The 54,176-nt window shown below is 63.8% G+C and carries 59 protein-coding genes, 1 pseudogene and 1 riboswitch (1 of these 61 running past the window's edge); of the genes and pseudogenes, 30 read left to right on the top strand and 30 right to left on the bottom strand.

The window, feature by feature from the left end; translation table 11 throughout:
- Positions 1-1,509, top strand: partial view of a bifunctional diguanylate cyclase/phosphodiesterase gene (locus tag NKI72_RS05965; protein ID WP_352849983.1) — the 3' portion only. The gene continues 924 nt to the left of window position 1, outside the view; the window shows 1,509 of its 2,433 coding nt (coding positions 925-2,433); the start codon falls outside the window, past its left edge; it ends in the stop codon at positions 1,507-1,509.
- Between the two features lie 2 nt (positions 1,510-1,511).
- On the opposite strand, the gene tlpA is transcribed toward NKI72_RS05965, so the two are convergent.
- Positions 1,512-2,195 carry a thiol:disulfide interchange protein TlpA gene (gene tlpA / locus NKI72_RS05960; RefSeq protein ID WP_023677933.1) on the bottom strand — a complete coding sequence of 228 codons (684 nt, stop codon included), beginning with the start codon at positions 2,193-2,195 and terminating at the stop codon, positions 1,512-1,514.
- 35 nt (positions 2,196-2,230) lie between these two features.
- Between tlpA and argH the strand changes: the two genes are divergently transcribed.
- From argH to lysA, 3 genes are all read left to right on the top strand, one after another.
- Positions 2,231-3,631 (top strand): argininosuccinate lyase, encoded by a 1,401-nt coding sequence (gene argH / locus NKI72_RS05955; protein WP_352849982.1) that lies wholly within the window; start codon positions 2,231-2,233, stop codon positions 3,629-3,631.
- A 71-nt stretch (positions 3,632-3,702) separates the two neighbouring features.
- A complete protein-coding gene (locus NKI72_RS05950; RefSeq protein ID WP_352831665.1) occupies positions 3,703-3,909 on the top strand; it encodes a hypothetical protein in 207 nt (68 codons plus the stop codon).
- 15 nt (positions 3,910-3,924) lie between these two features.
- On the top strand, positions 3,925-5,193 hold the full coding sequence (lysA, locus tag NKI72_RS05945) for a diaminopimelate decarboxylase (protein ID WP_352831663.1): 1,269 nt from the start codon (positions 3,925-3,927) through the stop codon (positions 5,191-5,193).
- A gap of 10 nt (positions 5,194-5,203) precedes the next feature.
- Here lysA and NKI72_RS05940 read toward each other — a convergent pair whose 3' ends face one another.
- Positions 5,204-5,506: an ArsR/SmtB family transcription factor gene (locus NKI72_RS05940; RefSeq protein WP_352471409.1), complete on the bottom strand. Its 303-nt coding sequence runs from the start codon at positions 5,504-5,506 to the stop codon at positions 5,204-5,206.
- Positions 5,507-5,556: 50 nt separating this feature from the next.
- On the opposite strand from NKI72_RS05940, the gene NKI72_RS05935 reads away from it, so the two are divergent.
- Complete coding sequence (locus tag NKI72_RS05935) at positions 5,557-6,498, top strand: threonine/serine dehydratase (RefSeq protein ID WP_352540190.1); 942 nt, start codon at positions 5,557-5,559, stop codon at positions 6,496-6,498.
- A gap of 212 nt (positions 6,499-6,710) precedes the next feature.
- On the top strand, positions 6,711-9,326 hold the full coding sequence (locus tag NKI72_RS05930; protein ID WP_352683070.1) for a TIGR02302 family protein: 2,616 nt from the start codon (positions 6,711-6,713) through the stop codon (positions 9,324-9,326).
- A 72-nt stretch (positions 9,327-9,398) separates the two neighbouring features.
- On the opposite strand, the gene NKI72_RS05925 is transcribed toward NKI72_RS05930, so the two are convergent.
- Positions 9,399-10,256 carry a LysR substrate-binding domain-containing protein gene (locus tag NKI72_RS05925; protein ID WP_352831662.1) on the bottom strand — a complete coding sequence of 286 codons (858 nt, stop codon included), beginning with the start codon at positions 10,254-10,256 and terminating at the stop codon, positions 9,399-9,401.
- Positions 10,257-10,479: 223 nt separating this feature from the next.
- Between NKI72_RS05925 and NKI72_RS05920 the strand changes: the two genes are divergently transcribed.
- Positions 10,480-11,430, top strand: a complete 951-nt coding sequence (locus tag NKI72_RS05920) for a DMT family transporter (RefSeq protein ID WP_352849981.1) — start codon at positions 10,480-10,482, stop codon at positions 11,428-11,430.
- Between the two features lie 18 nt (positions 11,431-11,448).
- On the opposite strand, the gene NKI72_RS05915 is transcribed toward NKI72_RS05920, so the two are convergent.
- The 3 genes from NKI72_RS05915 to NKI72_RS05905 all read right to left on the bottom strand — a co-directional run bounded on the left by NKI72_RS05915 (position 11,449) and on the right by NKI72_RS05905 (position 13,027).
- A complete protein-coding gene (locus tag NKI72_RS05915) occupies positions 11,449-11,820 on the bottom strand; it encodes a response regulator (RefSeq protein ID WP_352540192.1) in 372 nt (123 codons plus the stop codon).
- A 191-nt stretch (positions 11,821-12,011) separates the two neighbouring features.
- Positions 12,012-12,554 (bottom strand): hypoxanthine phosphoribosyltransferase, encoded by a 543-nt coding sequence (gene hpt / locus NKI72_RS05910; RefSeq protein WP_352616025.1) that lies wholly within the window; start codon positions 12,552-12,554, stop codon positions 12,012-12,014.
- 182 nt (positions 12,555-12,736) lie between these two features.
- On the bottom strand, positions 12,737-13,027 hold the full coding sequence (locus NKI72_RS05905) for a hypothetical protein (RefSeq protein ID WP_352683073.1): 291 nt from the start codon (positions 13,025-13,027) through the stop codon (positions 12,737-12,739).
- Between the two features lie 236 nt (positions 13,028-13,263).
- Between NKI72_RS05905 and ftsE the strand changes: the two genes are divergently transcribed.
- From ftsE to NKI72_RS05890, 3 genes are all read left to right on the top strand, one after another.
- Positions 13,264-13,923: a cell division ATP-binding protein FtsE gene (gene ftsE, locus NKI72_RS05900; RefSeq protein WP_023677923.1), complete on the top strand. Its 660-nt coding sequence runs from the start codon at positions 13,264-13,266 to the stop codon at positions 13,921-13,923.
- Positions 13,916-14,899 (top strand): cell division protein FtsX, encoded by a 984-nt coding sequence (locus tag NKI72_RS05895; protein WP_352820110.1) that lies wholly within the window; start codon positions 13,916-13,918, stop codon positions 14,897-14,899. Before ftsE ends, NKI72_RS05895 begins: the two co-directional genes overlap by 8 nt.
- Positions 14,900-15,161: 262 nt before the next feature.
- A complete protein-coding gene (locus NKI72_RS05890) occupies positions 15,162-15,749 on the top strand; it encodes a YdcF family protein (RefSeq protein ID WP_502898558.1) in 588 nt (195 codons plus the stop codon).
- Positions 15,750-15,778: 29 nt separating this feature from the next.
- On the opposite strand, the gene NKI72_RS05885 is transcribed toward NKI72_RS05890, so the two are convergent.
- Positions 15,779-16,399 carry a pyridoxamine 5'-phosphate oxidase family protein gene (locus NKI72_RS05885; protein WP_352471424.1) on the bottom strand — a complete coding sequence of 207 codons (621 nt, stop codon included), beginning with the start codon at positions 16,397-16,399 and terminating at the stop codon, positions 15,779-15,781.
- Positions 16,400-16,531: 132 nt separating this feature from the next.
- Here NKI72_RS05885 and NKI72_RS05880 point away from each other — a divergent pair, with 132 nt between their 5' ends.
- Positions 16,532-17,440 (top strand): LysR family transcriptional regulator, encoded by a 909-nt coding sequence (locus NKI72_RS05880; protein WP_352831656.1) that lies wholly within the window; start codon positions 16,532-16,534, stop codon positions 17,438-17,440.
- Between the two features lie 106 nt (positions 17,441-17,546).
- Positions 17,547-18,347, top strand: a complete 801-nt coding sequence (locus NKI72_RS05875) for a lysophospholipid acyltransferase family protein (protein WP_352831654.1) — start codon at positions 17,547-17,549, stop codon at positions 18,345-18,347.
- 27 nt (positions 18,348-18,374) lie between these two features.
- On the opposite strand, the gene NKI72_RS05870 is transcribed toward NKI72_RS05875, so the two are convergent.
- The gene (locus NKI72_RS05870; RefSeq protein WP_352831652.1) at positions 18,375-18,995 is read right to left on the bottom strand and encodes a LysE family translocator; all 621 of its coding nucleotides are present in this window, start codon (positions 18,993-18,995) and stop codon (positions 18,375-18,377) included.
- 78 nt (positions 18,996-19,073) lie between these two features.
- Positions 19,074-20,021, bottom strand: coding sequence for an aldo/keto reductase (locus NKI72_RS05865; protein ID WP_352831650.1), 948 nt, complete (start codon positions 20,019-20,021; stop codon positions 19,074-19,076).
- A 346-nt stretch (positions 20,022-20,367) separates the two neighbouring features.
- Here NKI72_RS05865 and NKI72_RS05860 point away from each other — a divergent pair, with 346 nt between their 5' ends.
- Positions 20,368-21,348, top strand: coding sequence for a quinone oxidoreductase family protein (locus NKI72_RS05860; RefSeq protein ID WP_352831648.1), 981 nt, complete (start codon positions 20,368-20,370; stop codon positions 21,346-21,348).
- A gap of 44 nt (positions 21,349-21,392) precedes the next feature.
- On the opposite strand, the gene NKI72_RS05855 is transcribed toward NKI72_RS05860, so the two are convergent.
- Positions 21,393-21,926 carry a gamma-glutamylcyclotransferase gene (locus NKI72_RS05855; RefSeq protein WP_352616048.1) on the bottom strand — a complete coding sequence of 178 codons (534 nt, stop codon included), beginning with the start codon at positions 21,924-21,926 and terminating at the stop codon, positions 21,393-21,395.
- A 114-nt stretch (positions 21,927-22,040) separates the two neighbouring features.
- Between NKI72_RS05855 and NKI72_RS05850 the strand changes: the two genes are divergently transcribed.
- A complete protein-coding gene (locus tag NKI72_RS05850; protein ID WP_352452468.1) occupies positions 22,041-23,042 on the top strand; it encodes a DUF2125 domain-containing protein in 1,002 nt (333 codons plus the stop codon).
- A 133-nt stretch (positions 23,043-23,175) separates the two neighbouring features.
- Here the strand turns inward: NKI72_RS05850 and NKI72_RS05845 are convergent, their stop codons facing one another.
- Both NKI72_RS05845 and hisC read right to left on the bottom strand, forming a co-directional pair.
- Positions 23,176-24,111: a prephenate/arogenate dehydrogenase family protein gene (locus NKI72_RS05845; RefSeq protein WP_352849979.1), complete on the bottom strand. Its 936-nt coding sequence runs from the start codon at positions 24,109-24,111 to the stop codon at positions 23,176-23,178.
- 6 nt (positions 24,112-24,117) lie between these two features.
- Positions 24,118-25,227 (bottom strand): histidinol-phosphate transaminase, encoded by a 1,110-nt coding sequence (hisC, locus tag NKI72_RS05840; protein ID WP_352831646.1) that lies wholly within the window; start codon positions 25,225-25,227, stop codon positions 24,118-24,120.
- A gap of 138 nt (positions 25,228-25,365) precedes the next feature.
- Positions 25,366-25,443, top strand: a riboswitch (SAM riboswitch).
- 75 nt (positions 25,444-25,518) lie between these two features.
- Here hisC and metX point away from each other — a divergent pair.
- Both metX and metW read left to right on the top strand, forming a co-directional pair.
- Positions 25,519-26,688, top strand: a complete 1,170-nt coding sequence (gene metX, locus NKI72_RS05835; protein ID WP_292661143.1) for a homoserine O-acetyltransferase MetX — start codon at positions 25,519-25,521, stop codon at positions 26,686-26,688.
- Positions 26,689-26,803: 115 nt separating this feature from the next.
- Positions 26,804-27,418 (top strand): methionine biosynthesis protein MetW, encoded by a 615-nt coding sequence (gene metW, locus NKI72_RS05830; protein ID WP_352471435.1) that lies wholly within the window; start codon positions 26,804-26,806, stop codon positions 27,416-27,418.
- A gap of 51 nt (positions 27,419-27,469) precedes the next feature.
- Here metW and NKI72_RS05825 read toward each other — a convergent pair whose 3' ends face one another.
- The gene (locus NKI72_RS05825; RefSeq protein ID WP_352616055.1) at positions 27,470-27,691 is read right to left on the bottom strand and encodes a hypothetical protein; all 222 of its coding nucleotides are present in this window, start codon (positions 27,689-27,691) and stop codon (positions 27,470-27,472) included.
- Between NKI72_RS05825 and NKI72_RS05820 the strand changes: the two genes are divergently transcribed.
- Positions 27,690-27,896, top strand: coding sequence for a hypothetical protein (locus tag NKI72_RS05820; RefSeq protein ID WP_352483502.1), 207 nt, complete (start codon positions 27,690-27,692; stop codon positions 27,894-27,896). The genes NKI72_RS05825 and NKI72_RS05820 overlap by 2 nt on opposite strands.
- A gap of 85 nt (positions 27,897-27,981) precedes the next feature.
- Here the strand turns inward: NKI72_RS05820 and NKI72_RS05815 are convergent, their stop codons facing one another.
- Positions 27,982-28,302 carry a DUF1330 domain-containing protein gene (locus NKI72_RS05815; RefSeq protein ID WP_352540204.1) on the bottom strand — a complete coding sequence of 107 codons (321 nt, stop codon included), beginning with the start codon at positions 28,300-28,302 and terminating at the stop codon, positions 27,982-27,984.
- Positions 28,303-28,537: 235 nt separating this feature from the next.
- Here NKI72_RS05815 and NKI72_RS05810 point away from each other — a divergent pair, with 235 nt between their 5' ends.
- Together NKI72_RS05810 and NKI72_RS05805 are read left to right on the top strand one after the other, a co-directional pair.
- On the top strand, positions 28,538-29,284 hold the full coding sequence (locus tag NKI72_RS05810) for an SDR family NAD(P)-dependent oxidoreductase (RefSeq protein ID WP_352683094.1): 747 nt from the start codon (positions 28,538-28,540) through the stop codon (positions 29,282-29,284).
- 42 nt (positions 29,285-29,326) lie between these two features.
- Complete coding sequence (locus tag NKI72_RS05805; RefSeq protein ID WP_352849978.1) at positions 29,327-30,352, top strand: RNA polymerase subunit sigma-70; 1,026 nt, start codon at positions 29,327-29,329, stop codon at positions 30,350-30,352.
- 18 nt (positions 30,353-30,370) lie between these two features.
- On the opposite strand, the gene NKI72_RS05800 is transcribed toward NKI72_RS05805, so the two are convergent.
- The 3 genes and pseudogenes from NKI72_RS05800 to NKI72_RS05790 form a co-directional block, all read right to left on the bottom strand.
- A complete protein-coding gene (locus NKI72_RS05800) occupies positions 30,371-31,177 on the bottom strand; it encodes a DUF1194 domain-containing protein (protein WP_352849977.1) in 807 nt (268 codons plus the stop codon).
- 76 nt (positions 31,178-31,253) lie between these two features.
- A pseudogene (locus tag NKI72_RS05795) lies at positions 31,254-33,086 on the bottom strand (ABC transporter ATP-binding protein/permease).
- 222 nt (positions 33,087-33,308) lie between these two features.
- The gene (locus NKI72_RS05790) at positions 33,309-34,091 is read right to left on the bottom strand and encodes a class I SAM-dependent methyltransferase (protein ID WP_023677904.1); all 783 of its coding nucleotides are present in this window, start codon (positions 34,089-34,091) and stop codon (positions 33,309-33,311) included.
- A gap of 98 nt (positions 34,092-34,189) precedes the next feature.
- On the opposite strand from NKI72_RS05790, the gene gloB reads away from it, so the two are divergent.
- Together gloB and NKI72_RS05780 are read left to right on the top strand one after the other, a co-directional pair.
- A complete protein-coding gene (gene gloB / locus NKI72_RS05785; RefSeq protein ID WP_352831641.1) occupies positions 34,190-34,957 on the top strand; it encodes a hydroxyacylglutathione hydrolase in 768 nt (255 codons plus the stop codon).
- A 21-nt stretch (positions 34,958-34,978) separates the two neighbouring features.
- Positions 34,979-35,416 (top strand): cupin domain-containing protein, encoded by a 438-nt coding sequence (locus NKI72_RS05780; protein WP_352831639.1) that lies wholly within the window; start codon positions 34,979-34,981, stop codon positions 35,414-35,416.
- Here NKI72_RS05780 and NKI72_RS05775 read toward each other — a convergent pair.
- Genes NKI72_RS05775 through NKI72_RS05765 form a run of 3 tightly spaced genes read right to left on the bottom strand, consistent with a single transcriptional unit; the run spans position 35,413 to position 37,802 of the window.
- A complete protein-coding gene (locus tag NKI72_RS05775) occupies positions 35,413-36,081 on the bottom strand; it encodes a lysoplasmalogenase family protein (RefSeq protein WP_352831637.1) in 669 nt (222 codons plus the stop codon). The two genes, NKI72_RS05780 and NKI72_RS05775, sit on opposite strands and share 4 nt — an antisense overlap.
- Positions 36,081-36,968 carry an aromatic amino acid exporter YddG gene (gene yddG / locus NKI72_RS05770; RefSeq protein ID WP_352831635.1) on the bottom strand — a complete coding sequence of 296 codons (888 nt, stop codon included), beginning with the start codon at positions 36,966-36,968 and terminating at the stop codon, positions 36,081-36,083. Before yddG ends, NKI72_RS05775 begins: the two co-directional genes overlap by 1 nt.
- Positions 36,969-37,010: 42 nt before the next feature.
- A complete protein-coding gene (locus NKI72_RS05765) occupies positions 37,011-37,802 on the bottom strand; it encodes a DUF3108 domain-containing protein (protein WP_352831633.1) in 792 nt (263 codons plus the stop codon).
- A gap of 612 nt (positions 37,803-38,414) precedes the next feature.
- Here NKI72_RS05765 and rpmB point away from each other — a divergent pair.
- From rpmB to NKI72_RS05750, 3 genes are all read left to right on the top strand, one after another.
- Entirely contained in the window at positions 38,415-38,711 is a 297-nt protein-coding gene (rpmB, locus tag NKI72_RS05760) for a 50S ribosomal protein L28 (protein WP_352505075.1), read from the top strand.
- An 81-nt stretch (positions 38,712-38,792) separates the two neighbouring features.
- On the top strand, positions 38,793-39,473 hold the full coding sequence (locus NKI72_RS05755; RefSeq protein ID WP_352505074.1) for a queuosine precursor transporter: 681 nt from the start codon (positions 38,793-38,795) through the stop codon (positions 39,471-39,473).
- A gap of 76 nt (positions 39,474-39,549) precedes the next feature.
- Positions 39,550-40,224 (top strand): spermidine synthase, encoded by a 675-nt coding sequence (locus NKI72_RS05750; protein ID WP_352831631.1) that lies wholly within the window; start codon positions 39,550-39,552, stop codon positions 40,222-40,224.
- A gap of 60 nt (positions 40,225-40,284) precedes the next feature.
- Here NKI72_RS05750 and NKI72_RS05745 read toward each other — a convergent pair whose 3' ends face one another.
- From NKI72_RS05745 to NKI72_RS05720, 6 genes are all read right to left on the bottom strand, one after another.
- Positions 40,285-40,767 carry an SRPBCC family protein gene (locus tag NKI72_RS05745; protein ID WP_352831629.1) on the bottom strand — a complete coding sequence of 161 codons (483 nt, stop codon included), beginning with the start codon at positions 40,765-40,767 and terminating at the stop codon, positions 40,285-40,287.
- Positions 40,764-41,132, bottom strand: a complete 369-nt coding sequence (locus tag NKI72_RS05740) for an ArsR/SmtB family transcription factor (protein WP_352831734.1) — start codon at positions 41,130-41,132, stop codon at positions 40,764-40,766. The genes NKI72_RS05745 and NKI72_RS05740 overlap by 4 nt, the downstream gene beginning before the upstream one ends.
- Before the next feature lie 176 nt (positions 41,133-41,308).
- A complete protein-coding gene (locus tag NKI72_RS05735; protein WP_352849976.1) occupies positions 41,309-42,334 on the bottom strand; it encodes an esterase-like activity of phytase family protein in 1,026 nt (341 codons plus the stop codon).
- Entirely contained in the window at positions 42,331-44,229 is a 1,899-nt protein-coding gene (gene cobT, locus NKI72_RS05730; RefSeq protein ID WP_352816737.1) for a cobaltochelatase subunit CobT, read from the bottom strand. Before cobT ends, NKI72_RS05735 begins: the two co-directional genes overlap by 4 nt.
- Positions 44,230-44,240: 11 nt before the next feature.
- Positions 44,241-45,227, bottom strand: a complete 987-nt coding sequence (gene cobS / locus NKI72_RS05725) for a cobaltochelatase subunit CobS (protein WP_352451201.1) — start codon at positions 45,225-45,227, stop codon at positions 44,241-44,243.
- A gap of 123 nt (positions 45,228-45,350) precedes the next feature.
- Positions 45,351-45,980 (bottom strand): J domain-containing protein, encoded by a 630-nt coding sequence (locus NKI72_RS05720; protein ID WP_036238769.1) that lies wholly within the window; start codon positions 45,978-45,980, stop codon positions 45,351-45,353.
- A 133-nt stretch (positions 45,981-46,113) separates the two neighbouring features.
- On the opposite strand from NKI72_RS05720, the gene NKI72_RS05715 reads away from it, so the two are divergent.
- A complete protein-coding gene (locus NKI72_RS05715; RefSeq protein WP_352471452.1) occupies positions 46,114-46,416 on the top strand; it encodes a BolA family protein in 303 nt (100 codons plus the stop codon).
- Positions 46,417-46,418: 2 nt separating this feature from the next.
- Here the strand turns inward: NKI72_RS05715 and NKI72_RS05710 are convergent, their stop codons facing one another.
- From NKI72_RS05710 to NKI72_RS05695, 4 genes are read right to left on the bottom strand one after another with little or no spacing between them, the layout of a single operon-like run.
- Positions 46,419-47,228 (bottom strand): alpha/beta hydrolase, encoded by an 810-nt coding sequence (locus NKI72_RS05710; protein ID WP_352471492.1) that lies wholly within the window; start codon positions 47,226-47,228, stop codon positions 46,419-46,421.
- 40 nt (positions 47,229-47,268) lie between these two features.
- Entirely contained in the window at positions 47,269-48,165 is an 897-nt protein-coding gene (locus tag NKI72_RS05705; protein ID WP_352471453.1) for an HlyC/CorC family transporter, read from the bottom strand.
- Positions 48,162-49,304, bottom strand: a complete 1,143-nt coding sequence (gene aroB, locus NKI72_RS05700) for a 3-dehydroquinate synthase (RefSeq protein WP_352831624.1) — start codon at positions 49,302-49,304, stop codon at positions 48,162-48,164. The genes NKI72_RS05705 and aroB overlap by 4 nt, the downstream gene beginning before the upstream one ends.
- The gene (locus NKI72_RS05695) at positions 49,301-49,903 is read right to left on the bottom strand and encodes a shikimate kinase (RefSeq protein WP_352831622.1); all 603 of its coding nucleotides are present in this window, start codon (positions 49,901-49,903) and stop codon (positions 49,301-49,303) included. The genes aroB and NKI72_RS05695 overlap by 4 nt, the downstream gene beginning before the upstream one ends.
- 158 nt (positions 49,904-50,061) lie before the next feature.
- On the opposite strand from NKI72_RS05695, the gene NKI72_RS05690 reads away from it, so the two are divergent.
- The 5 genes from NKI72_RS05690 (at position 50,062) to NKI72_RS05670 (ending at position 53,989) form a co-directional block, all read left to right on the top strand.
- The gene (locus NKI72_RS05690; protein WP_023677884.1) at positions 50,062-50,211 is read left to right on the top strand and encodes a hypothetical protein; all 150 of its coding nucleotides are present in this window, start codon (positions 50,062-50,064) and stop codon (positions 50,209-50,211) included.
- Positions 50,208-51,125 (top strand): site-specific tyrosine recombinase XerD, encoded by a 918-nt coding sequence (locus NKI72_RS05685; RefSeq protein WP_352831620.1) that lies wholly within the window; start codon positions 50,208-50,210, stop codon positions 51,123-51,125. Before NKI72_RS05690 ends, NKI72_RS05685 begins: the two co-directional genes overlap by 4 nt.
- Positions 51,126-51,224: 99 nt before the next feature.
- Positions 51,225-52,175: an acetyl-CoA carboxylase carboxyltransferase subunit alpha gene (locus NKI72_RS05680; protein WP_352471457.1), complete on the top strand. Its 951-nt coding sequence runs from the start codon at positions 51,225-51,227 to the stop codon at positions 52,173-52,175.
- Between the two features lie 210 nt (positions 52,176-52,385).
- Positions 52,386-53,711 carry a L,D-transpeptidase family protein gene (locus tag NKI72_RS05675; protein WP_352831732.1) on the top strand — a complete coding sequence of 442 codons (1,326 nt, stop codon included), beginning with the start codon at positions 52,386-52,388 and terminating at the stop codon, positions 53,709-53,711.
- 5 nt (positions 53,712-53,716) lie between these two features.
- Positions 53,717-53,989: a sulfurtransferase TusA family protein gene (locus NKI72_RS05670; protein WP_352451194.1), complete on the top strand. Its 273-nt coding sequence runs from the start codon at positions 53,717-53,719 to the stop codon at positions 53,987-53,989.
- The last annotated feature ends 187 nt before the right edge of the window (positions 53,990-54,176 follow it).

The raw sequence follows: 54,176 nt of genomic DNA, 5'->3' as shown, positions 1-54,176 counted from the left end.
GGCGAACAGGCGCAGGAAGCGAAGGTAAGGGGCAGCGACGGGGCGAGAATTCCTGTCGAGCTGATCGCCAGGAAAATCACCTACTGCGGCAGGCCTCATACGGTGCTTGCCGTTCGCGACATCCGTGAGCGCAAGAAGGCAGAACAAGAGATCCTCCGCCTCGCGCATTTCGATCCGCTTACCGGGCTTGCCAATCGGCGGAGCTTTTCTTCCCGGCTGGAAGCAGAATTCGCCTCAATGGATCGTGGCGGCAAGGATGGACATCTGGCGCTCCTGCTGCTTGACCTCGACCGGTTCAAGCAAGTCAACGACCTCTATGGCCACGGGGCCGGCGATGCTATGCTGCAGAAGCTGGCGCACTGCATTTCCGGCATCCCGCGCCACGGACAGATGCTCGCGCGTCTCGGCGGCGATGAATTTGCCATCATAGCTCCGAACCTCCCCGACCCCCTGGCCGCAGGCCGGATAGCCGAGGACTTGCTGGCGGCGATCCGGGAGGAAAACAGGGTTTCGGTCGGCTCCGGCCTCGTCTCGGCCAGCATCGGCATCGCCTTCTTTCCGCTGGATGCCGAAGACCAGGCCGGCCTGATCAGCCATGCCGACACGGCACTCCATCGCGCCAAAACCGAAGGCAGGGACACTTATCGGTTTTTCGAGATAGCCATGGGCACCGCGGCCCGCGACAAGCGCGTGATGGAGCATGAATTGCGCCAGGCGATCGCCCGCAAGGAGTTCCACCTCGTCTATCAGCCGCAGAAGGAGATCCGCGGCGGCAGGATGATCGGCTTCGAAGCCCTGGTCCGTTGGCAGCACCCTGAGCGGGGTGACATTTCTCCGGCCGTTTTCATCCCCGTGGCCGAGGACAGTGGCGCTATCGCGCAGATCGGCGACTGGGTGCTGACGACGGCTTGTAACGATGCTGTTCGCTGGACAAACCCGCTGATGGTCGCCGTCAACGTCTCCGCCGTGCAACTTCACAATCCGAATTTCAGCCGCAAGGTGCACGACGCATTGACGAGATCCGGCCTGGCCCCCGGCAGGCTCGAACTGGAGATCACCGAAACGGCCCTGGTGAAGGACATGCCGCGCGCGCTGGCAACCTTGAGGCAGGTCAAGGCGCTTGGCGTGCATGTGGCGATGGACGATTTTGGCACCGGCTATTCTTCGCTGTCCAACCTCAGCGCCTTTCCCTTCGACAAGATCAAGATCGACGGGTCGTTCATCAAATCGGTCGACAAGAACGCCCAGTTCGCGGCGATCGTTCGCGCCGTGCTGGGGCTTGGACGCGGTCTCGGCCTACCGGTTCTGGCAGAAGGCATCGAGACGCCGGGTGAATTGCAGTTCCTAGACGCCGAGGCTTGCGAGATCGGGCAAGGCTACTACCTCGGCAAACCGGCTCCGATCGAGACATTCGGGGAACTGACGGGCGTGGCCGCTCCGGCAATCCGCACCGCCAGCCGACGCGGCGCAAGCATTGCCGTGCTCAAGCCGCGCCTGCGCACGGTCTGAGCCTATCCCGGCTGAAGCGCCGCCTCGACCAGACGCTTGGCATCCGGCCCCGACCATTCGGCCGGGCCATTCATATGGGCGATCAGGCAGCCTTGCCCATCGATCAGCATGGTGACCGGCAGACCGAGCGCCAGGCCGCGCGTCTTGACGTCGTTGAACAGCGCCATCGTGGCATCGCGATAGTAGCCGAGCGACTTGACGCCGGTGTCCTCCAGGAACTTCTTCGGTTTGGCATCGTCGCCGGCATCGACGTTGACGGCAACAACCTGAAACGCATCGCTGCCCATCTCCTTCTGCAGCGCATCGAGCGCGGGCATTTCGGCGCGGCAAGGTGCGCACCATGTCGCCCACAGATTGAGCAGCACCGTCTTGCCGGCATGATCGGCGATCGTCGTCGGCTTGCCGTCGGGGCCGTTGAAGGCAAGGCTTTTCAGCGATTGCGGCGGATCCGCCGGCAAAAGCGCGGCAACCTGGCCGGTGGCAGCGGCGGCGATCTTCTTGGCACGGTCGGTCTTGGCGGCGCAGGCGACGTCGTCCTTGCCGCCGCCGGCGGCCACTTGCGCGGGCGCCTTGTTGCCAGAACTGCTTTCCCTGACATATACCGCGACCGCGCCGGCCAGCACGCCCGCAACCAAAGCGGCGAGGATGAGACGCAAAGCCGGGAAAAATCTATTGCCGTCTGCCATTTTTCAAAAACTGCTCCGGAGCACGGGTTATAGCGATGAACGACAAGAAGGCCAGCAACCAGATGTGGGGCGGACGTTTTGCCTCGGGTCCGGCCGCAATCATGGAAACGATCAACGCATCGATCTCGTTCGACCGCAAACTCTATGCGCAAGATATTCGCGGCTCGATCGCCCATAGCCAGATGCTGGCGCAAACGGGCATTATTTCGGCGGCCGACCAAAAAAAAATCGCTCACGGGCTGAACACGATCCTGGCAGAGATCGAGGCTGGTACATTTGAGTTTTCGACCAGGCTGGAAGACATCCACATGAATGTCGAGGCCCGTCTGGCCGAGCTGATCGGCCCCGCCGCTGGCCGCCTGCATACCGCCCGCTCGCGCAACGACCAGGTGGCGGTCGACCTCAGGCTGTGGGTCAAGGACGAGTGCTTTCGCGTCACCGAGGCGCTGAAGGGCCTGATCACGGCGTTCCTGGATCGGGCCGAGGAGCATGCGGCAACGGTGATGCCGGGCTTCACCCACATGCAGGCGGCGCAGCCGGTGACCTTCGGCCACCACTGCATGGCTTATGTCGAGATGTTTGCACGCGACCTGTCGCGCGTCCGCGATGCGATTGAGCGGATGGATGAAAGCCCGCTCGGCGCCGCCGCCCTCGCCGGCACCAGCTTTCCCATCGACCGGCACCAGACGGCGAAGGCGCTTGGCTTCCGCGAGCCGATGCGCAATTCGCTCGACAGTGTTTCGGACCGCGATTTCGCGCTCGAGTTCCTGGGCTTGGCGGCGATCTGCGCGACGCATCTGTCGCGGCTGGCCGAAGAGATCATCATCTGGTCGACGCCGCAATTCGGCTTCGTCAGGCTATCGGATAGTTTCTCGACGGGTTCGTCGATCATGCCGCAGAAGAAGAACCCGGACGCTGCCGAACTGGTGCGCGGCAAGACCGGCCGCGTCACCGGCCATCTCGTCGGCCTGCTGACGGTGATGAAGGGCATGCCGCTGACCTATGGCAAGGACATGCAGGAAGACAAGGAATCCGTCTTCGACGCGGCCGAGACGCTCGACCTGATGCTGGCGGCGATGACCGGCATGGTGCGCGATATGACGGTGAACACTGCCGCGATGAAGAATGCGGCCGGCGCCGGCTATTCGACTGCGACCGACCTCGCCGACTGGCTGGTGCGCACGCTCGGCCTGCCGTTCCGCGAGGCGCACCATATCACTGGTCGGGCGGTGGCGCTGGCCGAGGAGAAGAAGGTCGGGCTCGACAGGCTTTCGCTGGAGGATCTGCAGTCCATTCACCCCGGTATCGGCGCCGACGTGTTTTCGGTTCTTGCCGTGCAGAATTCTGTAAAGAGCCGCACGAGCTTCGGCGGCACCGCGCCGTCCGAGGTGCGCAAGCAGATCCGCTACTGGAAAAAGCGGCTCGCCAAGGCGTAAGACGCGGGGTGCAATGGCCGCAAAACTCGGCTAGAAGCGGCTGCGGGCAACAGTTTCGGACGGATGGCACGATGACCGGAAGCAGGATTTTGGTGACGCTGACGCTGCTGGCGGCAATGGCCACCGTTGCGGCCTGCGGCAGGAAGGCTGCGCTCGACACGCCGTACGCGGCAGCCGTGCAGGCCCGCAAGGACGCCGAGAAGGTCAAGCAACCCTTGCCGCCGGAGCCGGAAAAACCTGTCGAGGACAAGAAATTCATCCTCGACCCGCTGCTCTGATTTCGGACCAATCTCGTGAACCATTTCGACTACCGCGACGGCGCGCTGCATGCCGAGGACGTGGCGATATCAGACATCGCCGCCAGCGTCGGCACGCCGTTCTACTGTTATTCGACGGCGACGCTGACCAGGCATTTTCGCGTCTTCACCGAGGCCTTTGCCGGGCTCGATGCTCTCGTCTGCTATGCCATGAAGGCGAATTCCAACCAGGCCGTGCTTAGGGTGCTGGCAAGGCTCGGCGCCGGCGCCGACGTGGTCTCGGAGGGCGAATTGCGCCGCGCTTTGGCGGCCGGCATCCCGGCAAGCAAGATCCTGTTTTCGGGCGTCGGCAAGACCGCGCACGAAATGGATTCTGCGCTCTCGGCCGGCATTCTCTGTTTCAACGTCGAATCCGAACCGGAGCTGGAGCTGCTGTCGGCCCGCGCCACCGCGCTGGGCAAGATCGCGCCGATCTCGCTGCGCATCAACCCGGATGTCGACGCCAGGACGCACAAGAAGATTTCGACTGGGAAGGCCGAGAACAAGTTCGGCATTCCGTGGCAGCATGCGCGGAAGGTCTATGCGCGCGCGGCTGAGCTGACGGGCATCAAGGTCACCGGCATAGACACCCATATCGGCAGCCAGATCACCGAATTGCAGCCCTTCGACGACGCCTTTGCGCTGCTGGTGGAGCTGGTCGGCGCCTTGCGCTCCGACGGTCATGCCATCGAGCACATCGATGTCGGCGGCGGCCTTGGCATTCCCTACCGCGTCGACAACAACCCGCCGCCTTTGCCCGATGCCTATGCCCGGATCGTCAGGAAACATGTTGCCAAACTTGGGCTGAAGGTAATGTTCGAGCCAGGCCGGCTGATCGTCGGGAATGCCGGCATCCTGGTGTCGGAAGTAATCTTCGTGAAGGAGGGCGACGCCAAGAACTTCCTCGTCGTCGACGCCGCGATGAACGACCTGATCCGGCCGACGCTTTACGACGCTTTTCACGACATCAAGCCGGTGGCGCAGCAGCCGGCCGCTGCACCACGCATGAAGGTCGACGTCGTCGGCCCGGTTTGCGAGACCGGCGACTATCTCGGGCTCGACCGTGACCTGCCCCGGCTGAAATCCGGCGACCTGATCGCTGTCTCCACCGCCGGCGCCTATGGCGCCGTTCAGGCCGGCACCTACAATACCAGGCTGCTGGTACCGGAAGTGCTGGTCGACGGCGACCGCTTCCACGTTGTGCGTCCGCGCCAGACCTATGACGAGCTGATCGGACTGGACTCGGTGCCGGACTGGTTGGAGTAGAACTCTGCAGCTACAGCCGGTGCTGAATGAGCGCCCTGATTTCGGCGATTCTGTCCTCATTCCGGCGATAGAATATCCACTGCTTGATGCGCTTGCTGCGCAAAAGCCCTGCCTGGGTGAGCACGCGCATATGCTCGCTGAGCGTAGCCTGGGTGATCCCCAGCCTCTCCGCCATCAGCAGCGCGCAGACGCCGTCCTCGACCAGATCGCCGTCCGTCTGCGGCGGAAAATGCGCCCGCGGGTCCTTGAGCCAATCGAGGATCTGGAGCCTGCGCTCGTTGGCAATCGCTTTGAAAACGTCGACCTCTTGCATTTAGGCACTTTGCCAAGTTACTAAGTAATGTCAACTCTGGGAGTGAAAGCATGCTGCACGGCCACACGATCACACGCGAGCGCATTGCGGCGATAGAACCCCGCATCCGGCCCTTCGTGCGCCACACGCCGGTGCTGCGCGTCGACATGGCCGATTTCGGCCGCCCGCCCCTGCCTGTCGACCTGAAGCTTGAGTGCTTGCAGCATTCCGGCTCGTTCAAGGCACGTGGTGCGTTCACCAATCTCCTCGAACGGCCGGTTCCTGCGGCCGGCGTCGTCGCCGCGTCGGGCGGCAACCACGGTGCCGCCGTCGCCTATGCCGCCATGCGGCTCGGCCACAAGGCGACCATCTTTGTTCCCGAAGTGAGCCCGCAGGCCAAGCTGGACCGCATCCGCGGCTACGGCGCCGAGTTGATCGTCGGCGGCGCCCGTTATGCCGAGGCGCTGGCCGCCAGCGAGAGCTTCGCCGAAAGATCCGGCGCGCTGCAGATCCACGCCTTCAACCAGGAGGAGACGCTGGTCGGGCAAGGCACGCTCGGCCTCGAGATCGAGGCCGACCTGCCGAAGCTCGACACCCTGCTGGTCGCCGTCGGCGGCGGCGGGCTGGTCGGCGGCATCGCTGCCTGGTTTTCCGGCCGCATCAGGATAATCGCGGTCGAGCCGGAGGGTGCGCCGACGCTTCATCGCGCCTTCGAGGCGGGCCGACCCGTCGACGCGCCGGCTGAGGGCATCGCCGCCGATTCGCTCGCGCCAAAGCGTGTCGGCGAAATGATGTTTCCTATCGCCGAGGCATTCGTCGAGCGCTCGATCCTGGTCGGCGACGACGACATTATCGCCGCCCAGGCGGCGCTGTGGGACCGCGTGCGAATCATCTCCGAGCCGGGCGGTGCGGCCGCCTTCGCGGCGCTCCTGTCCGGCCGCTACGCACCGGCTGCAGGCGAGCGCGTTGCCGTACTGGTCTGCGGCGCAAACGCCAATCCGGCGAAATTCTGACAATATCCGGGGCATTATTGTTCACGTTTTGGGGAACCGCCTCGCCTTCGCCGTGTTTGTTGGTATCCTTAGGGCGATGTGCATCCGCTTGGACGCACGGAGTACGCGCTAAGATTTTAGGTCTTCGCATCGTGCTTCCCGAAAATCGACTTTTCGGGCCCATGCGATAGATTCGTGAGGCCTGGGCTATCCCGCCCGGCCAGGAAGGGCCGATGACACAACGACCCATTTTCACCAGCGATCGCAGTCTGGCCAGGCGCCTTGCCTTGAGCCGGCTGGGGACGCAGGTCTCGATAATCGTCGAACGCGGCTGGCCATTGCTGCTGCCACTGATCATCGTCGCCAGCCTGTTCCTCAGCATTTCGTGGCTCGGCCTGTTCCCATTTTTGCCCGATCTGGCGCGGATCGGTCTTATCACGGCATTCGGCGTCGCAGCGCTTGCCGCACTCTATCCACTGCGTTTCTTCCGCACGCCATCCAGTGCCGAGGTCGACCGCCGCATCGAGGCGGCCAACCGATTGCTGCACAGCCCGGTGCAGGTCCAGACCGATCGCCCGAGCGGCAAGGAAAGCATTTTTTCGCAAGCCCTGTGGCGCGAGCATCAGCGGCGCATGGCGGACCGGCTGGGCGAGCTTGGCGGCGACGTGCCGCGCACACGCGTGCCGGAACGCGACCCGTGGGCGCTGCGCGCCGTTGCCGCGCTTTTGTTGGTCACTGCCTTTGCCTTCTCCTTTGGGCCATCGGGCGGCAGGCTGAGCGACGGTTTTGTTGCCCGTGCCGCCCGCGACGTCGTGCCGCCGCGCATTGATGCCTGGGTGACGCCGCCGGCCTATACCGGCAGGCCGCCGGTATTCCTGAACGCCCCGGTCCTGGCCAACAACGCCACTCAAGCGCCGCCGACCTTCACGGTTCCGGAGGGCAGCGATGTGTCGCTGCGCGTCACCGGCGGTTCGGGCGAGGAAACGCTGAGCTACGCCGACACCGGCGGCAACACCCGCGCCATCGATCCGACCGGGCCGCAAGCCGCCAAGACTGAGGCAAGTCCGGCACCGCCTTCCACCGTGCGCCAGTTCAGCGGCAAGTTAACGGCCGACGGCACGCTGACGCTGCAGTCCAGCGACGGCGAGCTCGGCCGCTGGGCCTTCGCCATAATTCCCGACAAGCCGCCGCAGATCCGCTTTGTCGGCGAGCCGAAGCGCGCCGTCAACGGCGCCTTCGAACTCAACTACCAGATCGACGACGACTATGGCGCGGCCTCCGCCAAGGCGGTTTTCGCATTGGCCGATCCGCAAGTGCCCAACGCGCATCCGCTCTATGGCCCGCCGGAAATGCCGCTGACGTTGCCGCGCCGCGGCGGCAAGGCCAATGCCGCTAAGACGACGAAGGATCTGACCGACCATGTCTGGGCCGGTGGCAACGTCAAGCTGTCGCTTGTCGTCACCGACGGTGCCGGACACACGGCGACCAGCGAAACCAAGACGCTGGTGATGCCGGAGCGGCCATTCTCCAACCCGTTGGCGCGGGCTGTGGTCGAGCAGCGCCGCATGCTGGCGCTCGACGCCTATGCCAAGGACCGCGTGCTCGACCTGATGGATGCGATCACGCTCAGGCCCGAAGACACGTTCGACAACATGACGCACTATCTCGCCATCATGAGCGCCCGCACCCGGCTGAAGATGGCCGACAGCGACGACCAGTTGCGCGACGAGGTCGCTTACCTCTGGGAGATCGCGCTCGGTATCGAGGAAGGCAATCTTTCGGCGGCCGAGAAGCGGCTGCGTCAGGCGCAGCAGGCGCTGCAGGACGCGATCAAGAACGGCGCCAGCGACCAAGAGATCGAGAAGGCGATGAAGGAACTGCGCGAGGCGATGAATCAGTTCCTGCAGGAATTCGCGGCGCGGGCGCAGCAGAATCCGAATGCGCCACAGATGCAGCAGAACGGCCAGGAACTGCGCCAGAGCGACATCGACCGCATGATGGACCAGATCGAGAACCTGGCGAAATCCGGCAATCGCGACCAGGCGCAGCAATTGCTGTCGGAGCTGCAGGACATGATGAACAATCTGCAGGCAGGCCGCCAGCAACAGGGCGGTCAGCAGGACAGCGAGATGCGCCAGCAGATGGACAAGCTGGGCGAAATCATGCGGCGCCAGCAGGAGATGATGAACGACACTTTCCGCATGGACCAGATGCAGCGCGGCCAGCAACAGCGCGGGCAGAACCGCGACGAGCAGCTCGGCGAGAACAGTGAGCCAGGCCCGATGGGCGAAGAGGGCAAGCCCGGCCCAGGTGACGACCGCGATCCGCTCGGCCGGCCGAACCCGATGACGCCGCAGGAATTTGCTGACGCGCTGAAGCAATTGCAGGAAGGCCAGGGCAAGCTGCAGAGCGAGCTCGATCAATTGAGGAAGAGCCTCGAAGGCATGGGCCTCGACCCCAATGAGGGGTTTGGCGAGGCCGGCAAATCCATGGGCAATGCCGAACAGGCGCTCGGCGAGGGCGAAGGCGACCAGGCCGTCGGTCACCAGGGCCGCGCATTGGAAGCCTTGCGCAGGGGCGCCAAGGACATGATGAAGCAACTGCAGGCGATGCAAGGCGACCAAGGCGGCAACGGCCAGGGCGGACGCCAGCAGAATGCCGACCGTGACCCGCTCGGGCGGCCCCGCACCAGCGAGGGTCCCGATGACGGAAGTTCGGTGAGAGTGCCTGACGAGATCGATGTGCAGCGTGCCCGCCAGATCCTCGAAGCGATCCGCAAGCGGCTCGGCAACGCACTCAGCCCCGATATCGAGCGCAGCTATCTGGAGCGGTTGCTGGAGCTGAAGTAAGGCTGCCCCCAATATTCGGAAGATCGCCGTGCGGTCCGTGGAGGCCGCCACCGCCGGACTGAGCGGCACGTTTTAACGGTTGGTGAACGCCTCGCGGATCGCCTCTTCCATGCCGTCGATGGCCTCGCCGGAAGCGTTCGGATTGCGCCGCAGCACCACGTTCGAGGAATCGATGTCGCCGAACCCGTCGGCGGCCGTAAGCTCGCGGCAGCCGGCCGGGATGTTGCTGCGCGAGATCGGCGCAATCGCCAACCCGGAGGTGACGGCGAGCCTCAGGCCGCCATTGGTATCGCTGGTATAGGCGACACGATAGGCGAGACCGCGCTGTTCCAGCGACTTTATGGCGAAATCCTTGCACCAACCGGCACGGTTGTAGAGCGCGATCGGCACCGGCCGCTCCTCATGCATGTGATGCAGCTCCGACGTCACCCATACGGTCGGGTCATGCATCAGCACCTCACCGCCTGACAGATCCTGCCATTCGAACACCACCGCCAGATCGAGCTCGCCGGCGGCGAGCGCCGCGATCTGCGCACCGGAATGCGCGTAGCGGACGGTGATGTCGACCTGAGGATGGCGCTTGGCAAAGGCGCCGAGTGCCCGCGACAAGATCGCGTGGCCATATTCCTCCGGGATTCCGATGCGCACCGGCCCGCCAAGCGGCGCCGCGACCATCGATGCCGCCGTCTCGTCGAGCAGTGAAACGATGCGCCTGGCGTTGGCGATGAGTTCGCCGCCGCGCTGCGTCAACACTACACCGCGCGATCCGCGCTCGAACAGGCTGTCGCCGATCATGCCTTCGAGCCTCTTCATCTGCATCGAGACCGCCGACTGGGTGCGGCCGGCCCGCTCCGCCGCTTTGGTGAAATTGCCGGTGTCGGCGACCGCCACGAAGGTGCGCAACAGGTCGCTGTCGAGATTGGGTCGCATGTGCCCGTCATAAGAAAATCTGATTGCTGGCATCATTCCAATTCGTTTGCAACATGTCAAACGGCGGACGATAGTCGCCTTACCCATTGGATATGCGGCCGCGAAATCGGCTGCGGACCAATCAAAAGTCCTCACTCGTACCCGCTGCCCGAAACGGTGGCGGGTTCTTTTTACCTGGATGCAGGCCTGCTTTCGGCCGCGCACGCGGGAGACAGGAGCGCCTATGCAGAATCGGCTTGTGCTCGGCATCCTCAGCCTCTGTCTCGGCGTGCTGGTCTTTTCGCTGCAGGACCCGCTGGTCAAGGCGGTGTCGAGCCACTATCCGGTCACCGAGGTGATGGCGATCCGCTCGATCGTCGCCCTGCCGATCCTGGTTTTCCTCGTCCACGCCGATGTCGGATTGCAGGCGATCCTGTCGAAGCGGTTCGGCATGCTGACGATACGCGCCTTCATCCAGTTCACCTCCTACACGGCCTACTATCTGGCAATCGCCGCCCTGCCGCTGGCTGACGCGGTGGCGCTCTATTTCATGGCGCCGCTGTTCATCATGGCGCTGGCCGGCCCCTATCTCGGCGAACGCGTGTCCTGGCAGGCGCTCGCCACCGTCCTGGTCGGCATGCTCGGCGTGCTGGTGATGGTGCGCCCGGGCGCCGGCTTGTTCGACTGGGCAGCGCTGCTGTCGCTAGGTTCGGCTCTGCTCTACGGTTTCTCGCAGCTGATGGCACGCAAGATCGGCGACACCGAATCCTCGACTGTCATGGCGTTCTATCAGAACGGCGCCTATCTGGTCGGCGCCGCCTTGGTGGCGGCATTGTTTTGGCTGGCAGGCATTGACCACGCCGTGCATCCGAGCCTCGAATTCCTCGTCCGGCCATGGGTCTGGCCGGCGACGCCGGACCTCCTCAAGATGGGGGCATGCGGCTTCGTTGCCTCGGCCGGCATGATCCTGTTGTCGCAGGCCTACCGGCTGGCGCCCGCCAACAGCGTCGCCACCTTCGAATACACCGGTATCATCTGGTCGCCGCTATGGGGTTTTCTGTTCTTTGCCGAGGTGCCGCGACCAGCGACGGCGGCCGGCGCAGCCCTCATCATCGGCGCCGGGCTTTTTGCGCTCAATGCCGGCCGGCACCGGAGCGGCGTGCCAGCCAATACGGCGACCTGCGACCCTGCCTGAAGGCGGTCGGCCTTGGACTTAGGCGAAGCAGGCGAGCGCCTGTTCGACGCGGGCGCGGATTTCAGCCAGCGTGAACGGCTTTTGCACGACGTCGAGAATAATGCCGTCCAATTCGTCGGCGCGCTCGCGCTGGTCGGCATAGCCGGTCATCAGCATGATCTTCATCGCCGGGAACAGCGCCGCTGCCGCCTTGGCCATCTCGATGCCGTCCATCTCCGGCATGCGGATGTCGGACAGCACAAGGTCATAGCTCCCTTGCGCCGCCCGGATCAGAGAAAGGCCGTGTGCGCCGTCCGCGGCGACAGTGACATTATGCCCGGCGCGCTCGAGCGCGCGAGCGGCGAGAGTGCGGACGGATTCATCGTCCTCGACGATCAGGAGATTTGCCATGGGCAGGATATTTGGCGAGGAAAAGTTGATGTTTCCTGAAAGCCAGGAAGGCCATGAGGCCTTTTCAAAATTCGCTCCGCCGAGTCATATGACGTGGTTTTCGAGACCCGGAGCGGACGTTCGAGTCCGTGAGCACCGGAAGCGCAGAAAACCGCGTCAGATGACCGCCGGAGTAGAATTTTCAAAAGGCCTCAGGCGTCGCCCTTGACGATGCCGACGAACGGCAATTCGCGAAACGCGTGGGCGACGTCCATGCCATAACCGACGACGAAATAATCGGGGCAGTCAAAGCCGACATAGTCGGCGTTGAGCGTGGTCTGGCGGCGCATGCGCTTGTCGAGCAGCACGGCGATGGCACAGCTCCTTGCGCCGCGCGACAGCATGAGGTCGCGGGTGAAACTCAGCGTCTTGCCGGATTCCAGAATGTCATCGATCAAAAGCACATCGCGACCGGCGACCTCGTTGTCGATGTCGCGCAGCACCCTCACCTCACCGCTGGTCGTGCCGGCGCCATAGCTGGAGATGAAGATGAACTCGACCTCCGGCGACAGGCCGACATCGTGCATGGCACGGATAAGATCGGCGGCGAAGATGAACGATCCCTTCAGCACCGAGATTACCAGAAGGTCGTGGTAGTCGTGCCCGGCGATCTCCTTGGCAAGTTCCAGGTTCCGCCGCGCGATGGCGGACGCCGAAAACAGGACTTCGATTTCCTTGCCGCGCACAACTGGCATTGGCTGCCCTTCCAGAATGATCGCCTTTGTAGGCGAAGCCGACCGAAACGGTCTTCAACCCGTTTCTAGGCATGTCGTGCCGTCTGGCAAGGCCAAATCTTTCGCAGGGCACCCGCGAACGGTCGGATGTCCCACCGTCGCGAATCGTTTATCTGGTGACCTGTTGATTTTCTGGCGCCGCTCTAACGAACCAGCGCATGGCCGCCCGAAATCCAGAAGGCGGCAAAGACGGCACCGACGCCGACAATCCAGAAGATCGGCCCACCATGCACCCACAACGGCCGTTCGACGGCGGTTTCGGGCTTGCGCAACATGTCCATGCCTTCGATCGAAGGCATGGAAATCATGCGCGCAGGCGGCGGCGCAAAGTCTTGACGTGTAAAATGGCGGGGCAGCACCTCATAGTCGGCATCGATGACCTCGGCGGTCACGTCGCGCATGATGCGTTCCGGCTCGGCGGCCGGATCGGTCATGATTTCGCCGGAAACCGGGCGCGCGGTTCGATCCTCAGCCATCATGGCCCAACACTACCGCACCTGTTCGCTGTTCGTTTCTTTTGGGTAAACGGAAATGGTTAACGCTTCCCCACCGGAACCCCTGTGACTCGCTCGAAAAGCCCCCAAATTAACCGTCGGTTAACCATGCCGGCCGATGGTCTTTCCACAGAAAGGGCTGGCATCTTGCCGCCGAGAATTTCAGGTCGTCGAAAGTGATCCGCTTCGAAAATGTCGGCCTCCGCTATGGCATGGGTCCGGAGATTCTCCGCGACATCTCCTTGCACATTCCGGAGCGCTCGTTTCAGTTCCTGAGCGGACCTTCAGGCGCCGGCAAGACGACGTTGCTGCGGCTTTTGTTCATGTCGCTGAAGCCGACGCGCGGCCTGATCACCATTTTCGGCAAGGACCGCTCGCGCATCTCGCGCACCGAATTGCCGCATCTGAGACGTCGCATCGGCGTGGTGTTCCAGGATTTTCGCCTGCTCGACCATATGACCACCTACGAGAACGTGGCATTGCCGCTGCGCGTGCGCGGCCGCGAGGAGGCGACCTATCGCACCGACGTCACCGAGCTGCTGAAATGGGTCGGCCTCGGCGAGCGCATGCATGTGCTGCCACCGGTGCTGTCTGGCGGCGAGAAGCAGCGCGCCGCCATTGCCCGGGCGTTGATCGAGCAGCCCGAGATCCTGCTCGCCGACGAGCCGACCGGCAATGTCGACCCGCCGCTGGCGCGACGCTTGCTGCGGTTGTTCATCGAACTCAACCGGCTGGGCACCGCCGTGGTGATCGCCACACACGACCTCGGCCTGATGGAACAGGTCGACGCACGGCGAATGATCCTGGCCGGCGGAAGGCTGGACATCTATGACTGAGCTCTCCGTCGAACATTTCGAGGGTCAGGACGCCGCGGCGGCAAAGCCCCGCGTCCAGCGCAAAATGGCGCCGATCGTGCCGGCGCAGAACATCGCCGGCCGGGCGCTGGTGCTGGTCATTGCCATCATGACGTTTCTGTCCTGTCTGACGTTTGGCGCAGTCACGCTGGTGCGTGACACCGCCTCCGTCTGGGAGAACCAGATCTCGCGCGAAGCGACCATCCAGATCAAGCCGGTCGACGGCCTCGACATGGAGGCCGCACTTGCGCTGGCCTCGCAGATCGCCGGCGAATTCCCTGGCGTGAAAAGCGCCAGGATCATCGATCGCGAAGCAACGGCCCGACTGCTCGAGCCTTGGCTAGGCTCGGGCCTGAACATCGATGAGCTGCCGGTGCCGCGCTTGATCATCATCACCATCGACGAGAATAGTCCGCCCGATTTCGCCGCACTGCGCGCGGCGATCACGCCGAAGCTGCCGAGTGCCTCGCTCGACGATCATCGCACCTGGGTCGACCGGCTGGTTGCCATGGCCCGCACCACGGTAACGATCGGTATTGCAGTGCTGGCGCTGATGCTGTCGGCGACGGTGCTGACCGTTGTGTTCGCAACGCGCGGCGCCATGGCCGGCAATGGCCACATCATCGAGGTGCTGCATTTTGTCGGCGCCGAGGCGCGCTTCATCGCGCGCGAATTCCGCCGGCATTTTCTGGTCACCGGCATGAAGGGCGCCGCGGCAGGCGGCGCCGCGGCGATCCTGGTCTTCATCGTCTTCTCCTGGTGGTCGTCACGCAACATGGCAACGCCGCAGGCCGACCAGGCGACCGCCCTGTTCGGCAATTTCGCCATCGGCTCGGCGGGTTATCTCGGGGTCGCTGTCATGGTGCTGGTGATCGGCGCGCTGACGGCGGCAACCTCCCATTTCACCGTGGTTACCTATCTCAGCGACATCGACATTCGCCAGCCGGACGCCGGCTAAAGGAAAGATCGATCACGGATGAAAACGCATCGTCACGAAAATTGCATTTTTTTCCTACCAAAGGCCGTATTTCGGGATTAACCATTTCATGATGGACGTTCGGGACTCGACCGATACCGCTGGATGCATGCCAGTGCTGGTTGCGCGCCCGCCTGTATTCGCCGAGCCTGATGAATTTGCCAAGCCGGATCAGTTCGCCGAACGTGGGCGGCTGCTGGCAGGGCGCTCCTTGCGCATCTCGGCTCTCCTTCTGCTGGCCTTTATGGCGCTGTTTGTCGCCGGCTTCGGCTGGTTCGCCAATACCGTCAGCCGCCTGACTACGCCCGCCAATCCGGCAAGGGCCGACGCTATCATCGTGCTGACCGGCGGCCAATCGCGCCTCGACGCTGCGATGGGCCTGCTTGCCTTAGGCAAGGGCGAGCGGCTGCTGATCAGCGGCGTCCATCCCTCCGCCAGCCGCCGCCAGCTTCAGGCCGCGACCGGCGGCGACAAGAGGCTGTTTTCCTGCTGCGTCGACATCGACCGCGCCGCGCTCGACACGATCGGCAATGCCGAGGAAAGTGCCAAATGGGTCGAGGACCATGCCTACGGCACCGTCATTCTCGTCACCAATAATTATCATATGCCGCGTAGCCTGCTGGAAATGGGCCGGCTGCTGCACGGCGCAAGGCTCGAGCCCTATCCGGTGGTCAACACTAACCTCGAGAATGGCGGCTGGCTGACCAAGCCGGAAGCGCTGCGCGTGCTGTTCACCGAATACAACAAATACCTGCTGGCGCTGGCGCGCGGCATCATGCCGGTGAAGCAAACCGAGAGCGTCGCGCTGGCCGACGCCGCAGGCGGAAGCTGAACGGCACCGGCACTTTTATTCCCTGGCTCTTATTCCCTGGCTGCTGCATCCGATCGCAAGCGTGCGATCTCCTGTTCGAGCCGTTCGATGCGCTTGTCGCGTTCGCCGAGCGCCGCCGCCACGTCGGCCGCTTCGAAACGCTGCGGGATGTGCTGCGAGCAATTTGAATCCCAAGCCGAAACCGTAAACAGAATGACCTGCTCGGGTCGCGCCTTATAGTCTTGCGGCATCAGCTTTGCCGTCAGCTCGGCATCGCCCTCGACGACTTGCGCTTTGCCCCAGATCTTGATGCGCTGCCGGTGCGCATAATCGATCAGGAATAGGAAAGCCTGTGGGTTGTCGCTGAGGTTGCCCTGGGTGATGAACTGCCTGTTGCCGGAAAAATCGGCAAAGCCGATCGTCCGTTCGTCGAGCACCGTGAGGAAACCGGCAGGCCCGCCGCGATGCTGGATGTAAGGCTGCCCGTCCGCATTGGCGGTCGACAGAAAGACGCTGGTCTGCGCCTCGATGAAGGCGGCGAGATCGGGCGTAATTGCCGCCTGCCAGCCGCCACGCTCCTCGACACGGGCATAGGCCTGGCGCGAGCCCTTGCGCGCCTGAATCGCCTTCACCGTCGGGGTGAAAGCAACATCGCTGGTGTGAGCGTTCATGGAAGCCTCATCAAGCGCCGAGCTGCGCTGCATTGCTAGTCAGGAAAATACGTCCTTCCATCTTCGAGATGCAGATGCCATATCTGCAATCCATCCTTCCGTTTTCCGGAAGGGCAAATTTTCGGGAGAGCTATGGATCGCCTCCAGTCCATGTCGCTTTTCGTTGCCGCGGCGGAGACAGGCAGCCTCTCGGCTGCCGGGCGCCGCTTCGGCATTCCGCTGACGACGGTCAGCCGCAAGGTTTCGGACCTGGAAAAGCACCTGAAGACACGGCTGTTGAACCGCTCGGCGCGGCAGCTGTCGCTGACCGATGCAGGCCACGCCTATCTCGCCGCCTGTCGTCGCATTCTCGATGAGGTCGGCGAGGCCGAGCGAATAGCCGCCGGCGAATACAGCGCCCCGACCGGCGAACTGATCGTCACTGCGCCGATCGTATTCGGCCGCCTGCATGTGCTGCCGGTCGTCACCAGCTTCCTCTCCGCCTATCCTGAGGTGAGTGTGCGGCTGACACTCGCCGACCGGATAACCCAGCTGGTCGAAGAGCACTTCGACCTCGCCGTCCGCATCGGCGAGCTTGCCGATTCGAGCCTGATCGCCACCCGCCTGGGTTCAATCCGCCGCGTCGTTTGCGCGAGCCCGGCTTATCTCGCCGAGCACGGCACACCGAAAACGCCGCAGGAGCTTGCAGCACACAGTGCCATCACCTTCGAAGGGCTCACCGCCGCAGCCTGGAGCTTCGCCACCGGCAAGACCGAATTCAGCGTGCCGATCCGCTCCAGGTTACGGGTCAACACGGCTGAGGCAGCGATCGATGCGGCGATTGCCGGCGTCGGCGTGACGAGGCTGCTTTCCTACCAGATCGCCGCCGCAGTCCGGTCGGGTACGCTGCGCCCGGTGCTGCAAGAGTTTGAGCCAGACCCATGGCCGGTGAGCCTCGTCCATGCCGGCCAGGGGCTACTGCCGGTGAAGCTGCGCGCATTCCTCGACTTCGCCGCCCCGCGCCTGAGACAGCGCCTGCTGCAGGCCGCATGGGAAACGTGACGAAGACGGCCCTCGCAAGGCCGGGCCGATCGCCCGCCTCGCAGCGTTTCCTTTTTGCGGGCGCTTGGTGTAACCAACGCACACCTCCTCACCGGGCACTTGCTGTATGCTGTATTTCCGCTCGCTGGCGTTCAATCTCGCCTTCTACCTCAATTTGATCGTCCAGATGATCCTCTGGACCCCGTATTATTTCCTGTCGCCGCGCCATCGCGCCTGGTTCGTGCCGAAATTCTGGTCGCGCACCAGCATGTGGCTCTACGACAAGATCGCCGGCACCAGAAGTGAGATCACCGGCCAGGAAAACCTGCCTGACGGCTCTTTCATCCTGGCGCCGAAGCACCAGTCCTTCTGGGACACGATCGCTTTCCTGCCTTATCTCGACGATCCCGTTTACATATTGAAACGGGAGCTGACCTGGATCCCGTTCTTCGGCTGGTACATTTTGAAGATGCGGATGATTCCTGTCGACCGCGGCAGCCGCTCGAAGGCATTGAAAATGGTGATCGCCGCGACCAAACAGGAATTGGCGCGCAATCCGCGTCAGCTGATCATCTATCCCGAGGGCACGCGCCGGGCGCCGGGCGACGAGCCGGTCTATAAATACGGCATCGTCGAACTCTACACGCAACTTGGCATTCCGGTGGTCCCGGTCGCCCACGTTGCCGGTCTCTATTGGCCGCGCCGCAAATTCCTGCGCTATCCCGGCACGATCAAGGCGCGCTTCCTGCCACCGATCCCGCCCGGCCTCGGCAAGGACGAATTCATGCAACGGCTGATCGGCGAGACGGAAGCCGCCTGCGACCAGCTTCTCGTCGAGGCGGCACAGACGCCGAACCCGCCGCCGATGCCGCCGACGGCAATGAAACGGCTTGGTGAGCTCGATGCGAAACCTGAATTGAAAGGCTGAGACACCCGCCGCGCATGCCAGAAAGGCTCACGGCAAGGCAGCCAGGGCGGCTGTTGCAACCAGCGTCACGGCAAACACCAGATTGATGATCCGCGACGCCAGCGGTTTGCGCAGCAAATGTGCAAAAGCCGCGCCGGCGAGAAGCCACAAGAGATGAATGGCAGCAATCATCAAGGCGAGGACCGCCAGCTTGGCTGAAATAGCAAGACCGCCCGCGCCAGGAGACGCGCCGGCGAACACGGCGGCAATCGCCACATAGGCTTTCGGATTGGCAACGGCCAGAAGGAACCCGCCCAGGAAAGTGGGAGGTGCCGCCCCACCAATGCGTGCCGCCAGCGGCGGCGCCGTCGCTATCTTGAACGCCAGATAGAGGATGTAGGCTGCTGACGCGACCGCCAACAGCGCCGCGAGCTTCGGCAGCGCGGTGAGAACGGCCATGATGCCCGTCGCCACCACCAAAAGCACGAGAACCGTCCCGACAACGATTCCCGAGGCATAGCGCAGCGAACCGCGCAGGCCGAACGCGGCGCCGATCGCGGTGACGCTTATCGTCGCCGGCCCCGGGCTGCCCATGACGATGGCCGACGCCAACACAAGCGCCAGCAATCGCTCCCATAGCTGCTGATCGAGAAGACCCTGTCCGGTCATGCGGCGTCCCTGCATCCTGCGACGATGCAGGGACGGTAGGGCAAGGCAGCGGCGCCGGTCTTGAACGATCGTGCGCGGCTATGCGCTGGCCTTGTCGAGCTCGGCCAGATCGTCCGGGCTGAGCTGCAACGACGCGGCACGCACCAGGCTGTCGAGCTGGTCGAGCGTCGTCGCGCTGGCAATCGGAGCGGTGACGCCGGGCTGTGCCATGACCCAGGCAAGCGCCACTTCCGCTGGCTTGGCCGAGTGTCTGGCTGAAACAGCATCGAGCGCTGAGAGAATGCGCATGCCGCGGGTGTTGAGATAGCCTTTCACACCGCCACCGCGCGGGCTTTTGCCGAGGTCGGCCTCGCTGCGGTACTTGCCGCTCAGAAACCCCTTCGCGAGGCTGAAATAGGTGATGACGCCGATGTCCTCGGCCGCGCACAGGTCGCGCAGCGGACCATCGAAGGACGAGCGGTCGTAAAGGTTGTATTCCGGCTGCAGCACCTCGTAGCGCGGCAGGCCGCGCAGGCTTGCTACGTCAAGTGCGGCCCGCAGCTGGGCGGCGTCGAGGTTGGAAGCGCCAGCATAACGGATTTTGCCCTTGTCGAGCAGTTTCTGGTAAGCGCCGAGCGTTTCCTCATAAGGGGTCGCCGGGTCGGGCCAGTGCGACAGATAGAGATCGACGCTATCGACCTGCAGCCTCTTCAGCGAAGCATCGATGGCCTGTTCGATATAGGCGGCGGACAGGTCCCTCTTACCCTGTCCCATATCCGAACCGACCTTGGTGATGACGACAACCTTGTCGCGGTTGCCACGGCTCTTCATCCATTTGCCGATGATGGTTTCGGATTCGCCGCCCTCGTGGCCGGCAATCCAGCGCGAATAGGAATCGGCCGTGTCGATGGCGTTGAGGCCAGCGTCGACAAAGCGGTCGAGCAGGTCGAACGAGGTTTTCTCATCGGCGGTCCAGCCGAACACATTGCCGCCCAGAACCAATGGCGCGATGGATAGGTCGGTGCGACCGAGACGACGTTTCTGCAAGGCTGATCTCCATGGTGATTCATGCTGGGGCGGGTGGGAGCCGCCGACCGAGCTAACCTATGTCGCACCGTGGCAACGTCAAACGCATAGCCTCTTTTCCAGCCCGCCGGCGCTTCACAAAACCGCGACCCGCCGCGCCGTGTCCGGCCCCAAGGCGCTGGTCCCGGGCATCCAAACCGGCAGCCTCTGAAGAAACGATCTGGCAAGTTTGGCACATAGATTGTCAAATCTGCCAATTCAGACCTTTGCCGGCCGGCCATAGGTTCCGCCGCGCCGACGCAAGTCTCGGCACGGCCTGGCCGGGGCTCAGACTGTTGGCCTCGGATTGTTTGTTATGGAGACCGGCATGAAAGCAATTGTATTTGACGCCATCGGTTCGCCGCGCGACGTGCTCTATGTGGATGACCTGCCGATGCCACGGATCAGCGACGGCGAGGTGCTGGTCAGGATGGTCTCGGCCTCGATCAATCCGGGCGACTTCCTGTTTATCCAGAACCTCTATCCCGAACCGAAGAAGCCGCATTTTCCCCGGCAGATCGCCGGAAACCATGGCGCCGGCATCGTCGAAGCCGTTGGCGCGAACGTCGGGTTGGAACCGGGGATGCTTGTCGCGTTCAGCTATTATGGCAGCTGGGCCGAGTACGCCGCCATTCCCGCCGAATGGCTGATCCCGTTGCCTGCCGGCTATCCTGTCGAACGCGCCGGGCAGATGGTGAACCCCATTACCGCGTGGGATCTGCTGGTGGATTCCCGTGTGCGGCCTGGCCAATGGCTGGCTGTCACGGCCGGCTATTCGTCAATTTCGACAATGGTGATGCAGTTCGCCCAACGACGCGGCATCAACGTCATCGCTCTTGTGCGGCGCTCGCACCAAAGCTTCGATCCGAAGACGCTTGGCGCCGCCGCCACTCTTGACCTTTCGGAGTTGAAGACAAGTATCCGGGAAGCCGTGATGGATATCACCGGCGGCGCCGGATTGAACGGGATTATCGACAATGTCGGCGGACCTGTCAGCGGCGAATTGATCCGCACCCTGGCGCTCGGCGGGCAGATGGTGATCAATGGCGGAATGAGTGCCGAGCGCTTCGAACTGCACAATTTCGACGTGTTGCTGAGCGGCGTCGAAATCAGGGCGAATATCTATCGCTACTTCTTTTCGCCGCCTGCCGAAGCCGACCGGCCTGTCCTATGCGAGATTATCGACACCTTCGGCCAGCCCGGCTTCCACGTTCCTGTCGGCGGTCTCCACCCGCTGACCGAGTTCAAGCTTGCCGTGGCAAACAGTCTGGATCGCGCCGATCTTGGAAAACAGATTTTCAGGATGTAGCCCGCGTCACGACACCGAAAACATCATGGTAACGACAAAAGGCGCTACGTCGCGATCCGTCTCGTCACGTCTTCCAGCCAGTGGTCGCTTATACCCAGTGCTTCGAGGTGCTCCAGCGTGCTGAGCACGTAATCCTCATTCCTCCCCGATTGGCCGACGGCGCCGCGAACGACGGCCGCCGCCTCGGCCGGGTCGAGCGCACCGGCATATTGCTCATGGCTGCGGTCCACGACATAGGCGACGGCGTCGACCGTCTTGCCCCCATCCGTTTCACCCTTGTCGAGGCGAACGCTGAGCACACGTTCGAGATAGACGTTGGTGACCAGCTCGCGTTCGCGCAGATAGGTAATGACCTCGTTGCGCAGCTCGCCTGGAACCCGGAACGCCAGCCCGATGCAGGAGCCTCCGCGGTCGAGGCCGAGCACCAGGCCCGGCCGTTCGCGCGTGCCGCGATGCACGAAAGAATAGACGCAGAGCGAACGGCGGTAGCCATGCAGGCGGGCGCGCCGCGTCTCGACATGTGCGAATCCCGGTCGCCAGATCAGTGAGCCGTAGCCAAAAACCCAAAAATCGCCCATATCGCCAAGCCTGATTGTGACGACCACCTCACCGGTGGTGTTTCAGTCCGTCTACCTGTTGGTGCCGCAAGCGACAGCCCGCCCGTGCCACCCCGCGTTAACGAAAGCCGCAGCATGACGTCAAGTGACGAGCGCCCGCCGCCCAGCCAACGTCGCCGCCTGTTGTGGCTTGCCGCTTTCATCCTCGTGCTGTTCGGCATCTACAGCGCCGGCTGGTTCTACCTGGCGGACCTGGTCGAGAGCGCCACCAAAAAGGCGGTCGCCGATCTCGACGACAAAGGCATCAAGGCCGACTGCGCCAATCTCGCGGTCAGCGGCTATCCCTTCAGCTTCACCGTTTCCTGCGACAGCCTGGCTTACGAGGACGACAGCCGCAACGTCGCGGCATCGACAGGCAAGATCAACGCCGCCACGCAGATCACCCGGCTTCTGTCGCCTGCCGCCGAGCTCAGGGGGCCGCTCAGGACCTCTGTTCCCGGCATGACCCCGCTCTGGATCGACTGGGATGATCTGCGGGCCGACATGAAGCTGTCCTGGCCGCTGCCGAGGCGCCTCTCGCTGCAGGCAGAAGGCCTGTCCGGCCAGACCGATCCGGCAGACGACACCGATCCCGTCTCGCTGTTCAGCGCCGGAACCGCCACCGGACAATTGCGCCCAAACGGCCCGGACATCGACTATGCCGGCAATTTCACCGATCTTGAAATCGACGCGGCGGCCATCGACGGGCGCGTCTTGCCGCCGCTCGACGGCAGCGGCGACCTGACGCTGAAGAACGGCGTCACGCTGATCAAGGCAAATCCGAAGAGCCTGCGCGGCCAGGCGGCCGAAATCCACAAGCTCGATCTGTCGTCCGGAACTGCGCGCATCACCGTTTCGGGACCGCTGTCGGTCGATGACGACGGTCTCATAAATGCCGACCTGACGATCAGGCTCAATGATCCAAAGGCCGTGGCGGCAATCCTCGCCACCGCCATCCCCGAGCAGAAGAAACAGATCCAAACCGGCTTTGCCGGACTGGCGCTGCTCGGCAACCAGCCGTCGATGCCGCTGAAGATCGTCAGGGGCAAGGCCTCGCTCGGCTTCATCCCGCTCGGCAAGATCAAGCCGCTCGACTAGAGCAACTCCAGGAAAAGTGTGAAACGGTTTTCCGTCCGGAATTGCGCAAAACAAAGAGATAGAGCGGTTCGGCGTTTCTGTGAAACGATGAACCGCTCTAAGCCGGGCCGGCCTGCGATCGGCCTGCCGCGGCTTATCCCTTCGGCGGGTGTTCGACTGCCTGGCGGCCGAAATCCGGTACGTCGATATCCTGGCCGGCCTCGATGATCGAGCGGCGGACGGCGCGGGTGCGGGTGAACAGGTCGAACAGTTTTTCGCCGTCGCCCCAGCGGATCGCCCGCTGCAGCGAGGACAGATCCTCGGAAAACCGCGCCAGCATTTCGAGAATGGCGTCCTTGTTGTGCAGGCAGACGTCGCGCCACATGGTCGGGTCGGACGCCGCGAGACGAGTGAAGTCGCGAAAGCCGGAAGCCGAGTATTTGATGACCTCGGACTTGGTCACCGACTCCAGATCGTCGGCGGTACCGACGATGTTATAGGCGATGATGTGCGGCAGGTGCGAAACGATGGCCAGCGTCATGTCGTGATGCTGCGGGTCCATCGTGTCGATGTTGGAGCCGCAGCGGCGCCAGAATTCCGAGAGCTTTTCCAGTGCTGCGGGATCGGTGCCGGGCAGCGGCGTGAAAATGCACCAGCGGTTCTCGAACAGTTCGGCAAAACCGGCGTCCGGTCCCGATTTTTCGGTGCCGGCCAAAGGATGGCCGGGGATGAAGTGCACGCCATCAGGCACGTGCGGCTGCATCTGCGCGATCACCGACGCCTTGGTCGAGCCGACATCGGTGAGGATGGCGCCCTTCTTCAGCGCCGGCGCGATCTCCGCGGCGACCGTACCGGAAGAACCGACCGGCACCGAAACGATAACCAGATCAGCATCGCGAACCGCCTCTTTCGCATCCGTCGTATAGGTGTCGCCAAGGCCGAGTTGGCTCGCCCGTGCCAGCGTCGCTTCGCTGCGCGTCGAAATCGCGATTTGGCCGGCGAGCTCCTCGCGGCGGATGACGCGGGCCAGCGACGAGCCGATCAGGCCGATGCCGACCAGCGCGATTTTTTCGAACATCGGTGATGTCATGGTGTTCTAGCTTTTCAGGAATGTCGCGAGTGCTGCGACAACGCCGCGATTGGCCTCTTCGGTGCCGATGCTCATGCGCAGCGCGTTGGGAAAACCGTACCCGGAAACGCGCCGCAATATGTAGCCGCGCGCACTGAGGTAGTCGTCGGCGGCCGCCGCCGAATGCCTTTTGTCCTCGGGAAAGTGGATGAGGATGAAATTGCCGACGCTCGGCGTCACCCGCAGCCCGAGCCCGCTTAGTTGCTCGCTCAGCCAGGCCAGCCAGGTCTCGTTGTGCGCGACGCTGCGTTCGATATGGGCGCGGTCGTGGATCGCCGCGATGCCGGCCTCGATTGCCGTTGCATTGACGTTGAAAGGCCCGCGCACGCGGTTGATCGCGTCGATGACGTGCATTGGCGCATACATCCAGCCGATCCGCGCCCCGCCCAGGCCCAATTTGGAGAAAGTGCGGGTCATGACCACGTTTTCCGCGCTGCCCACCAACTCGACGCCGGCTTCATAATCGTTGCGCCGGACATATTCGGCGTAAGCTGCATCCAGCACCAGAAGCACGTTTCGCGGCAGGCCGGCATGCAGGCGGCGCACCTCCTGGAACGGCACGTAGGTGCCGGTTGGATTGTTTGGATTGGCAAGGAAGATGATCCGGGTAGCCGGCGTCACCGCGGCGAGGATCGCATCGATATCGGCGCGTTCATCGGTCTCCTTGACCGTCACCGGGACGGCACCGGCCGACTGTATGTAGATCTTGTAGACCATGAAGCCGTGTTCGGTGATGATGGCTTCGTCGCCGGGCGCGAGGTAGGTCTGCGCCAGCAGGCCCAGAATCTCGTCGGAGCCGTTGGAGCAGACGATGTTCGCCGGGTTGAGCCCGTGCACCTCGGCGATCGCTTCCCTCAGGCGCCTGGCGCTGCCGTCGGGATAGACCGCGAGCTTGTCGGCGACCGCGCGCGCGGCCTCTATCGCCTTTGGCGAAGGGCCGAGCGGGTTCTCGTTCGCCGACAATTTATGGACCTTGGCGACACCTTCAGGCGCCGCGCTCTTGCCGGGCACATAGGCTTCGATGTCCATGATGCCGGCGCGGGGCTTTGGACGTGTCTGATCCGGTGTCTGGCTCATTTCATGAAATCCGTCGAGAGTGCCTCCATCCGGAAGCCGCAGCGGAAATACAAGCCGTGGCCCGGAATGTCGAGGGGCGGCAATTCGGGATCAAGAACTTGCCGTTGACGAAGCCATGCGCGAGTCATAGAAGAACGGCTACAGTTCCGTGGTGATTTGGCCGGTCGGCTTGCAGCCACGTTAAACAACTTGCTAAAGGGCCGTTTGCATCTTGTAACCGGCTTTGCGAAGGCATGGCCGGTTTTTTGTTGCCAGACCGGTGGACAACTGAAGGCCGGGCAAGGAGATGTGATGGTCGCTTTGCGCGCGCGAAAAACCAACAACGAGGCCGACCAGCCGTCGAGCCCGGTGTTGCGTTTCGGCGCCGACAAGCCGCTCAAGCTCGACGCCGGCACGCTGCTGTCGCCGTTCCAGATTGCCTACCAGACCTATGGCACGCTCAACGACGCGCGCTCCAACGCCATCCTCGTCTGCCATGCGCTGACCGGCGACCAGCACGTCGCCAACACCAATCCGGTGACCGGCAAGCCGGGCTGGTGGGAAGTGCTGATCGGTCCCGGCAAGATCATCGATACCGACCGTTTCTTCGTCATCTCGTCAAACGTCATCGGCGGCTGTCTCGGCTCCACCGGTCCCGCCTCGACCAATCCCGCCACCGCCAAGCCCTACGGGCTCGACCTGCCGATCATCACCATCCGCGACATGGTGCGGGCGCAGTTGATGCTGGTCGAGCATTTCGGCATCGAACAGCTGTTCAGCGTGCTGGGCGGCTCGATGGGCGGCATGCAGGTGCTGCAATGGGCCTCGAGCTATCCCGAGCGCGTCTTCTCGGCGCTGCCGATCGCCACCGGCGCCCGCCATTCCTCGCAGAACATCGCTTTCCACGAGGTCGGCAGGCAGGCGGTGATGGCCGACCCGGACTGGCATGGCGGCAAGTATTTCGAGCACGGCAAGCGGCCGGAAAAGGGGCTGGCGGTGGCGCGCATGGCCGCCCACATCACCTATCTGTCGGAAGCAGCGCTGCACCGCAAGTTCGGCCGCAACCTGCAGGACCGCGAAGCCCTGACCTTCGGTTTCGATGCCGACTTCCAGATCGAGAGCTATCTGCGCCATCAGGGCATGACGTTCGTCGATCGCTTCGATGCCAACTCCTATCTCTACATGACCCGGGCGATGGACTATTTCGATCTCGCCGCCGACCATGGCGGCCGGTTGGCCGATGCCTTCGCCGGCACCAAGACGCGCTTCTGCCTGGTTTCGTTCACTAGCGATTGGCTGTTCCCGACCGAGGAGAGCCGCTCGGTCGTGCACGCGCTGAACGCGGCCGGCGCCTCGGTATCGTTCGTCGAGATCGAGACCGACCGCGGCCACGACGCCTTCCTGCTCGATGAGCCCGAACTGTTCGCCGCCATCAAGGGCTTCATCGCCTCGGCCGCGCGGGCGAGAGGGCTCGGCGCATGACCCCGAAAAGTTGCGGATTGTTCGGATCAGGACCATGTGCCAGGCATCAGCGCATGACCCCGAAAAGTTGCAGGCTTTTCGGATCAGGGTCATGTGCCGAGCAAGAGCCGAAGGCATGAGCGTCAACCGCGCCCAGCGCGTCGACCTCGAAGTCGTCGCCGATCTCATCCCGCCGCAGTCGCGGGTGCTGGACGTCGGTTCCGGCGACGGCCTGCTGCTCGAATTGCTGCAGGAGACCAAGAAGGTCGATGGCCGCGGGCTGGAACTGTCGCAGCGCGGCGTCAACGAATGCGTGGCGCGCGGCCTGTCGGTTATTCAAGGCGATGCCGACAAGGATCTCCAATTCTATCCCGACAAGGGTTTCGACTTCGTCGTTCTGTCGCAGACCTTGCAGGCGACCCGCAATCCGAAGCTGGTGCTCGACGAACTGCTCCGGATCGGCAACCGCGCCATCGTCTCATTCCCGAATTTCGGCCACTGGCGGGTGCGCCTTTCGCTGCTCTTCAACGGCCGCATGCCGGTGACCAAGGACCTGCCCTATTCCTGGTACGACACGCCCAACATCCATTTCTGCACCATTCGCGACTTCGTCAATCTGTGCGACGAGCTTGGCGCGACGGTGGAAAAGGCAACCGCGCTCGACGCCAACGGCCAGCGGATCGGCTTCTCCATGCCTTGGTGGTTCTGGAACTTTTTCGGCCAGCAGGCGGTATTCCTGCTGAAACGATAGGTTTGACAGGCAGAAGCAACGAACCTCAGACCTGCGCAAGAAACCATATTTTCAATTTTCAATCCAATGAAGTTGCCCGGCATTCTTTGTTGCTTTAACAGGTCTCAAACGGGTTGGTTTGGGGGAAGCAATGAAGACGTTAGTATTAGCAACAGCTTTGATGTCGGCCACTTTGATTTCCGGATGCACGACGTCGAAGACCGATTTCCAGAATGGACAAGTCGCGTTGAGCGGCAGCCCGGCGCTGAAACGGCAGGCGATCCAGCGGTGCATGACCAAATTCAAGATGCGGTTCGGCAAGGTTGAAAGGGCAAACCTCGCCGCGCTCATGAACGTCCCGGATGCCGGATTGGAACACACGTTCTGCACGCGATTGATGAACGGCTTCGCGAACGGCAGGATCAACTACTCGGATTACCTGGCTGCATTGTCGCATGGCGACATGTCCAACGCGATCAAGGTGCTGCAGGGGCGGTGAAGCTGCCGATGCAGACGCGATCCAAATTCGGTGCCGCCAGATAGATGGCGGCACCATAGACGCCGGTTGTACCCGATCATTCCCTCTATTCAAGCACGTCCGTGGCCTTGTGCGGGTGCTGGACGCCATCAACGAAGACCACGTCGGACCGGGAATTGCCGGTACGCAGCGGCAATATCTCCTGATAGGCGGGCGAGTCGTACCATGCACGTGCCTGCTGCCGGTTGGGAAACTCGATGACTATGAGATAGCCCGGCCAGGTGTTTTCAACGACTTCCACCTCGCCTCCGTGCACCACGAAGCGGCCGCCAAACGGTTCCAGCGTGGCATCGATCTTGTGCAGGTACTCGACGATCTGCGGTCCCGGCGTGACCTGGCGCATATGGGCGACGGCGTAGGCGGTCATGGCGTAACTCCTTGTGGTCGAAGGCCGGACAACCGGCTTGATGGGAGCAGTTTGCCGAGACGTCGCGCACAGGTCGATTACCCCCGAGGTAATGACACTGAATACAAAACCGACGCGCCGCTGCCGTCAGCTGAAAGATATTTCCGCCTGGCACCGATGATTTCCACCCACCTGCGCTGTCCTTATCGATGAGCGCGCCTGGATGGTCCGGCGGCCGGGAATAGAGAGGTGATCCATGGGATCGTTGCAAAATCAGAATGTCGTCGTCGTCGGAGGCAGCCGTGGTGTCGGCCGCTCCATCGCGGAGGCCGCCCTCAAGGAGAAAGCGACGGTGCTGGCCGTCGCCCGCGGAAAACAGGCCCTGGCGCAATTTGCCTGGGAGGTCTCGGGCGTGAAGACGCTCGCGGCCGATGCTACGATGGACTCCGCCCCGGATAAGGTCTTCGCCGCGCTTGAGCCGGACGTACTGGTGATCTGCGCAGGTGCGCTGGCGCCTTCTGCGCCGGTGCATGAACAGAACTGGAAGGCGTTCTCGGCAAATTGGGACACGGACGTCAAGGCGTCGTTCCTGTTTTGCCGGGCCGCTCTGCGGCGTCCGCTCAAGCCGGGGACCCGGATCGTTCTGATCTCCAGCGGCGCGGCCTTGACCGGCGGACCACCGAACGCCGGCGGCTATGCTGGCGCAAAACGCATGCAGATGTTCCTGGCCGGTCATAGCCAGAAGGAGGCCGACCGGCTTGGCCTCGGCCTGCGCTTCATGGCGCTCGCGCCGATGCGCATCATGCCGGAAACCGGCGTGGGCAAAGCCGGCGTCGACAGCATAGCGGCCTATATGGGCATCCAGCCGGCGGACTTCATCGCCGCCATGACCGACATGCAAACGCCGGCCGATGTCGGACGGGCGGTGGTCGCACTCGCCACCGGCCAGCCGCAAGGCAGTTCCTTCATGGTGAGCGGTAGCGGGCTTGCCCCGGCCGCCTGAGGGGCGCGTAATGCAACGCTCGCTCGTAACCGCACAAGCCACATGACAGACGCTCAACCACCTCTGGAACCATCACGCCAGCCGATCCTCGATCGGCTGGCCTTCGAGAAGGTCACGGCCGCGCATCGCCGCGAGCTCAAGCTGCATTGTTATCGCATGATGGGTTCGCTGCACGAGGCCGACGACCTCGTCCAGGACACGTTGCTTCGCGCCTGGCGCGCAAGATCGGAGTTCGACGGGCGAGGTTCGGTTCGCGGTTGGCTCTACATGATCGCGACCAACGGTTGCCTCAACGCCATCAAGGCGAGGTCGAGGGCGCGTCGCATTCTCCGGGAACCCGGACGGCAGCCCTCGCACGGGGCGGCCATAGGCGGGCCCATAGCCGACATCGCCTGGCTGGAGCCCTACCCCGACGCCGAGCTTCCAGACGTTGCCAGCAGCGAGCCAGGTCCGGAAGCCCGTTACGAGAGCCGCGAGGCCGTCCAGCTCGCCTTCGTCGCGGCGATCCAGGATCTGCCGCCCAGGCAGCGCGCCGCGCTGCTGCTTGCCGACGTCCTCGGATGGTCGGCTGTCGAGACGGCGCGTTTGCTGGGCGGATCGACGGCTTCGATCAACAGCGCGTTGCAACGGGCCCGCGCAACGCTGGCGACGCGCTATCCTCAGGGACGGCCGGCCAGCCGATCACGGCCCAGCCCCGAAGAAGGCCTGCTGCTCGAACGCTACATGCAGGCCTGGCAGGCCGCCAATCTCGACAGCTTGATCGAGCTGCTGCGTGAGGACGCCATCTACACCATGCCGCCTTGGCGTGAATGGTATCAAGGCCGCGAAGCGATCCGCGGTTTCTTCGAGACCGTCTGGCCGAGGTTTGGCGGCTTCCGCACGCTGGCCACCCGCGCCAATGCCCAGCCGGCGGTCGGGGTTTATTCCCGCAGCCACGATGGCCCTGAATGGCGGGCCCATTCCCTGCATGTGTTCGACGCAGCCGAGGGCGGGATCGCTTCCTTGACGATCTTCATAGGGCCGCTCGGGCCATCTCTGTTCCCGGCCTTCGGCCTGCCACCAGCCTAGCTTACCCCTGGGCCAGCCTTATCGGTCGAGTTCCGGGAAATAGGGGTCCGAGAAAAACCTTCGGTCGCGCTCACCTTGCAGGCAGTCGATCGGTGCGTCGATGCGGATCGTCCTCGGATCCACCTTGGGATACTCGATGCCGCTGACCTCGAGGATCAGTTTGCGGCGAGTGGCGGTGGCGAATTCGGAAGCAGCATAGATCGGCAGCACGAACGAGCCCGGCCCGCCGGTGACGCATTCGGCATAGTACCGGTCGAGATGGCTGAAGGTGGGTGACGGGCTGACCAGGATCGGCAGCCCGTTGATGACGATGCCCTTCGCCAGCGCCGCATCGCGTGCCGTTGTGACCGGCAAGCCGGTGTTGTTTGGGCCGTCCCCCGAGACGGCGATGACGCGGCGGTTGCCGGTGAAGGCCGTGCCGTCGAAAAGCTCGGCGCCGAAAGCCACAGCACCGGAAATCGAGGTGCCGCGAAAGCTCCTGAACGGGCGGGCCGCGATCTTGTCGGCGAAAGCGTTGGCGCTCTCCTTGCTGTCGACGACCTGCCAGGCAATGACCGCATCGTCGCGGATGGTGCCGGCCCATTCGAAATAGGCGATGGCGATGCGGCCGAAGGTACCGGCACGCACGGCGTTGATGAAGTCGGGGTGGCGCAGCGCCGCGACATAGCCGGCGCGCTGCAGGGCAAACTCCCTTTCATCCATCGACTGCGAGATGTCGACGGCCAGCACCAGCTCGACATCGACGGCAATTGCATTGGCCGGCGCGGCCGCAGGTGCCGCCGGGGTGCAGGCAAGGCAGGCGAGCAGGGCGAGTGCGTCAAGCATGGCCGATCGGAACGTTCCCATCTGAAACGATCGCGACAGTTTTTCGCCGCGATCGCGGCGAAATAAAGCTTGCCTTCTATTTCTTTCGGCCGGTCGAGGCGATCGCCGGGGGCGGTTCGATGGCACCTGCCCTGATACGGGCCGGCTTGAGTGGCGGTTGGCCGGCATCCTTGACGATGGTCAACGCCCGCCGGAAAAAGCGGGCATTGTGCTGGCCGCGGCCGATATTGAGGATCGCGGCGTCGGGAAGGCGCTTCTCCAGCATCGACAGCACTTGCCTCAGCGTTGGGCCGTCGAACGCGTCCAGCGCCTCGTCGATGATCACCCATTTCGGCCGTCGCAAGGCCAGCCTGGCAAAGGCCAGCAGACGCTGCTCGTCGTCGCTGAGCTCACGCTCCCAGCGCGCCGAGCGATCGAGCGAGGACGACAGGCGTTGCAGCCCGACATCGGCCAGCACCTCCGAGATCTCGGCATCGCTCGCCTCCGCCGCGCCGTCTGAATGGTTGAGCACCTCGCGCAGCTTGCCGAGCGGGAAATAGGGGGTACGCGGAACAAAGATCGGCGCTTCTCCGGCCGGCATGCCGATCCGTCCGCTGCCCCATGGCCACAGACCGGCAATGGCCCGGAAGAACAGCGTCTAGCCGGCGCCCGGATCTCCGGTGATCATGACCCGGTCGCCGGCGCGGATTTCGACATGCGGCTCGGCAAGCTTGGTGCATCCCTCCGGCGAGGCGACCTCGAGTTTCTCGAAGGTCAGGCTGCCGTCCGGGTTTTCGCCGAACGAAATGCGCCTTTCCGTATGGTGCAGCGCGTCGGTGTCGGCAAGCGCGATGCGGAAGTCGGCGACCCGCATCAGCGTAGCGCGCCAATCGGCGATGCCGCCGATATTGTTGATGAACCAGCGCAGCGACGAATGGACCTGGTTGAAAGCGCCGACTGCCATCATCAAGCCGCCAAAGCTGATATCGCCGGCGAAATAGACCGGTGAGGCGACCAGGATCGGCGCGACGACAGTGATCCAGCCATAGGTGTCGGTAACCCAGGAAAGATTGATCTGGGCGCTGTAGATGCGCCGCATGGCGCCCAGCACCATGCCGAGATCGAATTCGAGCCGGCGCCTGGCATCGGCCTCGCCATGCGCCAGCGCGATGGCATCGACATTCTCGTTGACGCGAACCACCGAGGAGCGCAGCTCCGCTTCACGCGTATAGCGATCGTTGTTGAAGCGGATCAACGGTCGCCCGACCAGCCAGCTCAACCAGGAGGCGGTGCCCGCATAAAGGATCGCCGCCCAGACCATATAGCCGGGTATGGCCAGCGAATGGCCGCCTATGTGGAAGACGAAGCCGGAAGACAGCGACCACAGGACCCCAACGAACGAGGCAAGCAGGATGCAGGACTGCAGCAGGCCGATGCCAAGACCGGTGGAAAGATCGGAGAGATGCCCGGCATCCTGCTGCAGGCGCTGGTCGGGATTGACGCCGATGGCGCCGGCATGGGTCAGCCGGAAGGCACGCGCCGGCCGCATCCATTCGTCGATCAGGTCGAGCGTCAGCGCCTCGCGCAGCTTCAGGCGGAGCATCTGGTCGAGCCAGGTCTGGCCGACATTGAGCACCACAAGCCCGCCGGCGATGCCGGCAAAGACCAGAAGCTGATGCAGGAAAGCCGGCATGTCGCGCCGCGCAAGCGCGTCGTAGAAAGGCTGGTTCCAGCGATTGAGCAGAACCTGCCCGATCGAGCTCGCCACGATGACGGCGACGATGCCGATCGCTGCCCAAAGCAATTGTTTTCGCACTGGCGAGCTGGTCAGTGCCAATTTGATTGTTGCCAGCTGCTCACGCAGGCTGCTGGCTTCGATCGACGTGGCAAGCTTCTGGGCGCTGGCCTCGACATCCGGAAGATCAGCCATGAGTGGATCCTTGCATTCGAAAGCGATGCTGAAACCCGGTCATAGAATCGACCGCGTATGCCTTCAATCCGGCAGCCAACCCGTCCGCGACAGACAATGCATGTCGCGCAAAAGTGTGCAGCGGTTTTGCGATAACGACATGCATAAAACAACAACCTAAAGCGCGTCGTACGAGGCCGGTCTAATGCGACGCGCTTTTGGTGAGAAAAAGCCTGCGTCGGATCACGAACGCGTCATCCTGGCGGTGTCGGACGTCCGGCCCGCGACAGCCCGGCCAAGCGTCGGCGCGCCATGCGGCGAGAGAACCGGCACGAAGACGCGGCGGGACGCGCGCTGGGCAACCGGCACGCCTTGATAGAGCCGCTTCTGCGCCTCGACAACGATAACGCCAGAAAAGATCGGCCAGAAGCGCCGGCCGGCGCGTTCCAGCACATTATGGAACTGCATCATGAAACGTCGCGGCGACGGCGGGAAGAACAGCGCATCGGACCACGCCGCCGGCGTGAAATTCGCTTCGCGCAGCAATTCGGTCAGCTGGCCGCGCGAGAACGGCCGGCCATTGCCGAAAGGCGTATGCTCGAAGCGTGCCCAGACGCCGCGCCGGTTGGGCACGACGATGACGACACGGCCGGCCGGCGACAGCACCCGCCAGATCTCGTTCAGCGTCTCGCGCGGGTTCTCGACATGTTCGAGCGAATGGACGAGCAGCATGCGGTCGATGCAGGAATCGACCAGCGGCAGTTCCTCGTCGAAGACCAGGGCAGTCGCCGTCGGCCCGGTCGCCGGCCAGACCACCGCGCCCTGCGTTGCCGGCATGAAGGCAAAGACGCGCTCGGCATCGCTGCCGAAGCGCTCCAGCCACGGCAAGGTGTAGCCGAGGCCGACCAGCCGCTCGTTGGGCACGACGGCCCATATCGAGGACAGCGCCATGGTGATCGAGCGTTCGGCCAGGCGGCCGAGCGTGGTCGAATAAAACGAACGGAGATCGACAATGTCTGAATGCATGCGCGGAACGGTAGCTTCGAAGCAGTCCAAGTTCAACAAAGGCAGATGACATCGGCTGGCAGGCGCCCTATGTCTGCGGCAATAAAGGGAGAGATGCGATGCCGGTCGAGATCGAACAATTCATGTGCCGCAGCGACAATTTCGGCGTGCTGGTGCACGACCCGAAAAGCGGCCAGACGGCGCTCATCGATGCGCCCGAGGAGGCGCCCATCCTGGCGGCGATCAAGCGCACGGGCTGGACCCCGACGATGATCCTGACCACTCACCACCATCTAGACCATGTCGAGGCCAATCTGGCGCTGAAGGAGCGTTTCAAGCTGCGCATTGTCGGGCCGGAAGCCGAAAAGGCAAAGATTCCCGGCATCGACGAAACTGTCGAGCAAGGCTCGGTGGTCCATCTCGGCGACGAGCGGATCGAGGTCATCGCCACACCCGGCCATACCGCCGGCCATGTCACCTATCATCTGCCGGCGTCGAAAGTGGCATTCGCCGCCGACACGCTGTTTGCGCTCGGCTGCGGGCGGCTGCTCGAATGCAAGCCGCCGGTGATGTACGAATCCCTGAAGAAGCTCGCGGCGCTGCCGGCCGACACGGTCGTCTATTGCGGCCATGAGTATACGCTGGCCAACGCCCGTTTCGCGCTGACCGTCGACCCGACCAATTCGGCGCTGAAAGAGCGCGCCGCGAAAGTCGAGGCGTTGCGCGCCGACGGCAAACCGACGCTGCCGACGACCATCGGCGAGGAACTGTCGACCAATCCGTTCCTGCGCTGGCACGATCCGGCGATCCGCAGGCATCTCGGCCTCGAGAACGCCTCCGACGCCGAAGTGTTCGCCGAGATCCGCAAGCGCAAGGACAATTTCTGAGCGGCGCCAGGAGCTAGGGTCATGACCAGTTCCGCCGAAATCATCGCCCTGCTCGGCCTGAAGCCGCATCCGGAAGGCGGCTGGTATGCCGAGACCTTTCGCGACGGCGCGGCAGGCACGCGCGGCCATTCGACGGCGATCTATTTCCTCCTCGAGAAGGACCAATTGTCGGCCTGGCACCGGGTCAAGGACGCGGCCGAGGTCTGGCATTTCTATGACGGTGCGCCGCTGGCGCTGTCGATACACCGAGAAGGCGGTCCCGTCATCGAGGAGATCCTCGGTACCGCGCTTGCCGCAGGCGAGCGGCCGCAGATCGTCGTGCCGGCGGGCTGGTGGCAGTCGGCGCGCAGCCTCGGCGAATGGACCCTGGTCGGCTGCACCGTGGCGCCGGGTTTCGATTTCTCCGCCTTCGAACTGGCCGAACCAGGCTGGCAGCCGGGAACGCCTAAGGCACCTTAGCCCAGCAGCAAACCCAGCGTGATCGCCAGCTGGCCGACGTAATACAGCGCCCAGACCCCATGGCGCACCCAAATGCGATGCGGCGAGATGGCGGGCAGCAGGAACTTTTCCGCGGCGTGCAGCCCGTCGGACAGCATGAGCAGGACGATGCCGCCAATGACCCAGACGCTGTTCAGGGTGAGCGCCGCAATGCCCATGCCAAGCAACGCCGCGACATGGATGCCAATCGGCAAACGCAAGGCCGGGCCGATGCGGCGCCAGAGCGCGAAAACCATCGCCAGCGCCAACACGGCCATCGCTAGGGCAATAATTCCTCGCCACGGTTCGGCCGAGAGCAGCCCGAGGCCGCTGCCGGCGCGCAGGAACAGCACGACGTAAAGCACATGCGCGGTAAGAAAACTGGCCGTGCCGCCAAGAAATGCCTTCTCGCCGTCGCGCGACAGGAAGGCGTCGCCGATGGCACTGGCGCCCAGCGCGGCGACGAGCAGCCATGGGCCGCCCTGCTGCGCGACCAGCACCGCCAGCATCGCCACCGCCAATGTCCTTGCCGCCGACCGCGAAAGGCGCGGCGGCATGCCGAGGCTGAACGCGTAAATCACCGCCGCCGCCAGCGAAAACAGCAGCGTCGCATTGGCATTGGCATCGATGCCGCCGGAAAACGGCATCACGCGTTTGCCTCGCTCGCGGCCCTCTTGCGCAGCAACAGCGATTTCGCCGCCAGTGCCGCGCCGCCGGTGATCAGCACGCAGGCGGCGAGGATGCGCCATGACGGCTCGGCGAAGCCGGCGGTGATCAGCACCAGGGTGGACAGCAGCGGCGCGGCATAGCTCGCCGCCCCCAGCACCTGGATGTTGCCGCGCTTGACGCCGATGTCCCAGGCATAGAACGCCGCCCCCACCGGCATCAGACCGAGGCCGAGCACGGCCAGCCACTGGCCGGCGCCGTTGGGCAGCACCGTTTCTTCCAGCAACAGATGGCAGACCAGCGAAAGTGCCGCGGTGGCGGCGCAGAACCAGGTGACGATGCTGGTCGGCACCGACGGGAAGCGCCGCGACAACAGCGAATAGGACGACCACAGCACCGCGCAGACGCCGGCCATTGCATAGCCGAAGGCATAACGCGCATCGAAGGCAAGCCCGCCGCCCTTGGTGACGATCAGGACCGTGCCGGCAAGGCCGAGCAGCGCGCCGGCGACGTGGTTCCAGGCCAGCCGCTCGCCCGGCATCAGCGCCGACCCCAGCACGATCAGCAGCGGCCACAGATAGGCGATCAGGCTGGCCTCGACGGCCGGCGCATTGCGCAGCGCGGTGAAATAGAAGAAGTGGTAGCCGAACAGGCCGGCAATGCCGATCGCCCAAACCTGGCGCGGTATCTTCGCGGCGCCATCAGCTGCCGGCATGAACAGCCGGGCAACCAGCCCGACGCAAGTGCCGATCGTAAAGGTGATTGCCGAAAGCAGGAACGGCGGCACGGCGCCCGAAGCATCCGTAAGCAGCGCCAGCAGCGCCCACATGGCGACCGCGGAGAAGCCGATCAGTGTTGCGCGCGCCATACCGGTCGCCCCCTGCCCATCGTTGGCGGCGCACCGTCACGCCTATTCGTTTGCTTCGAACCGCTCCGCGCTGATCGTCAACGGGCCGATTTGCGTGCTGACCGTGGCGCGGATCGGCGCATATACGCCGCTTTGGCCGACCGGTGCAAACGTCACCATGATGCGGCTGCGTTTCTTCAGGTAGTTCAGCGCCTTGCGGTTCTTGCGGTAACCGGCCACCGGCTCGAAGCCCAGCCTGCAGGTGACCGTATCGCCCTTGTAGCCGGCCACCGAGATCGACCCTTTGGACTCGTAGGTCAGTTTCAGATCGGCACGCATTTCGCCGTCATAGAGCTTCACCGTGCGCCCGCAGACCTGGTCGAGGCTGTCGGCATGGATGACGGTGGCGGCCATCGGATCGAGGACCGATACGAGATGGCTGCCGGCCAGCGGTATCCAATTCTCGGGATTGCGCTTCTTCGGTTCAGGCACGACCTTGGTCGAGGTGACGACGCCGTTGGCAAACTGGATGTCGATCATCGATGCCTTCTTGCCGGACGTGTAGTCGGCGTGGAACGCTTGCGGCTGCAACTGCTTGCCCGAAATCTTGCCCTTCGACGAGATCGTGCCCCGCGTATCGTCGAACAAAGTGGCGAGCCCGGCGGCGGAAACGCTGCCCTCGATCGAATAGGTGTCGCCCTCGTAATGGCTGGAGAATTTCGCCTTGGCCACGGAGAGGCCGAGGAACGACACCGAATACTCGCCCGTGAAGGATTGCGGCTCAGCGGCCGAAGCCGTTGTCGGCGGCGCGACGGCCAACAGCACGACCAGGGCATGGAGGAAAGAACGAGGCATGGGCGGGTCCTTGATTGTCGACCGGAGACGGGCGGCTCCGATCTGGCATGTCCCTGTGCGACCGCTTATAGGCTGAATTCCGGCCTTAATGTGAAGGCGGCGTCGGCAGGGACGGTGGGGCTGGTCGACGGCCAAAATAAAAAACCCGCCTCGACGGGCGGGTCGTTGGAGCCAATTAGCACCATACCGAAATTAGTAGCATAGCTGCCGGCACAAAGCAAGAACAAAATGTGGCCACCTGGAAAATCGCGACAGGTTTGCGCAGCCCCTCATCGCCCTGCCGGGCACTTCTCCCCGTATAGGGACGGGGAGAAGGTCGCCTTGCAAACGGTTTCGCCAATTTGCGGAGTTGCAGAAAGCGCCGAGCCTGCGGCCCAGCCCCTTCTCCCCGTCACTATACGGGGGAAGGTGCCGGCAGGCGGATGAGGGGCAGCGCCGGCATCGGTCATCTTTTGATTGATTCCCTTGGCACTAACCAACCCCAAGCTTGACGCCTCGGCGAAATGCAACTATGGAACGCCAACTTTTTCCATAAGGCCGCCTGACCGAAACCGCGCGCCACCCGGCGCGGGTCGAATGTTTGGCCAGGACCGAGAACCGAAGGTTAGAACCATGTCCCGCACCTGCGAACTCACTGCCAAGGCAGTCATGTCCGGCAACAATGTGAGCCACGCCAACAACAAGACCAAGCGTCGCTTCCTGCCCAATCTCGTCAATGTGACGCTGATCTCGGAAGCGCTGAACCAGAACGTGCGCCTGCGCATTTCGGCCAACGCATTGCGTTCGGTCGAGCATCGCGGCGGCCTCGACGCCTTCCTGGCCAAGGCCGATGCCAAGGAATTGTCGCAGCGCGCCCGCCTATTGAAGAAGCAGATCGCCAAGAAGATCGCCGAGCAGCCGGCCGCCTGAGTTTTTCGGCGGCAGCGCCTTCCAGGGCGGGGTCCGAACTCCGGATCGCGTTCCGCTGGTTCCATTACCCAGGATAAAAAAATGATTTTCCTCTCGCGGTACCTGCCCTTCGTGGCGGCCATGGCGCTCGTCGTCGTGGCCTCGAACATCCTCGTGCAGTTCCCGATGCAAGGTTCAATCGGCGGGCTGTCGCTGGCCGACATCCTGACCTGGGGCGCCTTCACCTATCCGTTCTCCTTCCTGGTCACCGATCTCGCCAACCGCCGCTATGGGCCGGCGGTGGCGCGCAGGATCGTCTTTGTCGGCTTCATGACAGCGGTGATCTGCTCGATCGTCATCCCACCGCTGCTGTTTCGCCACGGCCTGATCGAATTCGAGACCGCCGCCGACCGGCTGGTGCGCATTGCCGCTGCCTCGGGCGCCGCCTTCCTCACCGCGCAGTTGCTCGACGTCACCGTATTCAACCGGCTGCGCCGGCAGAGCTGGTGGCGCGCGCCGATCGTCGGCACGCTGGTCGGCTCCGTTTTCGATACGGTGGTGTTTTTCACCGTCGCCTTCGCGGCGGCGTTCGCCTTCGCCGGGCCCAACGACGGCTTTGCGCTGGAAACCGCGCCGCTGATGGGCGTGCTGCCGGTCGAGACGATGCGCTGGATTTCCTGGGCGCTCGGCGATCTCGGCGTCAAGCTGGTCATAGCGGTGGTGGCGCTGATCCCCTACCGGCTGCTTGCCGCCCGCTGGAGCCAACCGGCACTGGCAGCATGATCCCGAACCAAAGGTCCGCGTTAGCGAAAAGTGGGAACCGGTTTTCGGACAAGATCATGCTCAAAGGCTATCGAGCATGATCCCTTGGGTCCAGCTTGATTCGGCAAAAACGCCTGACGGCGGACGGGAACTCCGCCTGAAGCGGCGCGGCGGCGAATTCTCGATCATGCTTGGCGCCAACGAGCTGATGAACAGCCGGCTCAGCGGTTCCGAAGAGGCGCTGGCGAAACTGTCCTGCCAAAGGATTGCCGGCCGCCGGACCCCAAACATCCTGATCGGCGGCCTCGGCATGGGCTTTACCTTGCGCGCGGCGCTGGCCGAGCTCGGCGACGATGCGCAGGTCACCGTTGCCGAATTGGTGCCGGCGGTCGTGGCGTGGGCGCGCGGCCTGATGGCCGAAGTTTTCGACGGTTGCCTTGACGACCGGCGTGTCGGCATTCGCGAGGCCGATGTCGGTCAGCTCATCCGATCGCAAGCTTCGGCCTGGGACGCGATCCTGCTCGATGTCGACAACGGCCCCGAGGGCATCGTCTACAAGGCCAACGATGCGCTCTACGGCGCAGCCGGCCTGATCAGCGCGAGAGCAGCTCTCAAGCCCGGCGGTGTGCTGGCGGTCTGGTCGCAGGGCCCTGACGCAGGTTTCACCCGAAGGCTCAAGCAGGCCGGCTTCACGGTCGAGGAGGTCAAGGTGCGGGCTCACGGCAAGCGCGGCGCCCGTCACATCGTCTGGCTCGCGACCAAGGGGCAATAGGCCACCACCTCGCAATCCGGGCGGGCCTTGGTGGACGCCGCCCGGTACACCCGCGAACCTCTACTTCGCCTTCTGAAGCTCGGCGGCGAGCGCCTGCAGCAGCCCGCGTGTGCCCTCCTCGCGCCCTTGCGCTGAATCGACGCCATCGAAGAACGCACCCTGTTCGGTATAGGTCAGGCGGGTGCCCTCGCCGGAAGGGGCAAGCTCGACCGTGGTGAGCGACGCCGACAGCGGCTGCGCCCCGACCGCCATCCGGTATGAAAATACGATGCGCCGGTCAGGGACGATGTCCTGGAACTGCGCATCGAGCCTGATCTCCGGGCCGCCCTGGTAGCTGAACCGCGAAACCTCGCTGCCGCCGACACGGAAATCGAAGGTGAATTCGGCGATGGTGAAGCCGTCGCCTTCGACGCGCCAGCGCCGCACCGTCGCCTTGTCGGCAAAGGCGAGGAAGACGCTCTCGGGCGATTGCGGGTAGGTCCGCTCGATCGTGAAGCTTGAATGGATGACGGACTGGTCGTTCACGGGGGCAATCTGGTTCATTTCTTGTCGTCCTTTTCCTGGTCGTGGAGTGTTGCGTCCGGTTGGTCAGTCTCCGCCAGGATCTGGCCGAGACGGTCGAGCTGGCGTTCGGCCGGTGTACGGCGCGCGGCGATCCAGTCGGCGAGCGGGGCCAGCCCGCCGGGCTCGATCCGGCAGGTGCGCACGCGTCCGACCTTCTCGCTGCGGATCAGCCCGCACGCTTCCAGCGCCTGGAGATGCTGGAGCACGGCAGCGAAGGTCATGCCGAACGGCTCCGCCAACTGGCTGACGGTGGCCGGCCCGCGGCTCAGCCTTTCCAGGATTGCCCGGCGCGTCGGCTCGGCAAGAGCCCGCAGGATGCTGTCGATCTCGGAACACTTAAGCATGGACTTGAGTATTTCGCCGATGACACAAATTGTCAAGTCACGACTAAAGTATTTTTTCAGATGGTGAGAGCCGGCTGGAAAACCCGCGACGCGGGTCATTGCCAGGGGAAATTGCCTGCGCTGCAAAACGGCGCGGAAATGCCAGCGATGCTGTCAGCCAGCAGGCCTGTCGCGCGTCAATCCTCGTGCAGCACAAATTCCAGGTAAAGATTGCGCTGCAGGATCGAGTGGTTGTCATCGGACATCAGCGACACGATCAGCGCGCCATCGTCGCGGGTCCAGACGTCGAGCGCTTCCATGTTGTCGATCTGGTAGCCCATGTCGGCTTCGAGCAGCACCGGCCCGTCGGCGACGGCGCCCTTCTCGACGCCTTCGCCATAGATGCGCCGCAGCCGCATCTTGACGCCGCCGGCCATCGAAAAACTGCGCTCCAGAAGCAACAGGTCGCCGTCCGGCAGGAAGGCGCCGTCGGTGATGTCGAAATCGCCATTGCGCTTGACGGTGAAGACGCCCTTGTGCGGCCCTTCGATGATCGCGGCAAAGATGTTGCCGGCCTTGTCGAGGCTCTTTTCCGACACCACGACCAGTCCGCCCGCGTGCTGCCCGTTGGGACTGGCGCGGGTGACGGTCTCAAAGCCGCGATTGCGGCGAAGTTCCCAGGCTGGGATCAGGAAGTCCAATTGCCTGAACGGCACCTTCATGCCGTCCGGATCGATCTTGAACTCTGCGATACGGTGATCGCCCTCGAAACCGACCGTGGCAATACCGTCCTTGACCGCGAGGCCTTCGGCATCGACCGCCCATTTCTCGTCGATCGGCTGGCCGGCCGCATCGACCATCTGCTGCATGCGAAAATTCTGGATGCCGGAAGGCCGCTTCTCGGCATCGTGGACGAGGGTGCCGAAGAACCAGAAGCCGGTGTCGGCGACGCCGATGAAATCGCTGCCGGGCTCGAGGAACCGAAGTGCCGACAGCGCGCCGAAATCGCGCGTCGACGAGGTCATTTCGAGCCCGCCGATGAATTCGAGCGGCCCGAACTGTTTGTCCGGCCGGCCGATGTGGAATTCGCTGATCGGCCGTGCCGTGATTTCGGCCGGCTCGACCGAGGCCGGGCCGGCAGCGACAGCTGGCGCCAAACTGATGCCTAACAACGCACTGGCGGCCAAAAGCTTCTGCCAAAAGCCGCCGCGGGAAAAAATCATCCGGCGCGCCGCATGCCGCCGCGCCGCGTGTCGCGCACGGTTTCCTCGGCGAACAGCGAGGCCAGCTGCTCGGTCATGGCGCCGGCCAGTTCTTCGGCATCGACGATGGTGACGGCGCGGCGATAGTAGCGGGTGACGTCGTGGCCGATGCCGATGGCCAAAAGCTCGACCGGCGAGCGCGTCTCGATGAGTTCGATGATGGCCCGCAGATGCCGCTCGAGATAATTGCCGGGGTTGACCGACAGCGTCGAATCGTCGACCGGCGCGCCGTCGGAGATCATCATCAGGATCTTGCGCTGCTCCGGCCGCGCGATCAGCCGGTTGTGCGCCCACAGCAGCGCCTCGCCGTCGATGTTTTCCTTGAGCAGGCCCTCGCGCATCATCAGGCCGAGATTGCGGCGCGCCCGCCGCCACGGGTGGTCGGCGGATTTGTAGATGATGTGGCGCAGATCGTTGAGCCGGCCGGGGTTCGGCGGTTTGCCTTCCTTCAGCCATTTCTCGCGCGCCTGCCCGCCCTTCCAGGCGCGGGTGGTGAAGCCGAGGATTTCGACCGAGACGCCGCAGCGTTCCAGCGTGCGCGCCAGGATGTCGGCGCAGGTCGCGGCGACGGTGATCGGCCGGCCGCGCATCGAACCCGAATTGTCGAGCACCAGCGACACCACCGTGTCGCGGAATTTGGTATCACGCTCCTGTTTGAAGGACAGCGGCTGCATCGGGTCGATGACGACGCGCACCAGCCGTGCCGGATCGAGATAGCCTTCTTCGAGGTCGAAATCCCAGGAGCGGTTCTGCTGCGCCATCAGGCGGCGCTGCAGCCGGTTGGCCAGCCGCCCGACGACGCCGGAAAGGTTGGCGAGCTGCTTGTCGAGGAAGGCGCGCAGCCGGTCGAGCTCCTCCTCCTCGCACAGTTCCTCCGCACCTACGGTCTCGTCGAAGGCGGTCGTGAAGACCTTGTAGTCGATCTCTTTCGGCAGATTGGTGAAGGGATTGTCGTTGCGGCGCGCCTCGCCCGGCGTCTCCGCATCGGCGTCGTCATCGTCGGAGAGATCCTCGGCGGTGGCGTCGGAGGCTTCCGTCTCGGCCGATTGCTCGTCGTCCGACGATGCCTCGGTATCCTCGGATTGCGACTGCTCGGAGCCGGAATCGTCTTCGCCGCCCTCCTCGCTCTGCTCCTCGCCTTGCGGCTGGTTTTCGTCGTTGTCCTCGGAGTCTTCCGTCTCCTGGTCATCGCCGAGCTCCTCGGCCATTTCCATGGAGGCGAGCATCTCGCGCACGACGCGGGCGAACGCCTGCTGGTCATCGAGCTTTGCCGACAGCCCGTCGAGGTCGGCACTGGCCTTTTCCTCGACCCAGGGGCGCCAGAGATCGACCAGCCGTTCGCCGCTCTTCGGCACAGTGCGGCCGGTCAGCTTTTCGCGCACCATCAGCGCCAGCGCTTCCTCGATCGGCGCGTCGGCCTTGTCCTTGACGTCGACGAGGTTGGCCCTGGCGTATTTGTCCTCGAGCATCGAGCCGATATTGTCGGCGACGCCCTGCATGGCGCGGCTGCCGATCGCCTCCACCCGGGCCTGCTCGACCGCGTCATAGATGGCGCGGGCCTGTTTGCCTTCCGGGGCCAGCCTGGTGTGGATGCGCGAATCGTGGCAGGCGCGCTTCAGCGCCATGGAATCGCCGAGCCCGCGGGTGATGGCGATGTCCGCCTTCGACGCTTTCTTCGGCAGTTCCGGCAGCCGGGCGCGGCTGCCGGCCAGCGCCGGCCGATCCTTGGCGAAACCGACCTCGAGATCCTTGTCGCCGGCGATGGCGCGCATGCAGACGGTGACGGCGCGCTTGAAGCTGTCGTTCTCAGCGCCGGTCTTGGATTTGTTTCGCGTATTGTCGCCCGGACCCGCCATCGAGACTCTGCTTAGCCCAGCACCACATTCGCCGCCGATTCCGGCAGATCTTCGCCAAAGGCGCGTTGGTAGAACTCGGCCACCAGCGAGCGTTCCAGCTCGTCGCATTTGTTGAGGAAGGTCAGCCGGAACGCCATGCCGATATTGCCGAAGATTTCGGCATTCTCGGCCCAGGTGATAACCGTGCGCGGGCTCATCACCGTCGACAGATCGCCGTTGATGAAGGCCGAGCGCGTCATGTCGGCGACACGGACCATCTTGTTGACGATCTCCTTGCCCTTGCCGTCGCGATAATGCTTGGCCTTGGCCAGCACGATGTTCACTTCATTGTCGTGCGGCAAATAGTTCAGCGTGGTAACGATCGACCAGCGGTCCATCTGCGCCTGGTTGATCTGCTGGGTGCCGTGGTAGAGGCCGGTGGTGTCGCCCAGCCCAACCGTGTTGGCGGTCGAAAACAGCCGGAAGGCCGGGTGCGGGCGGATGACCCGGCTCTGGTCGAGCAGCGTCAGCCGGCCCGACGATTCCAGCACGCGCTGGATGACGAACATCACGTCCGGGCGGCCGGCATCGTACTCGTCGAAGCACAGCGCGACATTGTGCTGATAGGCCCAGGGCAGGATGCCATCGCGGAATTCGGTGATCTGCAGCCCGTCCTTGACGACGATGGCGTCCTTGCCGACGAGATCGATACGGCTGACATGGCTGTCGAGGTTGACGCGCACGCAAGGCCAGTTGAGGCGGGCGGCGACCTGCTCGATATGCGTCGACTTGCCGGTGCCGTGATAGCCCGACACCATGACGCGGCGATTGTAGGCAAAGCCGGCGAGGATCGCCATGGTCGTGTTCTTGTCGAACAGGTAGTCCGGATCGATGTCGGGGACATGCTCGCTCGTCACCGCATAGGCCGGCACCACCATCTTGGAGTCGAAGCCGAATGTCTCCTTCACCGACACCGTGGTGTCGGGCAGGTTGGCGATGTCGCGATCGACCTTGTTCATCTCTATCAACATCTCCACAAGCGAAACGCCGCGTTTCGCCGGCAATCGATTTTGTTCGGGGGCGGTCTTAGAGCCTTTTCCAACCTTATGAAAGTTGGAAAGCGACACGAACCGTATGGTCGCTCAGCACAAACCTGCCTGCTTGAGCACGCGATACGCCTGGAGCACATCGCGGAACCGGTCTTCCGAACCTCTGTCGCCGCCATTCGCATCCGGGTGGTGGCGTTTCACAAGTTCCTTATAGCGCGCCTTGATATCCTTGCCAGTTGCCTTTGTATCAAGGCCAAGCGTTTCCAGTGCCTTGGCCTCAAGCGGCTTGGCCTTGCGCTCGCGTGCTTCGCGCGGGTCCTTCGGGCCTTTGAACAGGTCGAACGGATCGCGCATGCGATTGTAGTAGCCGGCGCGGCCGGAGCGCGCCTGTGCGAAGTCGGGCGAGGAGCGTGTCGAGGCACCGTTGACGCCCATTTTCCAGGTCGGCCGGTGGCCGGTCATGGCTTCCTTCTGGAAGCGGGCGATCTCGGTATCGGGAACGCCCGAGAAATAATTGAAGCCCTTGTTGTACTCGCGCACGTGATCGAAGCAGAACTGGAAATACTCGCCTTCCTTCATCCGTCCGACCGGGGCACGGTGGGTACCGGCCTCCTTGCAGCCATCCCACTGGCAGATCGGCGAACGCGACTTCAGCTCCGCGTCCTTCTCCGGGCGGATGCGAATCTTCTCGAAATATTTTGGGTACGGCTTCATCTCACCCATTTATGGGCTGTTCGCGGATGCGAAACAAGAATTGACATTTTCGCGATGATCGCCCTAACCGCTGAATCGCGGCATAAAACCGGCGAATTGCGAATTTTGTGCGATGACATAGATGTGGTGAAGGGAAGCGGCGATGTCCATACAGGCAACGATGGAAGACAAGCTGAAAAAGGCGTTTTCGCCGGAACGGCTGGCCGTCATCAACGAAAGCCATCTCCATGCCGGGCATCATCATGTGGATTCCGGCCATCACGCCACCTTCGACGGCACCGGCGAGACGCATTTTCGCGTCCGCATCGTCGCGCCAGCCTTTGCCGGCATGAGCCGCGTCGAACGTCACCGCGCCGTCAACACATTGCTGGCCGAGGAATTGAAATCCGGCGTGCACGCCCTGGCGATCGAGCCGGCGGCGCCCGGCGAAAAGACCCGCTGGTAATTTCAGCCGAAGCTCGCCCTCAGGAAAGCCATCACCGCGGCGGTCAATGCATCGCCCTCGGTGCCGAAGTCGCGATTGATCGACATGTGCGAATAGGCGCTGCCGTCGAACAGCGTGACCCTGGTTCCGGTGGCGCGCAGACGCCCGGCGAAGGCCTGCGCATCCGCCGCGCGGGCTTTCGCGCGCGAATGGGCGATGAAGGTCGGCGGGTGCTTGCGGCCTTCGACGTAGGTGACAGGCGACAGCGCGCGCCACTGCGCCGGATCGGGAAAGGCGCGGGCATAGACCCCTGCCATGCCGCCGCTTCTGGCCAGCGCCTCCAGATCGTAGGCCCTGGTGTCGTCGAGAACCAGCGCCGCGACGCCGGGCAGGCCGCCGCGCAGCCCGGTCAATGCGACGAGATGGCAGCCGGCCGAATGGCCCATGGCGACGATCCGGTCCGGATCGCCGCCATGCCTGGCGATGTTGGCGCGGACGTAACGATAGGCCAGTTCGACATCTGCCGCCTGGGTGGCGACGTCGGCCTTGGGCAGCATCCGGTAGTCGATCGAGACGAAGCCGAAGCCATTGTCGAGCAGGAATTGCGGCTTGGCATTGACGTTGCCGCGGTTGCCGACTCGCCAGGCGCCGCCATGGACGAAAAAGACGACCGGCAGGCCGCTTGCGCCGTCGCGGGAATAAATGTCGAGCTTGGCCGGCCCATAGTCGAAGGTTTCGGGCGACGGCGAACGCAGCCGCAATGCCGCCGCAGCCTGTCCCGGCAGCAGCGCCGCCATCGACGCCAGAAGCAGGCTTCGCCGATCGATCTTCATCAACGCCTGACTGCCCACGGCTGCCACAAGGTGCGCACTGTCATTCTCCAAGCATCGCCGGCTTGATCCTCAGCCGCGCGATACGGTTCTTGTCGCGCTTCATGACGACGAAGCGCTTGCCGTGAAACGTAAAGGCCTGCTTTTCGTCCGGGATCGACTGCGCCTCGTGGATGACAAGGCCGGCGATGGTGGTGGCTTCCTCGTCCGGCAGGTTCCAGTCGAGCGCCCGATTAAGGTCGCGGATCGGCACCGTGCCGTCGACGACGACGGAGCCGTCGGCCTCCTGCTTGACGCCCTGGATGTCGATGTCGTGCTCGTCGGCGATCTCGCCGACGATCTCCTCGATGATGTCCTCCAGCGTCACCAGCCCTTCGACCTCGCCATATTCGTCGACGACGATGGCGAAATGCGCCTTGCGGCGCAGGAAGGCATTGAGCTGCTCCTGAAGCGTCGTGGTGTCGGGCACGAACCACGGTTTCGACGCGATCTTCATCACGTCGATCCTGGAAAAATCGTTGCCGACCTCGTTCAGCGCGCGCAGCAGATCCTTCGCGTGCAGCACGCCGACAATGTTGTCGAGCGAACCCTTCCACAACGGCATGCGGGTGTGCGGGCTCTGCAGGATCTCGCGAACCACCGCTTCGGGCGGGTCGTCGGCGTTGACCGAGCGCATATTGGTGCGGTGGACCATGACGTCCGACACTTCGAGCTCCTCGAGGTCGAACAGGCCGCCGATGCGGGCGCGGTCCTCGCGCACCACCTGGCCGTCGCGGCGGAAATCGTCGACGGCGCCGCGCAGTTCCTCGCGCGCAGAGCGCTGCGGCTCCATGCGTTGCAGCTCGTAGCCGAAGGCGGCGAGCAGGCGCCGGCGCAAGACGAAGCCCAGCACGCCGAGGCCGGCGAGCACGGCAGCCGCGATCCAGCCGGCCTGGCTCATCCCGGCCGGCTTTCCTGCCGACCCGGATGGTTCTCCCGGAGGAACGCCAGCACTTCCGAGGCCGGCACATCCCTGGCGATGAAGGCCTGGCCGACGCCGCGCGTCAGGATGAAGGTCAGCGCGCCGCGCGACACCTTCTTGTCCTGGGTGATGAAGGAGAACAGCGTCTCGGCGTCGGGCAGTTCGCCTGGAATGTCGGCCATCCGCCAGGGCAGACCGACGGCGCGAAGATGCGCCTCGACACGCGCCGCGTCGTCGGGGCTCGCCAAATTGAGCCTTGACGAAAAGCGGTGCGCCAGCGCCATGCCGATGGCGACGCCCTCGCCATGCACGAGCCTTGCGCCGTCATAGCCGATCGCCGCCTCCAGCGCATGACCGAAGGTGTGGCCGAGATTGAGCAACGCGCGGTCGCCGGTCTCGAACTCGTCGCGGGCAACGACGTCGGCCTTGGCACGACAGGCCTCGGCGATGGCCGCAGCCCGCTCCGGCCCGCCGGCAAACACTTGACGCCAGTTTTCTTCCAGCCAGGCGAAAAACTCGGGCCGGTCGATCAGCCCGTATTTGGCCAGTTCGGCATAGCCGGCGCGAAACTCGCGGATCGGCAGCGTGTCGAGCACTTCGGTGTCGGCCAGCACCAGCTTCGGCTGGTGGAATACCCCGACCAGGTTCTTGCCGCGCTTGCTGTTGATGCCGGTCTTGCCGCCGACGGAGGAATCGACCTGCGCCAGCAGCGAGGTCGGAACCTGCACAAAGTTCATGCCGCGCCGCGCGATGCCGGCGGCGAAGCCGGCCAGGTCGCCGATGACGCCGCCGCCGAGCGCGATGACGACATCGCCGCGCTCCAGCTTGGCGGCCAGCACGCCGTCGACCACCTCCTCGAGATGCGCAAAGCTCTTGGTCTTTTCGCCTGGCGGCAGCGTGATGACGGCATGTTGGATGCCACCGCTTGCCAGGCCGGCCGCAAGCGCTGCGAGATGCGCGCTAGCGACGTTTTCGTCGGTGACGACCGCCGCCCGCGTTCCCGGCAGACGGCGCGAGATCTCGGCGCCGGCGCGTGACAGCAGGCCGGGGCCGATCAAAATGTCGTAGGCACGCTCGCCAAGCCCGACTTCGACAGTGACCGTTGCATCAGCGCTCACGACCGCACCTCGTCAATATCGGCAACGCCGAGATGGCCGCGCAGCGCGTCCACCACTTCGGCGGCAATGATCTCCTTGCGGTCGTCGCGGGTCGGCACGATGACATCGGCCGCGGCATAAACCGGGTAGCGTTCCGCCATCAGCCGTTCCAGCACGGCGCGCGGATCGGCGCTTTTCAGCAGCGGCCGGTTCTGTTTCTTGGAAACGCGCTCTATCAACAGGTCGATCTCGGCTTTCAGCCAAACCGAAACGCCATGGCTGGCGATCGCCTCGCGCGTCTGCGCGTTCATGAAGGCGCCGCCGCCGGTCGACAGCACCTGCGGCCCGTGCTCCAGCACACGCAGGATGACGCGCTGCTCCAGTGCCCGGAACTCCGCCTCGCCATAGCGCTCGAACAGGTCCGGGACGCTCATGCGCGAAACAGTTTCGATCTCCTGGTCGCTGTCGATGAAGGGCAGTGCCAGCATCGCCGCCACCTTGCGGCCGATCGCCGTCTTGCCGGCGCCCATCAGCCCGACAAAGACGATGGAACGGCCGCCCAGCCGGCCGAGCAGCGCGGCATGGCTCTCGCCCGGAGGATTTGCTGGTAGCGCGTTCATGCTTCTAGGGCCTCTTTGGCGGCGTATCGACATCAAAAGCCTGTTTGCGTCAAGCGCGGCGCAACCGGGACTATGGGCTTCACCCTTGAATTGGCCGGATTGGCGTCTCATAAGGGCACAGGGTTGGAAATGCAGAATAAGACGACGGGCGAAAATTAATGCCAACACTGTTTCGCTTTGTCGTGACGCTCGCGATTCTGGCCGGCATTGTCTATGGCGCGATGTTCGCCTTGGTCATGTTCGTCGAGCCGAGGAAGGCGGAAATGAGCGTGCGTATCCCTCCAGAAAAGCTCAATCCCAAAAAATGAACAGCGCCGCCCGCATCGAAGCCTTCCTGGAGATGATGAGCGCCGAGCGCGGCGCGGCCGAAAACACGCTTTCCTCCTATCGCCGCGACCTCGAAGACGCTTCCGCCGGGATCGGCGGTGGGCTTGCCGCTGCCACCAGCGCCGACATCCGTGCCTATCTCGACGACATCGCCGCGCGCGGCTTTGCCGCCACCTCGCAGGCGCGCAAATTGTCGGCGATCCGGCAGTTCTTCAAGTTCCTCTACGCCGAAGGCCTGCGCGGTGACGATCCGACCGGCACGCTGGACAGTCCGAAGAAGGGCCGGCCGCTGCCTAAGACGATGAGCGAGGCCGATACCGGCCGGCTGCTCGACCGCGCCGCGCAGGAGGCGATGGACCCCTCCATGCATGACGGCGACAGGCTGGCGGCGCTGCGCCTGCACGCACTGGTCGAGGTGCTCTACGCCACCGGCTTGCGCGTTTCGGAGCTGGTCGGCCTTCCCGTGACGGTGGCACAGCGCGACGACCGCTTCTTCATGGTGCGCGGCAAGGGCAACAAGGAGCGCATGGTGCCGCTGTCGGCCAAGGCGCGCGCGGCGATGCGGACCTGGCTTGCCGCACGGGCAACGGTGCCGGCTTTTGCCGACAGCCCGTTCCTGTTTCCGGCCGCCGCCGACAGCGGCTATCTCTCGAGACAGGTCTTTGCCCGCGAGCTGAAAGCGCTTGCCGCGCGGGCCGGCATTGCCACGGCGAAGATATCGCCGCATGTGCTGCGCCATGCTTTCGCCAGCCATCTGCTGCAGAACGGCGCCGATCTCAGGGCCGTGCAGCAGCTGCTCGGCCATGCCGATATTTCAACGACGCAGATCTACACGCATGTGCTGGAGGAGCGGCTGGTGCGTCTGGTCAACGATCATCATCCGCTTGCCGACTAGGCGTCATATCGCTATGTGAGAACGACGCTCCACCGCGCCCAGCCTGCATTTTCGGGCTTGCGTCAGTCATTGCCTTCCGACTTGCCGGTTCGCCCAAGAATGTACAATTACCTCGATTTCGAAAAGCCTGTGCAGGATCTCGAAGGCAAGATCCTTGAGCTGAAGAAGCTTGCCGAGAACGGCGAGGCGGTCGATGTCGGCGATGAGATCGCCCGTCTCGAGAAGCGCTCGCGCGATGCGCTGCGCGACGCCTACAAGGCGCTGACGCCATGGCAGAAGGTGCAGGTGGCGCGCCATCCGGACAGGCCGCATTGCATCGACTACATCAAGGGCCTGCTTACCGATTTCACGCCGCTTGCCGGCGACCGCAATTTCGGCGAAGACCAGGCGATCGTCGGCGGCTTCGCCCGCTTCCGTGGCGAGCCGGTGGCGATCATCGGCCAGGAGAAGGGTTCCGATACGGCAAGCCGGCTGAAGCATAATTTCGGCTCGGTGCGGCCGGAGGGCTACCGCAAGGCGGTGCGGCTGATGGAACTCGCGGACCGCTTCCAGATCCCGCTGCTGACGCTGGTCGACACGGCCGGCGCCTATCCCGGCGTCAACGCCGAAGAGCGCGGCCAGGCAGAAGCCATCGCCCGCTCGACCTCGGCCTGCCTTGGCCTGAAGGTGCCGTCGATCTCGGTGGTGATCGGCGAAGGCGGCTCGGGCGGCGCCATAGCGATCGCCACCGCCAACCGCGTCTACATGCTCGAACACGCCATCTATTCGGTGATCTCGCCGGAAGGCGCCGCCTCGATTCTGTGGCGCGATACCACGCGGTCCAAGGATGCTGCGACCAACATGAAGATCACGGCGCAGGACCTGCTGGAGCTGAAGATCATCGACGCCATCATCGCCGAGCCGCTCGGCGGTGCCCATCGCGCCCCCGAAACGGTGATCGCCGCCACCGGCGACCTCATCGCCAGGACGATGAAGGAATTCTCCGGCGCCAACACCGACTTCCGCGAGCATCGCCGCGAGAAATACCTGGCGATGGGCCGCAATCTGTAACCAACGCAGACACGCAGCCTGAAATGTGGCGGCGTGAACCAGTTTCGCCACAAAAATGCCGCTGCATTCGGCTCAGTGAGCTTAACGTAAGGGGACGCGCCGCATGCTTGCGGTAAGGAATTTTCAAGGTTAACGGGCTTAAGGTCCGTCAGCGGTCGGTTTAGCAGCTGCGGCATCCGCGGCGCAGAGATGAAGACGATAGCCATATCCATGTTTGCCAAGCTTGCCCGCACCGGAGTTCTGATCGCTGCGATCGGCGTCGCCGGCTGCAATGACGCTTCGATGAAGGATTTTGCGCCGCAAGCCAACAAGCCGCTGCCGGACAAGATCCTGGCCGAGATGAAAGCCAAGGGCATGATCCGCACCTCCTCGGTGATGGCGCGCATCTTCAAGGAAGAAGGCAAGCTCGAAATCTGGAAGGCCAAGACCAACGGCCGCTACGACCTGGTCGCCAGCTACGACATCTGCAAATGGTCGGGCAAGCTCGGCCCGAAATTCACCGAAGGCGACCGCCAGGCACCGGAAGGCTTTTACACGGTCCGCCCGGCACAGATGAACCCGCGGTCGAATTACCACCTGTCCTTCAATATCGGCTACCCGAACGCCTATGACCGCGCCAATGGCCGCACCGGTTCCAACCTGATGGTCCACGGCGCCTGCTCGTCGTCGGGCTGCTATTCGATGACCGACGCGCAGATCGAGCAGATCTACGCTTTCGGCCGCGACGCCTTCCAGGGCGGCCAGACCGAGTTCCAGATCCAGGCTTTTCCGTTCCGCATGACCGCCGCCAACATGGCGCGCTATCGCAACGACCCGAACTACGAATTCTGGAAGATGCTGAAGGTTGGCTACGACAATTTCGAGGTCACCAAGGTGCCGCCGAAAGTCGACGTCTGCGAGAAGCGCTACGTGTTCAACCAGGTTGCGGCCGACGGCTCGACCTTCAATCCGACCGGCCCTTGCCCTGTGACCACCCAGCCCGATTCGCTGAAGAGCGCCATCAACGCCTATCAAAGCACCTATGAGGCGGCCTTCAACGGCGCCATCAAGGCCAGCGTGCCGGCACCCAAGCCGACCATCGCCGGGATCAAGGAAGCCAGCATCGTTTCCGACTGGTCGAAGCGGCGTGCGCGCGGCGAACGCGTTCCGATCGAGCCGCCCTCGCTCAACCCGGACGGCACGGTGGCCGAAACGGCGCGCATGGGCCGCATCGATTCGCCGGCGGGCCGCAAGATGGCAGCGCTCGACGCCGAAAAGGCTGCCAAGCAGAAGGCCGAGGAACAGCGGCTTGCCGCGATAGAAGCGGCGAAGGCAGCGAAAGCGGCAGCCAAGGCACAGGCCTTGGCCGAGAAGGAAGCTGCAAAAGCCCAGGCGCTAGCCGAAAAGGAAGCTGCCAAGACCGCCGCAGAGATGCCTGTCGCCACCGCCACCGTAGCGCCATCGGACGCCGCCCCGGCAGTCGAAACGCAGGCTGCGGACGCCGAAAGCACGGCGACAAGGTTGAAGAAAAAGCTGCTCGGCATGTTTGGCGGCTGAACTTCATGCTTGAGCAAGAAGATGGGGGCCAAGAAGACAGGCCCTCAACCAGCCCCGCCGCCGTCTACGACCTCAAAGGCCTGAACTGCCCGTTGCCCGTGCTCAAGGCAAAAAAGCGCCTGGCCGCAATGCAGCCGGGCAGCCGGCTGTGGCTCGAAACCACCGACCCGCTCGCCGTCATCGACATTCCCGCCTTCTGCGCCGAGAGCGGCCATCGACTGGTCGAAACGGCGGCGGCGGCAGGCGGCCACCGCTTCCTGGTCGAGCGCGGCGGCTGAACGCGTAATCTCCCCCCTGTTTGGACCGGAGACATCGCGAACAGGTGTGCGAGGACATCGCGAACAGTTTGGCGCGCTTTGCGCCGGGAGGTTCGGGATGCCATTCGAGGACACGAGCGCGATGAAACAGAAGCTGGAATTTGTCAGGTTGGCGAGCGCGCCGGGAGCGAATGTGAGCGCGTTGTGC

Origin of the sequence: Mesorhizobium sp. M0437 (assembly GCF_040321335.1) — a bacterium.
Taxonomy (GTDB): Bacteria; Pseudomonadota; Alphaproteobacteria; order Rhizobiales; family Rhizobiaceae; genus Mesorhizobium.
This window is presented reverse-complemented; position numbering and strand designations above follow the sequence as displayed.

Coding starts and splice junctions, on each gene's coding strand:
- NKI72_RS05940 (WP_352471409.1), bottom strand. CDS start 5,506: ATGCAAGAGGTCGACGTTTTCAAAGCGATTGCCAACGAGCGCAGGCTC.
- metX (WP_292661143.1), top strand. CDS start 25,519: ATGGTCGCTTTGCGCGCGCGAAAAACCAACAACGAGGCCGACCAGCCG.
- cobS (WP_352451201.1), bottom strand. CDS start 45,227: ATGAACAAGGTCGATCGCGACATCGCCAACCTGCCCGACACCACGGTG.
- NKI72_RS05880 (WP_352831656.1), top strand. CDS start 16,532: ATGGATCGCCTCCAGTCCATGTCGCTTTTCGTTGCCGCGGCGGAGACA.
- NKI72_RS05685 (WP_352831620.1), top strand. CDS start 50,208: ATGAACAGCGCCGCCCGCATCGAAGCCTTCCTGGAGATGATGAGCGCC.
- NKI72_RS05750 (WP_352831631.1), top strand. CDS start 39,550: ATGATCCCTTGGGTCCAGCTTGATTCGGCAAAAACGCCTGACGGCGGA.
- NKI72_RS05925 (WP_352831662.1), bottom strand. CDS start 10,256: ATGCGACCCAATCTCGACAGCGACCTGTTGCGCACCTTCGTGGCGGTC.
- NKI72_RS05860 (WP_352831648.1), top strand. CDS start 20,368: ATGAAAGCAATTGTATTTGACGCCATCGGTTCGCCGCGCGACGTGCTC.
- NKI72_RS05705 (WP_352471453.1), bottom strand. CDS start 48,165: ATGAGCCAGGCCGGCTGGATCGCGGCTGCCGTGCTCGCCGGCCTCGGC.
- NKI72_RS05895 (WP_352820110.1), top strand. CDS start 13,916: ATGACTGAGCTCTCCGTCGAACATTTCGAGGGTCAGGACGCCGCGGCG.
- NKI72_RS05815 (WP_352540204.1), bottom strand. CDS start 28,302: ATGACCGCCTACGCCGTCGCCCATATGCGCCAGGTCACGCCGGGACCG.
- NKI72_RS05920 (WP_352849981.1), top strand. CDS start 10,480: ATGCAGAATCGGCTTGTGCTCGGCATCCTCAGCCTCTGTCTCGGCGTG.
- yddG (WP_352831635.1), bottom strand. CDS start 36,968: ATGGCGCGCGCAACACTGATCGGCTTCTCCGCGGTCGCCATGTGGGCG.
- NKI72_RS05935 (WP_352540190.1), top strand. CDS start 5,557: ATGCTGCACGGCCACACGATCACACGCGAGCGCATTGCGGCGATAGAA.
- NKI72_RS05800 (WP_352849977.1), bottom strand. CDS start 31,177: ATGCTTGACGCACTCGCCCTGCTCGCCTGCCTTGCCTGCACCCCGGCG.
- NKI72_RS05735 (WP_352849976.1), bottom strand. CDS start 42,334: ATGATTTTTTCCCGCGGCGGCTTTTGGCAGAAGCTTTTGGCCGCCAGT.
- NKI72_RS05740 (WP_352831734.1), bottom strand. CDS start 41,132: ATGCTTAAGTGTTCCGAGATCGACAGCATCCTGCGGGCTCTTGCCGAG.
- tlpA (WP_023677933.1), bottom strand. CDS start 2,195: ATGGCAGACGGCAATAGATTTTTCCCGGCTTTGCGTCTCATCCTCGCC.
- NKI72_RS05850 (WP_352452468.1), top strand. CDS start 22,041: ATGACGTCAAGTGACGAGCGCCCGCCGCCCAGCCAACGTCGCCGCCTG.
- NKI72_RS05780 (WP_352831639.1), top strand. CDS start 34,979: ATGACCAGTTCCGCCGAAATCATCGCCCTGCTCGGCCTGAAGCCGCAT.
- gloB (WP_352831641.1), top strand. CDS start 34,190: ATGCCGGTCGAGATCGAACAATTCATGTGCCGCAGCGACAATTTCGGC.
- NKI72_RS05875 (WP_352831654.1), top strand. CDS start 17,547: ATGCTGTATTTCCGCTCGCTGGCGTTCAATCTCGCCTTCTACCTCAAT.
- rpmB (WP_352505075.1), top strand. CDS start 38,415: ATGTCCCGCACCTGCGAACTCACTGCCAAGGCAGTCATGTCCGGCAAC.
- NKI72_RS05745 (WP_352831629.1), bottom strand. CDS start 40,767: ATGAACCAGATTGCCCCCGTGAACGACCAGTCCGTCATCCATTCAAGC.
- NKI72_RS05680 (WP_352471457.1), top strand. CDS start 51,225: ATGTACAATTACCTCGATTTCGAAAAGCCTGTGCAGGATCTCGAAGGC.
- NKI72_RS05820 (WP_352483502.1), top strand. CDS start 27,690: ATGACCAAATTCAAGATGCGGTTCGGCAAGGTTGAAAGGGCAAACCTC.
- NKI72_RS05765 (WP_352831633.1), bottom strand. CDS start 37,802: ATGCCTCGTTCTTTCCTCCATGCCCTGGTCGTGCTGTTGGCCGTCGCG.
- NKI72_RS05885 (WP_352471424.1), bottom strand. CDS start 16,399: ATGAACGCTCACACCAGCGATGTTGCTTTCACCCCGACGGTGAAGGCG.
- NKI72_RS05670 (WP_352451194.1), top strand. CDS start 53,717: ATGCTTGAGCAAGAAGATGGGGGCCAAGAAGACAGGCCCTCAACCAGC.
- NKI72_RS05695 (WP_352831622.1), bottom strand. CDS start 49,903: ATGAACGCGCTACCAGCAAATCCTCCGGGCGAGAGCCATGCCGCGCTG.
- NKI72_RS05810 (WP_352683094.1), top strand. CDS start 28,538: ATGGGATCGTTGCAAAATCAGAATGTCGTCGTCGTCGGAGGCAGCCGT.
- cobT (WP_352816737.1), bottom strand. CDS start 44,229: ATGGCGGGTCCGGGCGACAATACGCGAAACAAATCCAAGACCGGCGCT.
- NKI72_RS05790 (WP_023677904.1), bottom strand. CDS start 34,091: ATGCATTCAGACATTGTCGATCTCCGTTCGTTTTATTCGACCACGCTC.
- NKI72_RS05710 (WP_352471492.1), bottom strand. CDS start 47,228: ATGAAGATCGATCGGCGAAGCCTGCTTCTGGCGTCGATGGCGGCGCTG.
- argH (WP_352849982.1), top strand. CDS start 2,231: ATGAACGACAAGAAGGCCAGCAACCAGATGTGGGGCGGACGTTTTGCC.
- NKI72_RS05715 (WP_352471452.1), top strand. CDS start 46,114: ATGTCCATACAGGCAACGATGGAAGACAAGCTGAAAAAGGCGTTTTCG.
- NKI72_RS05675 (WP_352831732.1), top strand. CDS start 52,386: ATGTTTGCCAAGCTTGCCCGCACCGGAGTTCTGATCGCTGCGATCGGC.
- NKI72_RS05720 (WP_036238769.1), bottom strand. CDS start 45,980: ATGGGTGAGATGAAGCCGTACCCAAAATATTTCGAGAAGATTCGCATC.
- NKI72_RS05775 (WP_352831637.1), bottom strand. CDS start 36,081: ATGCCGTTTTCCGGCGGCATCGATGCCAATGCCAATGCGACGCTGCTG.
- NKI72_RS05845 (WP_352849979.1), bottom strand. CDS start 24,111: ATGACATCACCGATGTTCGAAAAAATCGCGCTGGTCGGCATCGGCCTG.
- NKI72_RS05905 (WP_352683073.1), bottom strand. CDS start 13,027: ATGACCGATCCGGCCGCCGAGCCGGAACGCATCATGCGCGACGTGACC.
- metW (WP_352471435.1), top strand. CDS start 26,804: ATGAGCGTCAACCGCGCCCAGCGCGTCGACCTCGAAGTCGTCGCCGAT.
- NKI72_RS05930 (WP_352683070.1), top strand. CDS start 6,711: ATGACACAACGACCCATTTTCACCAGCGATCGCAGTCTGGCCAGGCGC.
- NKI72_RS05855 (WP_352616048.1), bottom strand. CDS start 21,926: ATGGGCGATTTTTGGGTTTTTGGCTACGGCTCACTGATCTGGCGACCG.
- NKI72_RS05805 (WP_352849978.1), top strand. CDS start 29,327: ATGACAGACGCTCAACCACCTCTGGAACCATCACGCCAGCCGATCCTC.
- NKI72_RS05825 (WP_352616055.1), bottom strand. CDS start 27,691: ATGCACCGCTGGATCGCCTGCCGTTTCAGCGCCGGGCTGCCGCTCAAC.
- NKI72_RS05690 (WP_023677884.1), top strand. CDS start 50,062: ATGCCAACACTGTTTCGCTTTGTCGTGACGCTCGCGATTCTGGCCGGC.
- NKI72_RS05870 (WP_352831652.1), bottom strand. CDS start 18,995: ATGACCGGACAGGGTCTTCTCGATCAGCAGCTATGGGAGCGATTGCTG.
- NKI72_RS05915 (WP_352540192.1), bottom strand. CDS start 11,820: ATGGCAAATCTCCTGATCGTCGAGGACGATGAATCCGTCCGCACTCTC.
- hpt (WP_352616025.1), bottom strand. CDS start 12,554: ATGCCAGTTGTGCGCGGCAAGGAAATCGAAGTCCTGTTTTCGGCGTCC.
- NKI72_RS05755 (WP_352505074.1), top strand. CDS start 38,793: ATGATTTTCCTCTCGCGGTACCTGCCCTTCGTGGCGGCCATGGCGCTC.
- hisC (WP_352831646.1), bottom strand. CDS start 25,227: ATGAGCCAGACACCGGATCAGACACGTCCAAAGCCCCGCGCCGGCATC.
- NKI72_RS05890 (WP_502898558.1), top strand. CDS start 15,162: ATGGCGCTGTTTGTCGCCGGCTTCGGCTGGTTCGCCAATACCGTCAGC.
- NKI72_RS05950 (WP_352831665.1), top strand. CDS start 3,703: ATGACCGGAAGCAGGATTTTGGTGACGCTGACGCTGCTGGCGGCAATG.